The organism is Staphylococcus sp. GDY8P72P, from assembly GCF_016890655.1.
Classification (GTDB): Bacteria; Bacillota; Bacilli; order Staphylococcales; family Staphylococcaceae; genus Staphylococcus; species Staphylococcus arlettae.
In genome coordinates this window covers 1-53316 of the sequence record NZ_JAFEQJ010000013.1, presented here as the reverse complement: position 1 = coordinate 53316, position 53316 = coordinate 1, and the positions used below count along the sequence as shown (strand labels likewise).

Genomic DNA, 53316 nt, shown 5'->3' with positions numbered 1-53316 from the left:
CATTCTAAGGGTTCAGCGCCAATCATCACCTAAGGTTTGTTTACGTTGTGCGAGAAGCTCCTAGACGGCACCTCTCTTTTTATCTTTATAATTAATCTACTGGTTCTTTTTCAATTTCGATTAATAAATCTCCTGTTTCAATAGCATCGCCACTTTGCACTGTTATCTTACGGACTACACCTTCAAATGGAGCTTGAATTGTTGTTTCCATTTTCATAGCTTCAGTAATTAACAATGCTTGGCCACTTTTAACAGATTCGCCTTCTTTAGTCTTAACTTCAGTGACTGATCCAGGCATTTGAGCACCAATATGATTTGGATTTAATTTATCTGCCTTTGGTTTAACACTTGCATTCGCTTTTACATTTTCATCTTGAATGTAAATACGACGTGCTTGACCGTTCATATCGAAAAATATCGTTCTAACACCTTTATCATCTGGCTCTGTAATAGCTTTTAACGTAATAATTAGACGTTTACCCGTATCAATCTCAATTTCAACAGTTTCATTGTGTCGCATTCCAAAGAAGAATGTTGGAGTATCTAGTATCGAAACATTACCAAATTGTTCTCTTGTCTGTATATATTGTTCATATACTTTAGGGTACAACACATAACTAATGATGTCTTGTTCTGTGACATCTTTAAGTTGTAATTGCTCTAGCTCTTGTCTTACTTGTTCAAAATCAACTGATGGTAAATATTCACCCGGTCTATCTGTGAGTGGTTGTTGGCCTTTTAAAATTACTTTCTGTAATTTTTCATTAAATCCACCAACAGGTTGACCTATTTCACCTTTAAAGAACGACACTACAGATTCTGGGAAATCAAGTTTATGTCCATCTTTAATAACTGAGTCTTCGTCTAAGTCATTTTGAACCATATACAATGCCATGTCTCCGACAACCTTAGATGATGGCGTTACTTTCACAATATCACCAAATAAGAAGTTCACTCGTCGATACATGTCTTTCACTTCATTATAGCGATTTCCTAATCCTAAACTTTTAGCTTGTTGATGTAAATTAGAATATTGACCACCAGGCATTTCATGTTTATATATTTCAGTATTTGGTGATTTGATATCACTCTCAAAGTCACTATAATACTGTCTGACAGTTCCCCAATAATGTGATAATGTCTCCAATCCATCAATGTCAGCACGCATATTTCTATCGAAGCCATTAAGTGCATAGTAAAGTGAGTTAGCACTTGGTTGACTCGTTAAGCCACTCATCGTCGCAACAGCCGTGTCAATAACATCTACACCAGCGTCAATTGCTTGTTTATAGATTAATATGCCGTTACCACTTGTATCATGTGTGTGTAAATGAATTGGTAAATTCACAGCTGCTTTTAATTCACTTACTAATTCGAACGCTGCTTTCGGTTTTAATAAACCTGCCATATCTTTAATTGCTAAAATATGGAAACCTTCACGCTCTAAAGTTTTGGCTAAATTCACATAGTAATCAATTGTATAAATATTAGAACGTTCAGGATTTAAAATATCGCCTGTATAACAAATCGTACCTTCAGAAATTTTACCTGCTTCCTGCACGGCTTCGTTTGCTACCTTCATTTGATCTACCCAATTAAGTGAGTCAAATATACGGAAAACATCTATGCCCGCTTCAGCACTTTCCTTCACAAACTTTTTGATGACATTATCTGGATAGTTTTTATATCCTACAGCATTTGATGCACGTAACAACATTTGGAATAACACATTAGGAATTGCCTTACGTAGACGTTCTAATCGTTCCCAAGGACTTTCTTTTAGGAAATTATAAGCTACATCAAATGTTGCGCCGCCCCACATCTCAAGAGAAAAATTATCTTGCATCACTTGTGACGTTTTAGAGGCTATATTCATCATATCCTTCGTACGTACACGTGTTGCTAGTAATGATTGATGTGCATCTCTAAATGTTGTATCAGTGATTAAAACATCATCTTGTTCTTTCAACCATTTCGTAACTCCTGCTGGCCCTTCTTTATCTAAAATCTGTTTAGTACCAGAAAGTTGACTTATCGTTTTACCATCTACTCGAGGAATCGGTGATGCTTCATATTCTGGTTTCGGTCTTTTATCAACATTTGGGAAACCATTAATAGTCACATTTCCAATATATTCTAACGTTTTAGTACCTCGGTCTCTTGTAGGCTCAATGTTAAATAATTCTGGCGTATTTTCAATAAATTTTGTTGTATAGTCACCACTAATGAATTGTGGATTACGCATTACATTGATAAGGAAAGGTATGTTTGTTTTAACACCACGAATTCTCATTTCTTGTAACGAGCGGTCCATCTTCTCTTGGGCTTGTTTGAAATTCATACCATGCGTAGATAGTTTAACTAGTAAAGAATCATAATATGGTGAAATTTCTGCACCTTGGAAGCCATCACCAGCATCTAAACGTACGCCAAACCCACCGCTTGATCGATAAGCAATTATACGTCCTGTATCTGGCATGAAATCATTTGTTGGGTCTTCAGTTGTGATACGACATTGCACAGCATAACCTAAAGTTTGTATTTCTTCTTGTTGTGGCATCGCTATACTGTCACTGAATAATGATGCACCATCAGCTACTAAAATTTGTGTTTTAACAATATCAACACCAGTAATCATTTCAGTAATAGTATGTTCTACTTGAACTCGTGGATTCACTTCAATAAAGTAATATTCATTGCCTGAAACTAAAAACTCTACAGTACCTGCATTCACATATTTTATTTTGCGTGATAAATCTAATGCTGCTTCACAAATTTCTTCTCTTAATGCATCTGGTAGTGCAACTGAAGGTGCGACTTCCACTACTTTTTGATGACGTCGTTGTACAGAACAGTCACGTTCATACAAATGTACAATATTACCGTGTTCATCACCCATAATTTGTACTTCAATATGTTTAGGATTATCTATATATTTTTCAATATAAACTTCACTATTACCAAATGATTTTTCAGCTTCAGATTTCGCTCTGTAAAAAGCATCTTCTAATTCATCGTTACTTCTAACGATACGCATCCCTTTACCGCCACCACCACTTGTGGCTTTAATCATCAATGGGTAGCCTGCTTCATTAGCAAAATCTTGTGCAGCTTCATAGCTTTCTATTGGGCCATCCGTACCAGGTATAACTGGTAAATCTGCTTTTATTGCTGTTTCTCTTGCTTTAACTTTATCTCCAAACATATCTAAGTGTTCAAGATGTGGACCAATAAATTTAATCCCTTCTTCAGCACAACGTTTGGCAAATGTTTCATTCTCACTTAAAAAGCCATATCCTGGATGTATAGCATCTACATTTGCACGTTTAGCAACATCTATAATACGTTCAATATTTAAATAACTATCCGCAGGGCCTAGATCTTCTCCCACTAAGTAAGACTCATCTGCTTTATATCTATGTAAAGAACCTTTATCTTCATTTGAATAAATTGCAACAGTCGAAATATCTAATTCTGTCGCTGCCCTAAAAATACGTATTGCAATTTCCCCACGATTGGCTACTAGTAATTTATTTATATTCCTCAAATCATGGTCCCCCTTAAAATTTTGAATTTTCTAAATAATTAGATACATTATATTATATCAAAATACGAACTTTGTATACAGTGATTAAAATTGATAATGCAAATTTCCGTTTATTTATACACCTAAAATTCACTGTAGAGACACTTGGCTATAACCTAAATCATGCCATAAAACGTATATTTGTCGTATCTCTAATCATATTATCACATTTTAAAAATTAAAAAAAGTTATTACTATTGATAACAAAAACTTATCACTATATGCAAATAAGCTAAGCAATTATAATTTTTCTAGAGATAGAAAAACAAACTTTACAGGCAGTTTACCTTGTAAAGTTTGTTTTATGTTAATCACCGTTGTCTATTAGTAAACGGATTATTTTGTTGTTGCTTTTTAAGACGCTGCTCATCAATTTTAATTTGTTTAGCAGTAATCAGCAATAAGCCCATAGCAATACTCAAACTAATCATTGAAGAGCCACCAAAACTCAAGAATGGTAATGGTACACCGGTTAATGGAATAGTTCCTGAAATACCACCCAAATTAACGAAAGTCTGGCTACCAATATAACTTGCTACACCGACACAGACAAGTTTATAGAAATAAGAGCTTGTTTTATTAGCTAGTTCAAACGCTCGATAAACAATAAAGAATAACAAGCAAATGACAAACAAGCCGCCTATTAAACCAAGTTCCTCACAAATAATCGCAAAGATAAAATCAGTGTGTGGTTCAGGTAGATAACCAAGTTTCATTATACTGTTACCAAGTCCTCTACCAAACAATCCTCCATTACCTATTGCCAATAACGAATTGGCAATATGATAACCAGTACCTTCTTCAGTACTAAATGGATTTGCTAGCGTACTGAAACGAGCAGTTAAATAGTCCGGTACTAATCCTAATAATAGTAATAACGAACCGATGATCACCGCTCCAACTAAAATAGTTAATATGTACTTAATGGACTTCTGAACACCAATACCAGCATAAAATAAAATAGCGAAAAAGATAATTAAAATAAGCAATGTTTGTCCCACATCTCGTTGTAAAAAGACGAGACCAATACAAAAACCTGCCAAAATAATAGGTGAGGTTAATAGTTTAGGTTGAGTAAAGACACGTGGTCGCTTTTTTTCTATCATATATGGTATATATAAAATGATACCAATTTTTAACAGTTCGGATGCTTGTAAATTCATAAATCCTAAATTTATCCAACTTTTAGAACCATTAATATTGCTTCCCACTACTAATGTGGCTAATAACAAAATTACTAAAAGCGCCATCATCCATTTTTGAAATCGAGTGGTAGCTAAAAATTTAACATTCAGGAAAAAAGCCATGAAAAAGACAATACATAAACTCATGATGACATACATCAGTTGACGTGTATAAAAGTAAGTTCCTGAAACTGGGTTACCACCTGTTAATGAACCTTTTGTGGCTGCCACCATACTAGCACTGTAAACCATAACTAACCCGATTAAACACAGTAATAAATATGTAACAACTAACGGATAATCGATATATCGCGCATATTTACCTACTTGTCGAAATAGTTGCTTTATGTTTTTCATTTACATTTCATCCAATTCTAATATTAATATCTTTTTTGTAACAGTTTAATCCATAAATCTTAATTGATTTCATTATTAACTGTGCATAATATGTATAACTTCTAAATTATATTTAAATTGCACATTGTACATTATAGCAAATTTTAGCCTATAGTTTCGAACAAAGTCATAGGGAATTTTAATTTATTTATAAAAAATAGCTAGAAAGCTCAATTGTAATATTGTCTCTCTAGCTAAAAAATTTGTTTATGTAGTTTTATTACTGTCATCAAACTCATTTTATAATCTGTCTATGAACAAACATTTAATTCTATTTATACATTATATTAAACATTGGTAAAAGCATCATGTAATTTTGAAAGTTCTTTTTCTAAACGTAACATGAGCGCTTTTCCTTCTTCTCTATCAATTAATCCTAATTGTGTTGCAAAATCGACTTCTTTTTGTAAGCCAAACATTTGAGTATCGAGTACTTCTTCGTATAATGGGCATTGAGGCAAAGTAAGATTATCCATTTGAACTTTAATCAATTGGAGAATTCTATCTGCATCTTTATTTAACTGGTCATATGCCGCACTATTTAAATTTTTACTCTTTACCATGACATACTCCCCCTATCAAATGTAACTTTATATTAAAATTCTATCTTACACAGATTTAAAAAGCAAGTTAATTTGGGTAATATACTTCGCCCTTTCATCTGTGGTAAAATTAAATTGTATTGTTTATGTTTATTACTTCGCTTTTTTACTTAACTTAAACAGGGCTAAAAAGTAGTAGGCATAACTATCAACTGGAATTTTGCTATTTAGTATTCATTATATCTTTAATAAAAATGTAATCATGATGTAATATTAATTCACAAAATAGTCATAATTTCACATTACTATTTATAGCTTTATTTAGCTTATAGTTGTGTCAACAATCGATAAATTTAACATAGGGAGCTGGGACAATGATACAAATTAAAGGTGCAGTAAAATTTCCAATTACATTAGATAGTACAACTTGGATTTTTGATGATCGTAAAGTCAAAATTGAAGATTTAGAAGCTGGTGTATTTGATGGTTCCAAACCCATTCAATTTAGTGATAACCGTGAATGGAATCGTGCCATTTTAGAAGGTCAAACAAATCCACCAACACTAAATTCTGAAATTAAATATAAAAAGAATGCTATGTTAGATGGTACATTCGTAATTAATATGGCGCCATTTTTTAAAAATGCAGAACCAAAACACGATGCTTCAAAAATTCGTTTATTTAATGATCAAGATGCTATTGAATTAGACATTGAATTATTACCATATTTATTTTTCAAATTTGCGCATGAAGGTAAACGTCTTTATACAGACAACGCCGTTAATAGTTTTATCTATACACCGGAAAATGGCTATTCACACCAATTTGACTATGTAACACATATTGAGGTGATTTAATAATGATTAAAGTACAGTGTATAATTTGTGATACAACTGTATTTATTGATGAGAACACTCTAGAAGCCAAACGTTTACGTAATGATCCGATGCACACATTTATGTGTGATGAATGTAAAAGTAGATTAGATCGCCCAAAACAGCGCCATCAATATACAACATTTAATCATCGATAACATAAAAATCCCAGTCCATGAATTTCATGGACTGGGATTTTTGTGTTACTCTTCATCTTGCATTAATTGTTTCACACGTTTTGCTTCTTTTTCACGAGCTGATTTTTCTAAGATTTTCTTTCTTAAACGTATGCTTTCAGGAGTAACCTCTACTAATTCATCGTCATTAATGAATTGCAATGCTTCTTCTAATGTTAAGACTCTTGGACGTTTCATTGTCACTGTTTGGTCTTTCGTTGCTGAACGTACGTTGGTTTGTTGTTTAACTTTAGTCACATTAACTGTTAAATCATTATCTCTATTATGTTCACCAACAATCATACCTTCATATACTTCAGTACCTGGTTCCATAAAGTTAGTACCACGGTCTTCTAAGCCCATAATTGCATATGCACTTGCTTGACCTTGATCCATTGAAACGAGCGCACCATTTCTTCTACCACCAATATAGCCTTTAATACGTGGTTTAAATTCTTCGAAAGTATGGTTAATAATACCATAACCACGCGTTTGTGACATAAATTCAGTAGTATATCCGATTAAGCCTCGAGCTGGTACCATAAAGATGATACGAGTTAAGCCATTGTCAGTTGTTGCCATGTCTAACATTTCACCTTTACGTTGACCTAAAGACTCAATAACGCCACCAGTATATTCTTGTGGCACTTCACATTGTACACGTTCGAATGGTTCACAAGTAACACCATCAATATCTTTTAAGATAACTTGTGGTTTAGAAACTTGTAATTCATAGCCTTCACGACGCATATTTTCAATTAATATTGATAAATGTAATTCTCCACGTCCTGCAACAATCCATGTATCAGGTGAATCAGTTTGCGTAACTTTCAATGATACATCTGTTTCTAATTGTTGATCTAAACGTTCTTGAATTTGACGTGCTGTTACAAAGTCACCTTCACGACCTGCAAACGGTGAATTATTTACTTTAAATGTCATTTCTAATGTTGGTTCATCGATTCGTAGTACTGGTAACGCTTCTTGATGATCATGCGGTGTTACTGTTTCACCAACGTTAATGTCTTCCATTCCTGATACAGCAATTAAATCACCAGCAACGGCTTCTTGAACTTCAACTCTGTTTAATCCAAAATAACCAAAGATTTTAGTTACACGGAAATTTTTAATTGTTCCATCTAATTTAATAAGTGAAACATTATCACCTACACGCATTGTTCCTCTAAACACACGTCCTACGCCAATACGTCCCACATAATCATTGTAATCTAATAATGCAATTTGGAATTGTAAAGGTTCTTCGCGATTATCTACTGGTGCTGGTACGTAATCAATAATTGTTTCGTATAATGACTGCATATTTTCATCTTGTTGCTCTGCATCTAAACTCGCTGTACCATTTACTGCTGCAGCATAAACCACTGGGAATTCTAGTTGCTCGTCTGAAGCTTCTAATTCGATAAATAGGTCTAATACTTCATCTACTACCGCTTCTGCTCTTGCAGATGGTTTATCTATTTTATTTACAACTACAACAGGTTTTAAATTTTGTTCTAGCGCTTTTTTCAACACAAAACGCGTTTGTGGCATCGTACCTTCATAAGCATCAACTACTAATACCACTCCGTCTACCATTTTCATGATACGCTCAACTTCACCGCCAAAGTCAGCGTGTCCAGGAGTATCTAAAATATTAATACGTGTCCCTTTATAATCTACGGCAGTATTTTTAGCTAGTATAGTAATACCACGTTCTCTTTCTATATCATTTGAATCCATCGCTCTTTCGTCTACATGTTCATTCTCACGAAAAATACCAGATTGTTTTAACAATTCATCTACTAAAGTTGTTTTACCATGGTCTACGTGTGCAATGATAGCTATATTACGAACATCTTCTCTAATTTGAGTCATTAATTATTTTCCTTTCTTGAGTAAATTCCCACTTTTAATTGCAACTTTTTTATTATATCATATAATTGGTTAAAGAAAACAATAAAGGTGTGGTCGGGATGCAACAAAAACAACAAAAATCTAAAGCAATTTTTTGGGTACTTTCAGTAGTAGCAATAGTATTCTTATTATTGTTTAGTTTCAGCTTAGCAGCTACAAATGTTCCACTGATGATTTTAACACTTATATTATTCATTGCAACATTTGGCGTTGGCTTTACGTTAAAAAAGAAATATCGTGAAAACGGCTGGTTATAATCAGTACTTTACTGTTTAATAGAAGAGAGCAAGGATTCGCAAATCACATTATGATGATTTGTAACCTTAGCTCTCTATTTTTATTTTTGCTGCATACGCTCATGTAAAACAGTAATCGTGTCTTGATGATAATTAAAATAAGAAGTTAATAATTCATTGTGTAATTGTTTATTTGCTATCACGATGGAATTTGCAGATGTAATAGATAAAGTAGCTCCTGCTAAATTAGAAGCAACCCCATTGACTTCATGGAGAATAATTAGTCCTCCAGCAAAATCCCACGGTTGTAGTCTTGGTGTAATATACGCAGCAAGTTTACCCGTAGCAACATAAATAATTTCTAAAGCTGCAGAGCCATATGCTCTTGCACTGCGCGCATCTTCTACTATTGGTTTAAACATTTCACCTAATTTAGGTTTAGTTAACCAGTTGGGATTTATAGCAATAATACTTTGTTTTAATTGTGTATCCTTTATGCTCGGTAATAGCGTCTCATTTTCAAATGCGCCTTCACCTACTTTTGCATGATATAACACATCATTCATCACATCATAAACAAAACCTGCATACGGTTGACCATCTTGGAAAATGCCGATTGAAATAGCAAAATTTTCACCTTGATGCACAAAATTAAGCGTACCATCAATAGGATCAACAACCCATACTACGCCTGATGTATCTACTAAATCATGTCCGTGACCTTCTTCACCTATAACAGCATGATTAGGATAAGTTTGCATGATATTATCATAAATATAATGTTCAGTTGCCTTATCAACATTCGTAACTAAATCATTAGGATTGGATTTGGTCTCAATTTCAAGATCTTGATCCATAATCTTCCTAACGTTATTGCCTGCTTCTAATATCAAGCCTTTTGCAAATTCGTATACAGTCATCATATCATCTCCTACCTTGCTTCATATTATACAGTAAATACACTATTAAACTCGACTATAAACTTTAAAACCCTAAAATTTCTCAAGGAATGCTTTAGTGGTATACATACACTTTTATTTTTGTCTAATTAATAACAATCTATGCATAACTATATTTTTTCAGTCGAAATTTATGCTACAATACCATCAAATAGACTGCTATTAGGAGGTCAACATGACAAAATATACTTTTAAACCCAAAGACTTTAAAACTTTTTCAATTCCAGGTTTAGACGCACGTATGTCAGCCTTAGATGATAATATAAGACCACAATTGCATGAATTAGGAGATTATTTCTCTCAATTTCTTGAAACTGCCACAGGAGAAACTTTTTATCCACATGTGGCCAAACATGCAAGACGTGTTGTCAATCCACCAAAAGACACGTGGGTAGCATTCGCTACTAATAAACGTGGTTATAAAATGCAACCACATTTTCAAATCGGACTTTTTGAGTCACAATTATTTGTGATGTACGGTATTATGCACGAAGCCAAAGACAAAGGACAACAAGTAGCTGTCTTCGAAAATAATATGGATGCTTTAAAACAATTACCGGCTGATTATAGTATTAGCTTGGATCATATGACTCAAGAAAAAACATACATCAAAGATATGGATGATGCTAGTATTCAAGAAGCAATAGAACGAGTTAAAAATGTGAAAAAAGGTGAATTTTTTGTTGCTCGCACACTTGAACCAAATGCGAGTGAGTTAAAGTCCGACAAAGCCTTTTTAACATTTCTAGAAGATACATTTACTCAGTTATTACAATTTTATAAATTTTAATATTACATAATGAAAAACGCCAAGTGCTTCACCACTTGGCGTTTTCTTGTTAGTAAATATAAGGATCATTCTTTTTATCTTTCAACTCTTCCTCGGGGTTCCATGAATTCTCTTTAGTAAACTGACCCCTCGTTCCATCATTTTTATTTTTTTTCTTTGTAAATAAGCGAATTGCCACAATAAGCCATAAAACCATAGCAACTAAATTAGAAACAAACAAACTTATAATTGCAACAACTATAAATAAACTTGCCGCTAAAACTCTATTAGCTTTCATAATCAATGTTGCAATGATGGCAATAATACTAACTATCACCAGTGCCACTACTTGGATAATGTAACTCATATACATCATATCCGTAGATATAGTTTGTCCTTGTTGCTGTGTTATTTCATCAAACATGGCTTGAAATTCTTGGGTATTAGACTTCAATAAGAACAATCCAAAAATAACAATTATCACATATAAAATACTTAAACCATTAGCTATCCAAGCCATAATTTTTTCAGCTTTTAATTTCATTCTTATTCATCCTTTCTCTCGTTTTAATATTATCAAATTTTTAGAAAATCCCAAACATGTACGATTTATTCGAGTTGTAAAAAATACCGAAATTGTTTTCAATGACAACATAAAATAGCTACTTACATAAGATAATGTAAGTAGCTATTTTTAAGAGTAATTAAATTATTTTTCCTTTTCATCTTGCTGAGTATCTTCAGCTTGATTATCAACATCTTGTGATGTCACTTTTTTACGTTCTTCATAGTTCATTCTACGTTGTGCCACTGCACTTGGTTGTTGTTTGCGTTTTTCTTTAATACGTTTTTTAAGTTCTTTCTTTTCTTCTTTAATACGAGATTTTTCCTCTGCCTTTTCCTGTTTTAATCTTTGGGCTTCTTCTGCTTTCTCTTGTTTTATGCGAGCCTTTTCTTCCGCTTCCTGCTGTTTACGACGCTCTTCTTCGGCTTGTTGACGTTGCATTTCTTCTTGTTTTTTCTGTTCTTCTTGAGATACATAATCGTCATTACCTTCACCGTAGACACTGCTTACTTGACCAAAATCATCATCATGCGTATTATCATCTTTTTTCTTTTTGTAATTATATTTAGCTTGTCTAGATAATACTTGAGGTTCTTCGTCAGCTATATCAGCATTCACTTGTCGAGCTACTTCTGAACTATATCCACCACGACGTAATGAGTTTTTCTCTGTATCTGCTTCGACGTCTTCAACAGGTTCACTGTGTTGTTCTTCTGGTTCTGGCTCTGGTTCAACTGTTGTCTCTTGTTGAACTCTACCGTTTCTGCGTTTTTTAGCAGGTTCATACACGTCATCTTCATAGTCATCATCGTAACCATAATAAGCCGGTATAGCTTCTACTTTCTCTTTTCTTGCAAACATCATAATCGATACGATTAAAAATAATACAGGAATAATTAGTGTTACAAATAATAGCACTAATGGCAAAGTAATGAGTGTAGCAATTAAAAACAAGAAACCAGATAACATTCTAATATTCATTGAAATAAGTGCTAAAAATGAAATCAACAAACATACAATTAAAAAGACAATTACAGCCCATATACCATTTTGTAACCAAATAACTGCTTGTGTTGTTGTCATACTATTATTCGCTAAAATTTGTTGTATAAATTGATTACCATTCAATGAAGTTTCTAAGTTTTGGATGGACGTTTCACTGCTAAATGAAACTAAGGCGACAAACATAGTAGCAATTGTTAAGAGTAATAAAAATACCCAACTTAACCAACCTAATACTTTTTCTGCCAACCTACTCACAGGACGTCTAACTTGCATATATTGCTCTCCTGACATGTATCTACAACTCCTTATATTACTAGTCAAATCATTATATCGAAAACAAATGAAAATAACTACTAACTTTCTTTATTTTAATAACATTTTAAAATTCAAGAATTTTTCGTTATATTCACTAAGTGTTTTCTGTCCTAAATCTTCATAAACTTCCAAACGCTCTTGGGTAGTACGATTAGGATAAAAACGTTGATCATCGCTAATTTCTTCGGGTAATGCTTCTCGAGCTTGTTTGTTAGGTGTTGCATAACCTACCCATTCAGTATTTTGCTTACTTACTTTTTTATCTAACAGGAAATTCATAAATTTATAAGCTCCTGCTTTATTTTGTGCTGTTTTAGGAATGGCCATATTATCGAACCACAAATTCGACCCTTCTTTAGGGACTACGTAATTAAAATCTGGATTATTTTGAATAATAGGTGCTGCAACACCACTCCATACAACCGCAATGTTTGCTTCATGTTGTTCTAACATCATAGTTACTTCATCACCAACTACCCCTCTAATTTGAGGAGCTAATTGTGTTAAATCTTGTTCTGCTTGTCGTAAATGTTGAGGATTCTTATCATTTAAACTATAACCTAATTTGTTTAAAGATAATCCTATAATTTCCCGTGCACCATCAACCAATAAAATATCTTCCTCATATTTTGGGTTGTACAAACTTTCCCATGAAGTAAAATTATCATTAGGATATGCCTTGGTATTATATATAATACCCACAGTACCAAAGAAATATGGTACAGAATATTGATTTTTTGGATCAAATGGCATATCCATATAATGTTTATCAAGATTTTTAATGTTTGGTATTTTTGAATGGTCAATTGGTAATAATAATTTTTCTCTAGTCATTTTTTGCACAGTATAGTCACTTGGGAACACAACATCATAATTTGTTCCGCCATTACGTATTTTAGCTTCCATTGCTTCATTGGAATCAAATGTTTCATAGACTACTTGTATTCCTGTCTGTTGTTCAAATTGTTTAATTAATGCAGGATCGATATATTCTCCCCAGTTATAAACATTAATTTTTTCAGTCTTTTTAGTTGTATCTCCTGTAGTCAATTCATGACTAATATATAGGGCTAATAGACCAACGAATAAAGCAGTAAATATTAATTGTAACACATATTTCACGATTCCATACCTCGCTTTCGATGATGATTACGTGTCACTATATTTTGAACAGTGTAATAACCTATAACCCCAACTATAATAATTACGAAGAGCAAGGTAGAGATAGCGTTAATTTCCATACTAATGCCCTTTCTTGCCATGGCATAGACTTCAACTGATAATACACTAAAACCATTACCTGTTACAAAAAAACTTACTGTAAAATCATCTAAGGAGTACGTTAATGCCATAAAAAAACCTGCTAAAATACCAGGAAATAACTGTGGTAACATCACTTTGCTTAACACTTGATAATCAGTAGCACCTAAATCTCTAGCTGCACGAATCATATTACTATTCATTTCGTATAGTCTTGGTAGCACTATAATTACTACGATTGGTATACAAAATGCGATATGAGAAATTAACACAGTAGTAAAACCTAATCCTAACCCTGTAAAGTGCCCTATTGTCGTAAACATGATTAAAAATGAAGCGCCAATTACGACATCAGAAGATACCATCAAGACATTATTCAAAGTCAATAAGGAAACTTTTAATTGCTTATTTCTCAAATGGTATAAACCAATCGCCCCCATCGTACCAATAACAGTAGAGATAGCAGCAGCAATTAAAGCAATTGCTATTGTATTAAAAATTACAGATAGCAGTTTATTATTGTGAAACAAAGCTTGATAATGTTCTAAGGTAAACCCTTCAAAATGGATCATATTGCCGGCAGAATTAAATGAATACACCATCAAAAATATAATAGGTATGTATAAAATGCCTATTAAAATACCAATATATAACTTGCCATACCATTTCATATGATTCACTCTTTTCTTTCTGAAGATTTTTTATTTGTCATAACTAATATTAAAGCCATAAACACGAGCAAACCGATAGCTATCGTCGAACCCATACCGTAATTTTGAATTACTAAAAATTGCTCTTCAATTGATGTACCAATGTTAATGACTTTGTTACCTGCAATTAATCGTGTAATCATAAACAAAGATAAAGCAGGAATAAACGTAACTTGTACCCCTGTAAGAATACCTTGCTTAGTTAACGGTAGAATTACTTTTGTAAATCTAACTATCGGGCTAGCTCCTAAATCACTAGCAGCTTGTAAAATATTAGTTGGTATATCTTTCATACTATTGAAAATAGGTAAAATCATAAATGGAATGTAAATATAACTTGCTACAATTAAGAAAGCAGGTGCAGTAAATAAGAGATCTGCTTTAGGTAAATGTAAAAAAGTTAATATTTGATTGATAATACCATCATGACTGAATAATCCTATAAATGCATAAGTCTTAAGAAGTAAATTTATCCAAGTTGGAATAATTAAAATTAGCAGCCATAAGTTTTGCCATTTGGAACCACGTATAAAATAGGCAGCAGGATAACTAATAGCTAACGTAATGAGTGTTATTAGTGAAGCGTACAAAATAGACTCCCAAAACATTATAAGATAACGAGAAGACAAAATTTGTTGATAATTGGTCAAACTAAAATGACCATCTAAATCTACAAATGAAAAATACACAAGTAATAATATAGGGACAATAATAAACAGTAACATCCATAAAATATATGGTACAAACAACCAACGACTTATATTACGCATGTGTTGAGTCCTCATAGCTATCGATACGTTTATCAAATTCAGCTTCACTTTCTCCTGGCACCATAATATGTATCGCTTCAGGTTCAAAATACAAGCCTACTTTAGCACCAAGTTCGGCCTTTTTAGTTGAATGAATAACCCATTCATAACCCTTTCTATCTATACAACAAATTTCATAATGTACACCTCTAAATAACATTGAATCAACTGTCACTTCAAACAAGCCTTGTTCGAGAGATGATAAAATTATATCTTCTGGGCGAATTACAACTTCTACTTGTCTATCAGGTGTAATCCCCATATCTACACAATCAAAATTCTGGCCATAAATATTTACTACATAATCTTGTACCATTGTTCCCGGAATAATATTAGATTCTCCAATAAAATCAGCAACAAAACGGTTTACGGGTTCATCATATATATCAGTCGGCGTCCCAAATTGTTGAATTTTACCATCTTTCATAACAAATATATAATCACTCAATGCCAATGCTTCTTCCTGATCATGTGTCACGAAAACAAAAGTAATGCCTAAGCGAGCTTGAATATCTCTCAACTCATATTGCATTTGAGTACGCAGTTTTAAATCCAATGCTGATAATGATTCATCTAACAATAAAATTTCAGGTTCATTTACAATTGCACGCGCGATTGCAACACGTTGTTTTTGTCCCCCACTCATATCTGCAATATTCTTTTGTTCATAACCTGTTAACTTTACTAAAGCTAATGCTTCTTTTACTTTTTGAGCAATGGTTTGTTTGTCTTTTTTCTTAACTCGTAAGCCAAAAGCAACATTTTCAAAAACATTTAAATGCGGAAACAATGCATAATCTTGAAATACCGTATTCACTTTTCGCTTATTTGGAGGTAGCGCTGTTATAGCTTGATTTTGATAGATTATAGTACCGTCATCAGGTTGTTCAAATCCAGCAATCAGTTTTAAAATTGTTGTTTTACCACAACCTGAAGGTCCTAGTAAAGTATAAAAATGTCCTGATTCAATTTGTAAATCTATTCCATCCAATATTTTTTCGTCATTATAAGCTTTACTAACAGATTGAAATGATAATAAAGGGTTCACTTACTTTCCTCCTCAAATAATAGAAAGGAGCTGGTTAGAAAACAAACAACATTACTTTGCTTTCATATAACCGCCCCTACATAGAGACTTTATTTTACTTTATAGTGCTAAGTTGTCACTCATTATAAATAGTTTAAGTTTAATGTCACATTCATTTATATACTGCATGGCTCAATTTATAAGACACATTATTTACTATATACCATTCTGTTATAGGTTATGTCCCATGTTGCATCTATCAGTAGTAAGATAATATTTTTGAGTATTAGCTGTGTCATTATTAGCAAATTAAAAAAGCTATATTTTGGTCTATTTTATAACGCATTTATGTAACGCTTTATAAAAATACCAAAATATAGCTCTTAAGACAATAGTTATTTCGTGTTGTCACTAACAAACTGTTGATCAGTTGCTGTTTGAGCGTGTTTTACAGCATGATAACTACTGTAGCCACTACTTTGTTCAAAACTTTTAAATATTTGTTTTTCCTCAGCTTTACCAGGAACAATTTTTTTAAATTGTTGATATCTCGCTAAGAGTGTTTCTCGTTGTACTTTATTTTCATAAAATGCTTCTACTGCATTAAAAAAAGACACTACTGTCATCATTTCATCATTTGACCAATCTAAATCAATAGGATATTCATATTCCATGTAATCACCACTTTATTTTTAATATAAAAAGAGCGGGATAGTAACCAAATTATATTAATTTGATTCCATAGTCCCGCCCCAAATAGTTAATACGTTTCTAAAGCTAATAACACCTTAATAAATATTAACGTTAATTACATTGTATGAATTGGTAATCCTAATGCTTTTTCAGCAGCTTCCATAGACATTTCACCTAATGTTGGGTGAGCATGTATTGTTAATGATAAGTCTTCAGCATTCATACCAGATTCAATTGCTAAACCTAATTCAGAAATGATATCAGAAGCGCCAGTACCTACTACTTGTGCACCTACTAATGTATCATCTTCTTTTAATGTTAATAATTTAACAAATCCAGTTGTATCATCTAATGATAACGCACGACCATTTGCTGCATAAGGGAATTTTGAAGCTTTAACTTCTAAGCCTTCATCTTTTGCTTGTTGTTCAGTGTAACCTACTTGTGCTAGTTCTGGCTCAGTGAAACATACAGCAGGCATACCGATGTAGTCTACTTCAGAAGCTTCACCTGAAATAACTTCAGCTGCTACTTTTGCTTCATAACTTGCTTTATGTGCAAGTGGTAAACCAGGTACGATATCACCAATTGCAAAGATATTACTAATTGATGTACGGCTTTGTTTGTCTACTTCAATTAATCCGCGGTCCGCGAATTTAACACCTAGCTCTTCTAATCCAAGCTCATCAGTGTTTGGACGACGACCTACAGTTACTAAAACATAGTCAGCTTCGATTGTTTGCTCTTCTCCTTTAGCTTCATAAGTAACAGTTACGCCATTTTCTGTTTCTTCAGCAGATTTAGCCATCGCTTCAGTAACGATTTCTACACCTTTTTCTTTCATACCTTTTTTAACAGGTTGAGTCATTTGTTTTTCGAAACCGCCTAAGATGTCTTTTGCACCTTCTAAGATTGTAACTTCTGAACCGAAGTTAGCAAAAGCAGTTCCTAATTCAGAACCAATATAACCGCCACCAACAACAACAAGTTTGCCTGGTACTTCTTGTAAGTTTAAAGCACCTGTTGAATCAATAACACGGTTACCAAATTTAAAGTTAGGAATTTCAATAGGTCTTGATCCAGTAGCAATAATTGCATTTTTGAAATTATAAGTTTGTGCACTCTTTTCGTCCATAACACGTAAACTGTTGTTATCTACGAAGTAAGCTTCACCTTTAACAATTTCAACTTTGTTACCTTTTAATAGACCTTCAACACCACCAGTTAATTTTTTAACAACTGATTGTTTGAATTCTTGAACTTTATCAAATTTAAGTGATACGCCTTCAGCAATAACACCTAAATTTTCTGATTTTTGAACTTCATCATAACGGTGTGAAGCATGTAACAATGCTTTAGAAGGAATACAACCAACGTTTAAACAAACGCCGCCTAATTCGCCTTTTTCTACGATTGTCACTTTTTGACCTAATTGTGCTGCACGAATTGCTGCAACGTAACCCCCTGGTCCTGCTCCAATGACTATAGTATCTGTTTCAATTGGGAAATCTCCAACTACCATGTTTTACCCCTCCATTAATAATAATTCTGGATTATTTAATAATCGTTTAATATGGTTCATTGCGTTTTGTCCTGTTGCACCATCAATTTGTCTATGGTCAAAACTTAATGATAATGACAATACTGGTGCTGCAACAATTTCGCCATCTTTTACGATAGGTTTTTGTGCAATACGGCCAATACCTAAAATTGCAACTTCTGGGTGATTGATAACTGGTGTGAACCATTGTCCACCAGCTGAACCGATATTACTAATTGTACATGTAGCACCTTTCATTTCATCTGGTGCTAATTTACCATCACGTGCTTTAACAGCAAGTTCATTAATTTCATCTGAAATAGCGAACATTGATTTACGGTCAGCATTTTTAACAACTGGTACAAGTAAACCTCTATCAGTGTCAGCTGCGATACCGATGTTCCAATAATGTTTGTGTACAATTTCGCCAGCTTCTTCATTAAATGAAGTATTTAATGCTGGGTATTTCTTAAGTGCTGAAACTAATGCTTTAACTACATAAGGTAAGAAAGTTAATTTAGTACCTTGTTCAGCTGCAACTTCTTTGAATTTTTTACGGTGATCCCATAATTCTTGAACATCAATTTCATCCATTAATGTTACGTGTGGTGCAGTGTGTTTAGAATTAACCATTGCTTTTGCGATAGCTTTACGCATAGCAGGGATTTTTTCAGTTGTTTCTGGGAACTCACCTTCTGTTGATACTGCAGTTGATTGTCCTGAAGTTGCTGTTGCTTCAGTTGTTTCTTGAGCAGCACTTTCGTTAGAAGCTTGTGTATCACCACTTAAGTGTGCATCAATGTCTTCTTTCGTTACGCGACCGTTTTTACCTGAAGCAGAAACGGCTTTAATGTTAACTCCTTTTTCACGCGCATATTTACGTACTGAAGGCATAGCTTTAACACGTTTACTTTCATCTACATCTTCATCAGATGAAGCAGATGCTACTGGTGCTTCTTCGTTGCTTTCTTCTTCAGCAGGTGCTGATTCTTCAGATGAATCTTCGTCGCTACCTTTAAATTGCATCTCTTCTGCATCAGGTGCGTCGATTTTAACAATCGTATCACCTACGACTGCTACAGTTCCTTCATCAACAAGAACCTCTTCAATAGTCCCACTAACAGGAGACGGAATTTCTACAACTGATTTGTCGTTTTGTACTTCAGCTAAAACGTCATCTTCTTCGATTTGATCTCCAGCTTTTACAAACCATTTTACGATTTCGCCTTCGTGGATACCTTCACCAATATCGGGTAATTTAAATTCAAATGCCACGTTATTATCCTCCTAAGATTTCATTTTAAGTTTTCTTATGATAAATGTGACTAAGCTGTATCTATAGCTTAGCACAAATTATATTAATCTCAGAACGAAGTAGTAATTAAATTAACTTATCTACTTCGTCTCTAAGTAATAATTAAAATTCTAAAGTTGCCTTAGCTTTTTCAATGATATCGTTTTTATTTGGTAACCAAACATTTTCCGCTTGTGTGAATGGATATACAGTATCTGCTGCAGCTACTCGAGCAATAGGTGCTTCTAATGATAAGATAGCACGTTCTGCTAATTCAGATGCTACTGTAGCACCAACACCAGCTTGACGTTGAGCTTCTTGAACTACAACTGCGCGTCCTGTTTTTTCAACTGAAGCTACTAATGTTTCGATATCGATAGGTTGTACAGTACGTAAGTCAATAACTTCGACTGAATAACCTTCTTTTTCTAATTCTTCTGCTGCTTTTAATGATTCTTGAACCATTGCACCATAAGCAATTAAAGTAATATCGTTACCTTCTTGTTTTACGCTAGCTTTGCCGATATCAATTGTGTATTCTTCTTCCGGTACTTCATCACGGAATGAACGATATAATTTCATGTGTTCTAAATAAACAATTGGGTCATTACTTCTAATAGCAGAAATTAATAATCCTTTAGCGTCATATGGATTTGATGGGATAACCACTTTTAATCCTGGTGATTGAGCTAAAATACCTTCTAAGTTATCTGCGTGCAATTCTGGTGTATGTACACCACCACCAAAAGGTGCACGAATTGTTACTGGTGCTTGTTTTGAGTTACCTGAACGGAAACGGTGACGTGCGATTTGACCTGCTACTGAATCGAACACTTCAAATACGAAACCTAAGAATTGGATTTCCATAACAGGACGGTATCCTTCTAATGTTAAGCCTAATGCTAAACCGCCGATACCTGATTCTGCTAATGGTGTGTCGAATACACGGTCTTCACCAAATTCTTTTTGTAACCCTTCAGTTACACGGAAAACACCACCGTTAACACCAACGTCTTCACCGAAAAGTAAAACGTTCTCGTCGTTTTGTAATTCAGTTTTAAGCGCATTATTAATCGCTTGTACCATTGTCATTTGTGCCATGGGTTACTTCGACTCCTTCTCTTGATAAATTTCGTACTGCTCTACTAAGTTTTGTGGCATTTCATCATACATGTTATCCATTAAATCAGTAACAGTTTGTTTGTCAGTGTTGTCAGCTTCTTTAACAGCTGTTTTAATTTCTGCTTTCGCACGTTCAATTACTTCATTTTCTTTTTCTTCAGACCATAATTCTTTGTTTTCTAAGAATTTTCTAAAACGTACTAATGGATCCTTTTTCTCCCATTCAGAATCTTCATCAGAAGTACGGTATTTAGTTGGGTCGTCACCAGCCATTGTATGTGGACCATAACGATAAGTCACTGTTTCGATTAACGTTGGCCCTTCGCCATTAACTGCGCGATCACGAGCTTCTTTAGTTGCTTGGTATACTGCTAAAGCATCCATACCATCTACTTGAATTCCAGGAATACCTACTGAAATTGCTTTTTGCGCTAAAGTAACTGCTGCTGTTTGTTTACTACGTGGTGTTGAAATAGCATAGTTGTTATTTTGGATTACAAAAATTGCTGGCGCTTTGTATGCAGAAGCAAAGTTGATACCTTCGTAGAAGTCACCTTGTGATGAACCACCGTCACCAGTATAAGTAATTGCTACCGCTTGTTTATCGCGTTTTTTAATACCTAGTGCAACACCAGCTGTTTGTACATATTGTGCACCAATAATGATTTGTGGGCTTAGTGCGTTAACGCCTTCTGGGAATTGGTTACCTTTAAAGTGTCCTCTTGAGAATAAGAACGCTTCTGTTAATGGTAAACCATGCCAAATTAACTGAGGTACGTCACGATAACCTGGTAAAATATAATCTTCTTTTTCTAAAGCGTATTGTGAAGCAAGTTGTGAAGCTTCTTGTCCTGCTGTTGGAGCATAGAAACCTAAACGTCCTTGTCTATTTAAAGAAATAGAACGTTGATCAAGAATACGTGTCCAAACCATTCTCTCCATTAATTCAACTAACTCTTCGTCTGATAAGTCTGGTACTAAATCGTTATTAACAACATTACCGTCTTCATCCAATATTTGAATCATTTCAAATTGAGATTGAGTATCATTCAATACTTTCTCTGCATCGAATTGGGCCTTTAACTTCTGAGCCATTCAATTCACCATACCTTTCCCGTATAATAGAAATTCATTTTATCCTCTCACATTGTATCACATATCTGTTATACTGTTAAACAATTTAAAAAAGTTCTGTTGCAATAGAAAGAGGTACAGTTTTGTAACTGTACTAATAAAACAGTTGCAACTGTACCACTATTTATTGGAGTAAATTATGAGACAAATGTAAACGCAATCATATTATTGATATATATACCATAACATGTTGGATTATTAAATTAAATTATCTACATCTTTCTTTTCTTCATCTACTTTTTTCATTGCTTTGGAATATGCTTTAAATTGTTTGTCCATTTCTTTATAAGATTTAGAAACTTCTTTTGATTTTTCGTCAATCTTACTTTGTTCAATTTGATCGCCTGACATATATTTAAACATATCTTCCTCTTTATCTAACACATTATTGTATGCTTCAGCGTACTTTTCATGTGCTTGATATTTGGCTTTCAAAGCATCATCTAATTGTTGAACTTCTTCTTGTTTTTTATTATTACCGATATTTTCTATATGCTTGCCAGCTTTTTTATAATCTTCTTCTGATTTATTAATTGCCTCTACTTCTTTTTTAAATGTTGATTTACGTTCTTTGACATTATCTAAGATTTTACTTGCAGTCTTATTCACTTTTTGTTCATCATTACCATTTATATCTTTTACTAATTTTTGTTTTTGCTGTTCTAACTCATTAAGTTTTTTACCCGTACTTGAAATAGACTTTTCTTCGTCAAATGCTTTTTGAATTTGTTCATTATAATTCTTCATTTCACCTTTATCTGTTGTACATCCAGCTAAAAAAACTGCCGATGCTAATGTGACTACAATACCATGTTTAAATTTCATTTTGAGCTTAAACCTCCTCATATGTGTGTGCTATATTATATAATATTATAGTATAAATCAAATAGATTACTGTATTATACTAATATATATTTGGTATAGTTTGAATTAAGGAAGGTGTAATAACAATGTTAACAATGAAAGATATTATTAGAGATGGACACCCCACGCTACGTGAAAAAGCGCAAGAAGTGCCATTACCTCTATCAGAAGAAGACCGCAATACATTATTAGCTATGCGCGAATTTTTAATTAATAGTCAAGATGAGGAATTAGCTAATAAATACGGATTACGTTCGGGTGTTGGTTTAGCTGCCCCACAAATCAACTTATCTAAAAGAATGATTGCTGTGTACTTACCAGATGACGGCGAAGGCAAATCATATGATTTAATGTTAGTTAATCCAAAAATAATGAGTCATAGTGTACAAGAAGCATACTTACCAACTGGTGAAGGTTGTTTAAGTGTTGATGAAGATATCCCTGGATTAGTACATCGTAAAAACCGCATTACTGTTAAAGCTACAGACATTGACGGTAAAGAAGTAAAATTACGTCTTAAAGGTTATCCTGCAATCGTAGTACAACACGAGATTGACCATATTAATGGTGTGATGTTTTACGATCATATCGATGCACAGCACCCATTACAGCCGAAAGCAGATGCAGTGGAATTGTAATAAAACAGGCTGGCGCAGTAATGCACCAGCCTAAAATAATATGTTTATAGTTCAATGCTTTTAAACTAAAAACTGCTATTTGTACATGACAATAAACTTTCAATTGTCAGTATACATATGCTTTACATAAAGTCATCGCGTCTTTCATTGTATGGAATGTGTAAATTATCTAATTCTCTTTTTACACTATTTAAAGATTGAATATCTAAAAATTCAGGGTCGTGATTGTGTTTAACAAAGAAGTGATTTTCATTTTGTGTATTAATAATCTCTTCGTAATTAAAGAACATTATTACTTGCTCCGTCCGCACTTCAAAAGTAGCACCTTTAAATATTTTATCATTTCTATTTTTTTCCTTTTTTACATCTTCAATTATTCTTGTCACCTGATCCATAATAATCACCTAAATCCATTTCTCAAATTTACTTTACTTGTTCACTCTCTAATTCCATTTCCTTTATACTGTAATCATAAAGAATTACAACTTAATGCTCAAGTACAATTTAATATAAAAACTGAAATTTCAAAATATTTGTCTATTCTCTCCTAATTATTCTAGTTTTTCATATTTATAAATTTTTAGCATTCGCTATTAGTATTGAGATATTAACTGTTTAGAATACAGTAAATCTAATGACTTACAATAAATTTAAGTCATTAGATTTTACACTAACACGCAAAGTTAAATTTATTATTCATATCGTGATACAATATCATTATTATGAAATAAATTAACAATTATTTAAGAGACAAACATACAACACTAGATCCCTTCTATTTTAATAGAAGATAAAACTGCTTTATTTATTTATGCACATCATGTAAAATAATAAATAATTGGATAGGTTTAATATTGTAATACTTATTCTTAAATTGAACGAATTACAACCACCCTAGAAACATACTAGGCAGAAAGCTGGTATGTTCTTTTATATTCAGAGAATTGCCTATTTTATTAATACTAGGGTTTGTTATTTATACATTTAATATTTATAAAAAGAAATGCATTTAGGAGGAAATATATATAATGGCAGTATTCAAAGTATTTTATCAACATAATAAAGACGAAGTAATTGTACGTGAGAACACGCAAACAATTTACGTAGAAGCACAAACCGAAGAACAAGTAAGACGTTATTTGAAAAACCGTAATTACAACATTGAATTTGTTACTAAATTAGAGGGCACACATTTAGAATATGAAAAACAATCTGATCACTTCAACGTGGAGCAAGCTGAATAATGAAACAAATTCATAAAAATGAGGTAGCAGTATATGCGCTTGGTGGTTTAGGTGAGGTCGGAAAAAACACTTATGCCATTGAGTATCAGGATGAAATCGTAATTATCGATGCAGGTATTAAATTCCCAGATGATAATTTACTCGGTATTGATTACGTAATTCCTGACTATACTTATCTCGAACAAAATCAAGATAAGATTGTTGGTCTATTTATTACTCATGGTCACGAAGACCATATAGGTGGTGTGCCCTACCTTTTAAAGAAAATAAATGTGCCTATCTATGGTGGTCCTTTAGCTTTAGGTCTTATTAGAAATAAACTAGAAGAACATCATTTATTAAGAACTACCAAATTAATTGAAATTGATGAAAGCAGTGTTATCAAATCGAAACACTTTGAAATTTCATTCTATTTAACTACGCACAGTATTCCTGAAGCTTATGGTGTTATTGTTAATACACCTGAGGGTAATATCGTGCATACTGGAGATTTCAAGTTTGATTTTACACCTGTAGGTGAGCCAGCAAACATTGGAAAAATGGCGCGCTTAGGTGATGAAGGTGTACTATGCTTACTTTCAGATTCAACAAATGCATTGGTACCTGATTTCACATTAAGTGAACGTGAAGTAGGACAAAATGTAGATAAAATTTTCAGAAATTGTACAGGTCGTATTATCTTTGCGACATTTGCTTCTAACATTTACCGTGTACAACAAGCAGTGGAAGCAGCAATTAAGTACGATCGCAAAATTGTAACTTTTGGTCGTTCTATGGAAAATAATATTAAAATTGGTATGGAGCTTGGTTATATTAAAGCCCCACCTGAAACGTTCGTTGAACCTAATAAAATTAACAGTATTCCAAAACACAAACTACTAATTTTATGTACTGGTTCACAAGGTGAACCTATGGCTGCACTTTCTCGAATTGCTAATGGAACACATAAACAAATTAAAATCATTCCTGAAGATACAGTAGTATTTAGTTCATCGCCTATTCCAGGTAATACTAAGAGTATTAATCGTACAATTAATTCACTTTATCGTGCTGGTGCAGAAGTTATCCATAATAAAGTTTCGAACATTCACACTTCTGGCCACGGATCTCAAGGAGATCAACAATTAATGTTACGTTTAATCAGACCTAAATTCTTTTTACCAATTCATGGTGAATATAGAATGTTACAAGCCCACGGTCAATCTGGTATTGAATGTGGTGTAGCTCCTGACAATGTCTTTATCTTTGATATCGGTGATGTTCTAGCACTTACTAAAGATTCTGCACGTAAAGCAGGACGCATACCATCTGGTAATGTTTTAGTTGATGGAAGTGGTATTGGTGACATCGGAAATGTAGTTATCCGTGATCGTAAGTTACTTTCTGAGGAAGGTTTAGTTATTGTTGTAGTCAGCATTGATTTTGATACTAATCAATTACTATCTGGTCCTGATATTATTTCACGAGGCTTTGTTTATATGCGTGAATCAGGTCAGTTAATATATGATGCACAGCGTAAAATAAAAACAGATGTCATTGCTAAATTAAATCAAAATAAAGATATTCAATGGCATCAAATTAAGTCTTCAATCATTGAAACGTTACAACCGTATCTCTATGAAAAAACGGCAAGAAAACCAATGATACTACCAGTCATTATGAAAGTAAACGAAGGTGACGATGTTGCTACAACATCAACAAAACCAAAAGCAAAACCAAGTCCTAAACGTAAAAACAACAACAAAGATCGTAAACCAACACAAAATAAAAAAACGTTTAAACCTAAAAGTAAACCAGTAAAAAAAGAAACACCAACAAAAGAAACAGATAAAAATCAATCAGAATCATAATAAAAAGTAGCCTAGTACATCAACTGTACTAGGCTTTTTTTAAATGCTATTTTAGCGTACTACCTTTTTCTCGAAACGATTTAAATCATTATCATGACCTATCATTATTAAAATATCGCCTATTTCAATATTTTCATTCGGATCTGGTGACACTAAAATTTCTCTTCCTCGTTTTACTGCAATAATACTAATACCAAATTGTGCTCTTATGTCTAAATCAATTATTGTTTTGCCAGCCATTTTTTCACTCGCTTTTATTTCAACAATTGAGTGTTCGTCAGCTAATTCTAAATAATCCAATACACTAGCACTTGCTACATTATGTGCGATACGTCTACCCATATCACGTTCAGGGTGCACGACTGTATCGGCACCAATTTTATTTAAAATTTTAGCATGATAATCATTTTGCGCTTTAGCTGTTACCTTTTTCACACCAAGTTCTTTCAGTATTAACGTTGTTAACGTACTAGATTGAATATTTTCACCAATTGCTACTATAACATGATCAAAGTTTCTAATTCCCAAACTTTTCATCACAGCTTCATCTGTTGTATCTGCAACAACTGCATGTGTAGCAATTTCACTATATTCATTTACACGTGCTTCGTCTGAATCAATTGCCATAACATCCATATCTAAAGCATTGAGTTCCCTAACGATGCTCCCGCCAAAGCGACCTAAACCTATAACCACATATTCTTTTTCCATATGCGTCCTCCATTAACAACAAAGTATAAAAAGTTGAGCAATCACGCTAAGTTAATTGCTCAATCTTTTTTAGTCTATGAATCAATTTTATTGTTTATTTTTTACCTTCTACATATTCCTTATCAAAAACAAACAATTTCAATAATAATATTAACGATGGTATGAGTAAAAGTAAACCTAAAATAAATGAAATGGTTAATGCTATTGCCATATTATCATTTACAACTGCATGATCAAGTTTGACCATTGGGTATAATAAATAAGGTAATTTACTAATACCGTATCCAAAGAAAGCGAATCCCATTTGGAAAATGACTAATATGAATGCCCAACCATGCCATTTTTTTTGTAACGTAAACAGCATAGCGACAGTAAAACAAATTAAACTTAGTAAGAACATCCACCAATAATCAGTAACTGCTGTTACAAAATGCCCTTCATTTTGCACTCTTAATGATAAAAAGACGAAGAGTGATATTGCGAGCATTGGTGGACCCCAGAATAAAAACCAATACCTTAATAACTGATAAGCTTTGCTATCTTTTGCTTTATGTGCATAAAACGTTAAGAAACCAGATGAAATATATAACACTGAGATAACAGCTAAAAATACTACTGACCATGAAAATGGACTTAATAATAACTCTACCCAATCTAAATCAATCTGATTTCCTTTCTGAATCACAAAGCCACCTTCTGAAATGGTTAATGCAGTTGCCAATGATGCTGGAATAAACAAGCCAGTTAATCCATATAAAGCTAGCCATTGCAATTTAGAGTCTTGGCCATAGTTTTCAAACGCATAGAAACTACCGCGTATAGTTATTAAAATTAACGCAATAGATGCAGGAATGAGTAAAACCGTACCAAAGTATTTGGCAGAATCTGGGAAGAACCCTACAATGCCTACGAAGAAAAACACAAAGAAGACATTTGTTACTTCCCATACCGGATTTAAATATCGTGAAATCAAATGATTAATTTTTTTATCTTGTTTAGTAATCTTAGCGTGTAAAGCAAAGAAACCTGCACCAAAATCTATAGAGGCAATAATAATATAACAAAATAAGAATAGCCATAAAACGATTATTCCAATATGTGCAAATACCATTATTTCTCACCTCTTTCATTAGCAATAGCTTCAAATTCTTGATACGCGGGCTTCTCTTTAAACATTCTGATTAGTACATATGAAGTCGTTACCAATAAGACAAAGTATAAAATTGCGAATAAAATGGTAACTAAAGTCAGTCCACCCGCTTGAGTTGCCGCTTGTTCAACTTTTAGATAGCCTCTTAAAATCCATGGCTGTCTTCCCATCTCTGTTAAGAACCAACCTGACTCAATCGCTAACATTGCACCAGGTCCTGTTAGTAAAATACCAAAAAGCATCGGTTTAACATGAAGATATTTTCTTAATTTTTTAATACACAACATCGTCACGTAAATACCAGAAACTACAAAACAGAAAACGCCTAAAAAGACCATAATATCAAAGAAGTAATGTACAATTAACGGCGGTGTCACTGATTTTGAAAAATCATTTAAGCCTTTTACTTCAGTATCAAAACTGTTATCGGCTAAAAAGCTTAAAATACCAGGCACTTTAATAGCCCCTGACACTTCTTGAGTCTCTTCATCCAGAGTACCAAATAAGACTAAATCTGCATTGGATTCCGAATCAAAATGCCATTCATAAGCTGCTAATTTTTCAGGTTGCTCTTGATGTAAGAATTTAGCAGATAAATCACCAGCTAACATAGATCCTAAAGTAAATACTAACCCTAACACCATAGTTAATTTTAATGCTTTAACATGATATGTTGTATCTTTTTTAAATTTATTTTTTAATATTTTGTAAGCTGCTATAGCTGCTAAAATGAACGCCATAGTCATTAGTGCTGTAGCTACAACATGAAAAGAACGTACTAAAAATGACGGGTTGAACATAGCTGCTAATGGTTCAACATTGACCATTTTCCCGTCTTTCATATCGAATCCTGCCGGTGTATTCATAAATGAGTTTACTGACGTTATAAATAACGCAGAGAATGAACCACCAATAATAACAGGAATACTTAAAAGAAAATGTAGCCATCTATTTTTAAATCTTTTCCAAGTGTATAAATATATACTAAGAAATATTGCTTCAAAAAAGAATGCGAACGTTTCTAAAAAGAGCGGTAATGCAATAACATGGCCACCTATTTGCATAAATGTAGGCCATAACAATGATAATTGTAATCCTATAATTGTACCTGTCACAACACCAACTGCTACGGTAATTGTATATCCTTTTGACCACCGTTTAGCTAATGTCATGTAATGAGGATCCTTATTTTTAATTCCTAAAAATTCTGCTATTGCAAACATAAGTGGCATACCTACGCCAATAGTTGCAAATATTATGTGTACTGCTAGAGTCATACCAGTCAGAAATCTAGCTAATTCTACTGAATCCATAACATCACCTTTTAATTATATTTGTGAGTAAAATCACAACGTCTATTTATTATATCGCGCGTGCTAAAAAGATGAAATATTTTAGAATGAAAATAATAGTGACAAATTAATGACTTGTCACAGACCATTCACAAAGTTGAATTTTTCTAGTATCATCTATATATTATGAACTAAATACTTGTGGAAAGGATGTAGAGCTTTGACTGAAATTATAATTTATACACAACATGAATGTCCACCATGTACGTTTATTAAAAATTATTTATCCGAGCATAACATTAGTTATATCGAAAAAAATATCAATCAAAATAGTCAATATAAACATGAAATGATGGATTATGATGCGTTCGCAACTCCTTTTATTTTATTAGATAATGAACCAATGTATCAAATCGACATGGATAAAATAAATAATACTTTATCTCTAAATTCTTAAAAATACAAAAAAAGTTTATTAAGCGATAATCGCTTAATAAACTTTTTTGTTATTTCGAATATTCACGTACTAATGCTTCAACTTCTTCTGTTGTTGCACAATCAATGGCACGTTCAGCTAATTCGTTCATTTCATTTTTACTTAAACCTTTAATTTGTCTACGTGCTTTTAATACAGAAGACGCACTCATAGAAAATTCATCTAAGCCTAAACCTAATAAAATTGGAATAGCAGTTTCGTCTCCAGCCATTTCACCGCACATACCTGTCCATTTATTCTCTTTATGAGAAGCTTCAATCACTTGTTTTACTAAACGTAAAATAGCAGGATTGTAAGGTTGGTACAAGTATGACACACGTTCAGACATTCTGTCTGCTGCCATAGTATATTGTATTAAATCATTTGTTCCAATACTGAAGAAATCAACTTCTTTAGCAAAAACATCTGCTAAAGCTGCTGTTGAAGGAATTTCGACCATGATACCGATTTCAATATCATCTGAAACATCTACACCTTCATTTGTTAAATTCTCTTTCTCTTCTAATAAGATTGCTTTAGCATCACGGAATTCTTGAATTGTAGCAACCATTGGGAACATAATATTTAATTTACCGTAAACAGATGCACGTAGTAAAGCACGCAATTGTGGTCTGAAAATTTCAGGTTGATCTAAACATAATCTGATAGCACGATAGCCTAAGAATGGATTCATTTCATCAGGTAAATCTAAATATGGTAGTTCTTTATCTCCACCAATATCTAATGTACGTACTACGACACGTTTACCATCCATTGATTGGATAACTTCTTTATACGCTTCAAATTGTTCATCTTCTGTAGGTAACTGATCTCTACCCATGTATAAAAATTCAGTACGGTATAAACCAATACCTTCCGCACCATTTTCTATTACACCAGAAAGATCATTTGGCGTACCAATATTTGCAGCTAATTCTGCATGGACACCATCTACAGTAACCGTTTCTTCATCACGCAATTTTTGTAATTCTTTTTTATCTTCAAAGAAACGTTCACGTTTATTTTCATAAGCGATCACTTCATCACTTGTAGGATCAACAATTACTTCCCCAGTTAAACCGTCTACAATAACCATATCACCTTGGTTTACTTCGTCTGTTATTGTTTTTGAACCAACAACAGCAGGGATTTCTAAAGAACGGCTCATAATTGCTGAATGTGACGTTCTTCCCCCAATGTTTGTTACAAATCCTTGTACAAATTCTTTGTTTAACTGCGCTGTATCAGATGGTGTCAAATCATTACCAATTATAACAACGCTTTCATCGATCATACTAGGATTGGGTAATTCTACGCCTAAAAGATTAGCTAGTACACGCTTTCTTACGTCACGAATATCAGCTGCACGCTCTTTCATGTATTCATTATCCATCGAATCAAAGATAGTAATGAACTGATCCGTTACTTCAGTTAAAGCTGTTGGTGCGTTAACTTGTTCGTTATTAATTTTTTCTTCTATTGGTTGAATTAACTCTGGATCATCTAATACTAATAAATGTGCATCAAAAATCGCTGCTTTATCAGCACCAAGATTTTGCTCAGCATTATTTCTAATTTTAGTTAATTCGATTTTGGATGTATTGATAGCATTTTGAAACTTTTCGACTTCTGCATTTACATCTGACACTTTATTGTTATCAAATGATAAATCAGGTTCAACTAATAAGTATGCTCTCGCAATAGCTACACCATCTGATGCAGCGATACCTTTAATATAGTTTGGCATATTATTTAGTTAATCCTTCTTTTGATAACACTTCAGTGATTGCTGTAATTGCATCAGTTTCATCGCTACCGTCAGCATAGATAGTGATCTCTGCATCTTTACCTACACCTAAGCTCATAACACCCATAATAGATTTCAAGTTAACTTTTTTACCGTTGTATTCTAATTGAATATCTGAATCAAATTTTGATGCTGTTTGAACAAGCATTGTTGCTGGGCGTGCATGAATCCCCGTTTCGTCAATAATTACATATGAATTTTGTTCCATAATATGATATCTCCTTCGTATAGTTAGAATCGTTAGTTTATTATAAAACCTAACAAAGTTTTATATGTTTACATTACCAAATTATATTTATAAATTCAATTCGTTAATCCCTAGATATGATAATATCTAGGGATATTTTAGCCAATTTGTGAAAACGCTGCAATTTTATTTATTTTTTAGACTAAAGATTGGGCAACCTTTTCACATTTTTCAATATGATCGTCACCGATTTTCTTCATTAAATAATAACTTATTGAAGCAGAAATAGCTTGTCCAACTATAGGAAACCATTTTGTTTGTTTCGCTGCAGTTCGTTTAGCAACATCTCTAATCACTACTTTTAATATCGCATTAGACACTTTTTTGCCAACAAATTGACTTCCTTGAATTGCTGCAGTGGTATAAATACGTTCTTTTATATCGTCACCCATCGAATTTACTTGCTTATGATCTAAACCATAAATCTTATTCACATCTTCTATAATATCTTTCATGAGTTTTAAATCTACACTAAACCCTAATCCAGGAATTGGTACCACACTAGCTCCAGAAGATAATAATGATTTTTTTCTGACTAAAGCCATAGCACGATCACGTCTATCTGCTATTTCTTGTTGTGTTGTTGGTATATTACTTTTTTGTTTAATTTCTTCAATATCTAAAACTTTATTTCCGACTTTATTAGTTAAATTATTCGTAATTTTGTTTTTTATGCTCACTTTAATTCACTCCTCAAATATATTGCATTCAATAACATAATTACCCTATTTTCACTGATTTTATTTAACTTGTACAAAAATTGCTTTTAAATATTTAGATGGCTTGTAATGTGGATGTGTTTTAAAGTCTTTAGGTAAGCCCATAACTTCTACAATGTCATAATCCACATCAGCATCTTCTAATGTCTTTTTAACAGTATTTTTAAAGGATTTTAATGAATATGCACTATTATTGGTACATAATAGTAATGTACCTTGTGGTGCTAGAATATTTAAAGCGCCATCAATTAACTTGTCATAATCTTTCATTACAGAAAATGTTTTCTTTTTATTACGTGCAAAGCTTGGTGGATCGATAACAATCGTATCGTATAACAATTGATGACGTTCGGCATAACTATAAAAATCAAATGTATCCATTACGTAAATATATTGTGATTTCGGATCAATGCTATTTAAGCCGAAGTTCTCTTCAGTTAAACTACGGGAACGATTGGCTAAATCGACACTTGTAGTTTGTTCGGCAATTGGTGCTGATATAACTGAAAATGCTCCAGTATAACTAAATAAATTCAACACCTTGTTATTTGACGCAAATTGATCACGTAATTTCTTACGTACTTCTTTTTGATCTAAAAAGATACCCGTCATTAGTCCATCATTTAAATTAACATTATAAAATGCGAAGTTTTCTTCTATAACGATTGGAAATTCAGGCGCTTCTCCAGTTACAAAGCCACCCTCGAAATCAGTATCTTTAAATCTCATTTTTTCAAAAATTGATGTGTATTGAAATACATTTTGTATCGCTTGTAAGATTAAATATTTAAATTTATAAATACCTTTAGAGTACCACTGTATTAATAAATGGCCATTATAATTATCTATAGTAAGTCCACCTACACCGTCACCTTCACTATTAAATAATCTAAATGCATTCGTACCTTCTAAATTATAAAAGTAAGTTCTATCTTCTTTAGCGAGTGTAAATAGCTTTTCAAAAAATGCAATATCAATATTTTGTTGTTGGTCATAAGATAATACCCATCCAAGTCCTTTATGCTGTCTTCCTACATAACATGTAGCAATGTATGTGCCTTGTTCAGTGACTAAATAAAACAAATCTCCTTCTTTCAAATGGTCGTGATTGTATATATCTTCTTCATCAATTAAAGGATATTGATTTTTATACTTAGTTTCCTTGCCTTTATTTAAAGTGGCAGTTTTCATATGTGATGCCAACCTTCCTACTATTATTATTTAATTTAGCAGTTACTATTTTAGCATGGTAATTAAAGTAGATATAGCAAAAAATTAAAAACTATCGCCAAATCCCCCTTTTTATTAGCAGTTTTTGTGCTCGCTTTCCGCGGGCACTGCCTCACCATGTAATTTGCGGCGAGTGCTGTTCCCGCAAGAGTCTACCCAAATTACTGCTAATATTGTATGTTAAAATAAATCTATTGATAAAAGAGAGAATTTGAAATGATTGCTATTTCTAAATGAATTTCCTAATACTATAAGTGTATAGCAAAGGGGGATAAATATACTATGGTAGATATAATTAATAAAAAACTACAAAAACTGATGCCCATACTGACTCCTTTTTGTGTTGTAATTGGCATTCTTTTTCATTTCATTGGAGAACAGTTACTTTTTGTAGTTCCTTGGCTATTTGCTTTTATGACTTTTGCTGGAAGTCTAACTATGAGATTTAAAGATATCAAAGTGTTTATCAAACACCCATTTATTATTCTTTTTAGTATCGCTTTTTTACATATCCTCATGCCTGTTTGGGCATATTTTTTAACTCAAACAGTTTTTAACGATCATTTACTTACAATAGGTTTTGTAATATCTGTAGCTATCCCTACAGGCGTTACAAGTATTATTTGGATTAATATATGCAAAGGAGATTTTCCATTAGGTCTCTCAATCATCTTGATTGACACTCTACTAGCACCCATCATTTTACCTACCTTACTTTATGTACTAGTTGGAGAATCCATAAATATAGATACTATTTCAATCCTAAAAGGTTTAATTTTAATGATTGTTATTCCCTCAATATTCGGAATATTAGTAAATGAATTTTTAAAAAACAAATCATCTAAACTTAATGTTACTTTAGCACCATTTTCAAAATTAAGCTTTTTCGCAATAGTAATTATTAATAGTAGCGCCGTAACTCCATATGTTACAAATTTCACTTGGAATTTATTAGCCATTATATTAATGGTTTTCTTCTTAGCAGCAATAGGATATGCTCTAGCCTTAATACTAAGCCACATACTTTTCAAAAATACTATAATCACTACAACGTTAGTACTGATTGGAGGCATGAGAAACATACCAATCGGCATAATAACTGCTGTAACGTATTTCCCTAAAAAAGTTGCCATGCCTGTTGTATTTTGTATGCTTTTCCAACAAGTTTTAGCTTCTTTATTCGCAAAAGTCTTAGATAAATATCAAAAACAGTATATTTAGTTTGTTGATTTAGCAATGTTATAGGACAATATGGCAATGAAAGTAGACACATTGTTAGCAGTTTTTGTGCACGCTATACGCACGCATTGCCTCAGCCTGTAGTCTTCGGCTAGTACTATTCCAAGCTAATTTTTACTGTTATTAATATTTAAAAATGACGATGTGGCTAATGGAAACCACTGTTATTTAATAAAATCATCCAATAACGATAAATAAAACAAGCCTTAGGCGAACTGTTGCCTAAGGCTTGTTTATGTTTTGAAGCTATCTTTCAAGTATAGTTATTTTATTTATTCTTGTTTACGTTCACGCAATTTGATGACGAATGCAACTGTTACTGCAATCAACATTAAGAATAATAATGGCGTGATAAAAATAGATAATAGTAAACCATGCACCATAATATTGGCGAATTCAGTTAATAACTTGAAGAATAAAATACTAATCATAAATAACTGAATATAATAGAATTTATTTCTTAAATAATTAGTCAATGTTGTAAGAATATACGCTATCATAATTAACATTAACAGTAACAAGGTAATCCATTCTATTACATATTGTGTTTGTGAGATTTCCCAATCACCTGACACAAACAAACTATTTCTATTATTAAATTCGATAAGTGTAAAGAATAAAAGGAATGCACCGCAGAACAATTCTACATAAACTGTTTTTAGCCATTTAGGCTTTTTCATCCAATTTGGTACATCGTCCTCTTGAATATCGATGATGTCTTTCCATTTCTTCACAAATTTATCTTTTTTATTACGTATTTTTTCCATATCTACACTACGACGTGTTTTGCGTGTGAACTCTGTCGTACGATCTTGAATATTTTTCCAATGAATTTTAGTTTGGTTAGACATAGAATCTTTACTTGTTCTAGAAAGCTCAGGCTCTTCCTCACCAAGTTCTTGCTTAGTTAAAGGTAAAGCTCTTCTTAAGAATAAGAAATTCCAAATAGACATTTGTCCAAGCAACCACATAATTAAGAAGAATGCGTTAATACTTAATATATCAATTGTTAAAATTTCATCACTTTCAATTCTGCTATATAGCACTAATTGCGTTAGCAAATATACTATCCCATAACTAAAAATAATCCATAAATAATGATATTTTCTATTGTGTGTATATAATTCATCTTTATATACGATATAACCAATATGAATTATAAAAGGGAAAATAAATAAAATTGCAAAAAAGCTATATACTTGCGTCATTAAAACGAGTGTTATTAAAAAATATAATATTCCTACTACTAAAAAGAAAATCGAAATATCATAATCATACTGAGTTGTACGATACAACGTCCACCCTAACCCAATTACTAATAAGCCAAATAGGATAATTACAATCGCACTTATAATTGGGAAATTGCCTATATAATTACTAACTACTCTTATAATTTCACTAAAAAAAGCGTTGAAAAAATCCCACACATTATGGATATGTAATTCTACTTTACCTTTACCATTTAATTTCTCTATTAATGGTAAATTGATGAGTATAATTATCCCCATAAAAAGTGAAACTATGCCGATAACATAACTATATAATATTTCGGCGTGTTTTTTTAGAAACGACATACCATTCACCTCAAAGTCATTATATATGAACATCTTGTTCTTGTCTTTATTAAACTCATTAAATAAGTCTCGAGTATGATATAAAACTGTATCATAAACAAATTTCCACAGTTCAACAAAATTCAAACTCATTTTTCGGATTATTTAACAATAACTTATTTTTACATTAATTTGCAATAACAATGACATCAAATTGTTTTAAATATTTTTTACGAGGTAAAAGTTATGTGTAACATCTTTTTCTATTAGTTTACTATAAGGAGTGTAGTATTATGACTAAAGACGACGTAAATAAAAAAGCAGCAGAGAAAGCTAAAGAAGTTGAGGATGAATTAAAAGAACAAAAAGAGCAGAATCAAGAGAATTCTGAGGAAACAAAGAAAAACATACAAGATATTTTTGACTAACAACATTTTAATTGTTACTGAAATTGTGATATTAACTGTATATAGAAAATGTGCTTGACATACTGTAGTAAAAGTCATACATTAAGTATAAAATAAATATTATTATTCGCACTAGGGGTGTTTTGTGACTGAGATGAGGTATACCCTCAAACCCTTTGAACCTGATCTAGATGAAAGCTAGCGTAGGAAAGTGCTAAATTATACTTTTTGACGATAGTACAGTATAGTTCTGCCCAATCTTACACGCGCAACCTTCTAGAGAGGTTGTGCGTTTTTTTGGAGGAATATTAAATGTCAAAAGGTTTAAAACTGTCAGAAATTTTAGTGACTGTCTTAATTGCAGTTGTATTCGCATTGATTTACAACATATGGAACTTTGTTTACAAAGCTGTACAGGTTTCAGGTTTACACATCGAAGAGTTAACTTATGGTGCTTGGTTTATGGCAGCAATAGTAGCTTATTTGATTATTCCAAAGGCAGGCATTGCACTATTAGCTGAGTTTGCTGCTGGTGCAGGTGAAACAATCGTCATGGGTCGCTTTGATATTGCGACAATGATTTATGCATTACTACAAGGATTAGCTTGTGAAATTATCTTTGCAATTTTCAAATATAAATCACGTACTGCTATGGTTGCGATGTTAGCAGGATTATTAGCTGCAATAGTAACATTACCTTTAGATTTTGCTTATGGCTATTTAGCTGAAATCGCAAGTTGGAATCTTGCTTTATACATTGGTTTTAGATTGATTAGCGGTATCATAGTAGCTGGATTATTGTCATATATTATCGTCAAAGCATTAGACCAGACAGGTGTTACAAGATTATTTCGCCCTTCTTCACAAAAAGATTATGACAATTTATAAGGAGTACTATACGTGTTAACTGCTAAAAATTTACGTTTAAAATATCCAAACACTGACCATAAAATTTTCGATGGTCTAGATATCAATATTAAAACAGGTGAAAAAGTACTATTATTAGGACCTTCTGGTTCAGGAAAAAGTACGCTTTTAAATGTATTAAGTGGCATTGTACCTGATTTGATTGAATTACCGATGAAATACGACCAGCTAGAAATTGATACTCATAGCGGTGTCATTTTTCAAGATCCTGATAGTCAATTTTGCATGCCAAAAGTACATGAAGAACTGGCGTTTATTTTAGAAAACCAACAAGTCCCAAGAGCTGAAATGGATGCTAAAATTTCAAGTGCGCTCAAAGCTGTAGATTTGCATGTCAATCCACATCAGTTTATAAGTCAACTCAGTGGTGGAATGAAACAAAAATTAGCTATCGCTGAAACACTGTTACAAAATGCACAAACGCTCTTTCTGGATGAACCTACTGCAATGTTAGATGAATCAGCAACTCAGGAATTATGGACTAAAATTAAAGCTTTATGGCAAGATAAAACCGTATTAATTGTAGAACATAAGGTTGCTCATATATGGGAACATATCGATCGTGTTTTACTCTTCAATTATGAAGGCAAAATTATTGCAGATGCACCACCGCAGATGATGCTACAACAATATGAAGATTTATTGACTGAATATGGTGTTTGGCATCCTAATGCTTGGTCACATGCCCCTAAAGCTATATTGAGTAATAATGATACTGTACAACAAGAGTTGTTCACTTTTATCAATGGTGAAATTAAGCGTGGTGCTAAAACATTAATAACAATTGATAAAATGTCAATTAAACCTGGTGAATTCATAACTATTACCGGGCCAAATGGTAGCGGAAAAACTTCTCTGTTAGAGTCCATTATGCAATTAATCAAATATCATGGCGACATGTATATTAACGATAAACGTATTAAAAAAATCAAAAACATGGCCCAATATAGTTATTTAGTCTACCAAAATCCTGAACTACAATTTATTACTAATTCGGTATACGATGAAGTGCTGCTTCAGTTCAATAAATCTGATAATGCAAATGCTAAACGTAAAACAAAGGAATTATTGCAAACGCTCAGTCTGGAACATGTTATGACACAACATCCTTACGAATTATCGATGGGTCAAAAACGTCGCTTAAGTGTTGCTACAGCCTTGAGTGCTGAAGCTGATATTATATTGTTAGATGAGCCGACATTTGGTTTAGATAGTCACAATACATTTAATCTCATCTCATTATTTCAACAACGTGTCACTGAAGGTCAAACTGTTATCATGGTGACTCATGATGCTGAAATTATTAATCGTTATGCTACAAGACGATTACATATAGAGCAACAACAACTTATAGAATTGTCAGGTGAAACCCATGTTTGAATTATGGAAAGTCCGCCATACTTTTATGGATGATGTGAATATCATTACTAAATTAATCATTGCCGTATTACTATTTTTCTGTGTCATTTTTGTGCATCAATTTGATTTGATGTTATATTTGGCAATATTCATGCTTATATTCCTACTAATATGTAATGGTGTACGTCTATATATCACCTTAATATTTGTTATGTTTACTCTGTTCTTCAGCCTGATATCTGCCCTATTCATGATTTTTTATGGTGATGGCACTCATGTATTATTCAAATTCGGTTTTATTCAAATAAGTAGCGAAAGTTTAATTCGTGGTTTACATTTGATGCTTAGAACATTAACAGTTTCACTATTTGGTATATTGATAGCTTTTACTTCACAAATTGTGATGATATTTTATAGTTTAATGCAACATTTGAAAGTAAAACCTAAAGTTGCATATGCCTTTATGGCGGCATTTCGAATGGTTCCATTAATGATAAGCTCATTAATTCAATTGCAACGTTCACTAAAAATGCGTTATCAAATGATACCAGCTAAAAACTACCGAGGTATTAATAGAATTAAACATTTATTGATACCATTACTCAGTCAAAATATTAGAAAAGCACATCAATTATCTGTAGCTATGGAAAAGAAAGGATTTCGAAGTGGTCCAAGAACGTATTATTATCATACGACCTTTTCATATAAAGATATTTTAACTTTTGTAGTTGTAATACTATGTATAGTATTAGCTATGCTAGGTGCTCACTTTTTCCCTATTACTGGTATTCATGATGTGAGAATTTCTAATATTTATTAACCGACCATTCGAACATTGATACCAGTTTAAATTAGCAAGTAACAGCAGCATTTAATTTTACTAATATCTAAAACCAAAAGGACCCATTCATCTAAAATGAATGGGTCCTTATTATAATGAGCTCTATACCTTTACCACATTTAATGACTAAAATTAAAAAACTACTAAACGTATTATCTCAGTGCTTTATTACTTATATCTTGACGATAAAACAAAGCATCACTGTTAATTCGTTTTACTGCTTGATACGCTTGTTCTTTCGCTTTATCTATAGACACGCCTTCGCCTAATGCCAAGATAACACGACCACCACTTGTAACATACTGTTCCTGCTGCAGCTTCAATCCACTCACAAAGTATGTGCCATCTAAATCAAATCCAGATACTAATTGGCCTTTTTCATAGCTACCTGGGTAGCCTTTAGAAGCAAGCATCACACCAACTACAGCATTGTCTTTCCATTTAAATTCAATCGGCGCCTTTTGCTCTAACTCAACAATATGTTGCATTAAATCGCTGTCCATTCTCGCCAATAATACTTGCGCTTCCGGATCACCAAAACGAGCATTAAATTCAATCACTTTTGGACCATCTGCCGTAATAATAGCACCAATATATAATACGCCAAAGAAAGGATAACCTTCATCATGCAAAGCTTTAGCTATTGGTTGTGCAATTGTTTCATTCGTTTGTTGCAAAATGTCAGCACCAATATGTGGTACAGGACAATACGCACCCATACCTCCAGTATTCGGTCCCTGGTCATTATCAAAAGCTCGCTTATGATCTTGAGCAATACAGTCAAAAGGTACAGCATAATCGCCATTAACAAAAGTCATCAATGAAAATTCTTCACCTTCTAAAAACGTTTCAAAAACTACTAAGCCCTGCTCTTCGGGATAAAGCGTTTCTACTCCACTTTGAGCCTGCTCTATGTTTTCAGCAATAATGACCCCTTTTCCTGCTGCTAAACCATCTTTTTTCAACACTATAGGATAGTCACACTGCTTAATATATTCTAGCGCTTGTGTTTTAGTGTCGATTTCCTTATAAGTTGCCGTAGGAATATTGTGTCTTTCCATTATTTGTTTAGCAAAAAGTTTCGAACCTTCAATTTGTGCTGCTGCTTTACTTGGGCCAAACACTTTAATATTTTCTTGACGTAATTGATCAGCAAGACCTTCAGTCAATGGTTGTTCAGGTCCAATAATAGTCCACTCGATGTCGTGCGCTTTAGCAAATGCCACAATTTCATTATGCGCTGTTTCAGCAATTTCAGTATGCACCTCAGCTATATTTGTCATTGCATCATTGCCTGGAATAGCAAAGATATGTTTTACTAAATCAGATTGCTTCAATTTATGAGCAATTGCATGCTCCCTACCTCCTGTACCAATAACAAGTACATTCATTTGTGGTGTCCCCCTGTATATTAATGTTTAAAGTGACGCACGCCTGTTGTCACCATAGCAATACCATGTTTATTAGCCATATCGATTGAGGCTTGGTCTTTAATCGAACCACCAGGTTGAATTATTGCCTTAATACCATGTTGTGCAGCGAGTTCTACTGTATCATCCATTGGGAAAAAGCCATCTGAAACCATAACGACATCATCATTAATTTCGATTGCGCGCTCAATAGCAATTTGAGCCGAGCCCACACGATTCATCTGTCCAGCACCGATACCGACAGTTTGTTTCGCATTACTTAAAATTACTGCATTACTTTTAACAGATGCAACAACTTTCCAGCCTAATAACATTGCTTCCCACTGTGCTTCCGTAGGTGTCTCATTAGTTACTACTGCTATATCTTCACGCTTAATTGCCACATTGTCTTTGTCTTGAACTAAATAACCACCAGATACAGATACGACTTCTTGTTCATTTTTATCTAACGTCATATCAATTTCTAATAAACGGATATTCTTTTTTTGACTTAAAATCGATAATGCTTCATCTGTAAATTTAGGCGCAATTACAACTTCCAAGAAAATTTCATGTAATTTTGTTGCTAATGATTCGCCCACAGTATGATTTAAAGCGACAATGCCACCAAAAATGGATTGACTATCTGCTTCAAAAGCATGTTGAAATGCTTCGTCAATTGTATTACCAATACCCACACCACATGGATTCATATGTTTAACAGCTACTGCTGTAGGTTGCTGAAATTCTTTAACTAATGCAAGTGCTGCATCTGCATCTTTTATATTGTTATAACTTAATTGCTTCCCGTGTAATTGTTTAGCGCCTCCAAGTGTTTGCTTAGCATTCGATGTACGTACAAAATGTGCAGACTGTTGAGGGTTTTCACCATATCGTAGCGTTTCTTTACTTTGATTAAAGAATTCTACAATAGCTGCATCATACTCATTTGTATGTTCAAAAACTTTAACCATTAAGGACTTGCGATATGCGGCATCCAAATTGTCATTTTTTAAACGTTCAATAACTTCATTATAATCAGAAGGATGTACAATCGTCGTTACATGTTTAAAGTTTTTGGCAGCTGCTCGCAACATTGTTGGTCCACCTATATCAATATTTTCAATTGCATCTGCTTCAGTCACATCAGGGTTAGCCACAGTTTCTTTAAAAGGATACAGATTGACTACTACCATATCAATTAAATCGATATCTTGTTCTTTTAACTGTGTTAAATGTTCTGGTTTATCACGATCAGCTAAAATACCACCGTGTACCGCTGGATGTAATGTTTTCACTCGACCATCCATAATTTCATCGAATTGTGTTAATTCAGAAATAGATTTTACAGCTACACCCGCTTCTTGGATAGCTTTCATAGTACCGCCAGTTGAATATAATTCATAATCTAATTCTGTTAATGATTGTGCGAATTCTACAATGCCTCTTTTGTTAGAAACACTTAATACTGCTTTTTTCATGTTATCTACACCTCTTATTGAATAATATCTGCAATGACTTTTGGATAAAGCTCATGTTCTAATTTTTTGATGCGCTCTTCTAATTCTTCTTTTGAATCAGTAGGATAAATTGGACACTGACGTTGCTCTATAATTTCCCCAGTATCCATACCACTATCAACATAATGTACTGTTGTTCCAGTAATATCATCCTCACTGGCAAGTGCTTGCCCTACTGCATCCTTACCTTTATATTTTGGCAACAATGAAGGATGGATATTTAAAATTCTTCCATTATATGCATTTAACATTTCAGTACCAATTAATTTCATATAACCTGCTAGAATAATCCATTCAACTTTTTCAGCAGTTAACCATTCTAAAATTTTACGTTCATAATCAGCTTTAGAGTCAAAATTTTTGAGTTCATTAATATGCACATCCAAGTTAAAATCTCTCGCACGTTCAATACAATATGCACTAACTTGATCCGTATATAGCGCTGTTACTTCGATATGTTCTAATTGACCTTGATGAATTTTGCTCATAATATTCTCAAAATTACTTCCAGAACCTGACGCAAATATTGCTACTTTAGTCACGCTTTAACCCCCGTTAATTGAATTGGTTCATCACCTGATGTAATCGTACCAATTTCGAATGCTTCAATATTATGTCGTTTAATGTGTTCAATTATCGCTTTACTATTTGCTGCATCTACTACAAGTGTAAAGCCAATACCCATATTAAAAATGTTATACATTTCTTCAGTACTAATCTCACCTTGCTCTTGTAACCAGTCAAAAATCTTAGGCGTAGGGAATGTTGTCACATCAATATTGGCAGTAACACCTTCTGGAAGTGCACGCGGAATATTTTCATAAAAACCACCGCCTGTTATATGTGTCATCGCATGTACTGGATACTTTTTAATTACCTCTAATACTGGGTTTACGTATAATCGTGTTGGTTTTAATAATGTTTCTAAATATGATTCATCAGCTGTAAACTTATCCGTCATTTGAACATTAGCTTTAGCTATCAATTGACGGACTAAACTATAACCATTGGAATGAATGCCACTTGATGCTAAACCTATAATAACTTGTCCGGGTTGGACGTTTGATCCATCTATATAATCATCTTTTTCAACAGCTCCAACTGCAAAACCGGCTAAATCATATTCTCCTTCATGATACATTTCACCCATTTCAGCAGTTTCTCCACCAATTAGTGCGGTATGTGTTTCTTCGCAACCATCACTTACACCTTTTACAATTTGTTCGATGACTTCAGGAACGACTTTATTAGTTGCAATATAATCTAAAAAATATAACGGTTCTGCACCTGTCGTCAAAATATCATTCACACACATCGCTACTGCGTCAATACCGATCGTGTCGTGCTTATTATAATCTATGGCTAATTTAAGTTTTGTACCTACACCATCAGTTCCAGATACAAGCAACGGGGCTTTCATATTAAGTTGAGATAAATCAAAAGTGGCTCCAAACCCACCTAATCCACCTAGTACTTCTTTTCTCATCGTTCTTTTCACATGACTAGAAATACGCTCTACCGCTTCGTAACCTGCATGGATATCTACTCCAGCTTGTTGATATGCATTAGACATATTGATTCCCCGCCTTATCAAAGTATTGTGTATTTTGTGCTAAAAATGCCTTTTGTCGTTCACTCAAACTTGCAAAATAACGTTCTTCGTAATCATATAATCCAGCTGGATAATCACCAGTAAAACTTTCAACACATAAGCCATGATATGGTACATCCTCATCGATACCGATTGATTCTATAAGGCCGTCAACCGATAAATAAGCTAATGATTCTGCTTCAATATAGTCTTTAATTTCTTCTGGCGATTTATTAGCGGAAATTAATTCAGCAGTTGTCGACACATCAATACCATAAAAACTTGGGAACATAAATTCTGGAGAAGCTATTCTGACATGGACAGATTTTGCCCCTGCATCTTTTAATAAACGTACAATTCGTTTAGATGTCGTACCTCTTACTATTGAATCATCAACCATAACTATATTTTTACCGTGAACAATATCTTTTACTGCCGATAATTTCACGCGTACACCTTGTTCACGTAACTCTTGTGTCGGTTGAATAAACGTACGTGCAACATATTGATTTTTAATTAATCCCATTTCATATGGTAAATTCATAGCTTCAGCATAACCAGTAGCCGCCGACAATGAGGAATTAGGTACTCCTATTACCATATCAGCGTCCTCTACTGGACTTTCTTCAGCTAAACGTTTACCTGACATTTTACGTACAGCATGAACGTTTTTTCCTGCAATTGTTGAATCTGGGCGTGCAAAATAAATATATTCCATAGCTGAAATTGCTGTTGTTGTTTCTGTAGTATAAGATTCGACTCTAATACCATCATCATTAATCACTACATACTCACCAGCATGAATATCACGAACAAATTCTCCACCTAAAACATCAATAGCACATGTTTCACTTGCAATGACATATTCACCAGTTTGTAATTTTCCAACAACCAATGGTCGAATTGCATTTGGATCTACCGCACCATATAATGCATCCTTTGTAAGTAAAGCAAATGTGAAACCACCTTTAATCGTACGCAGACTTTCAGTTAATGCACTTTCAAAAGTAGGTTGTTTACTTCGTCTAATTAAATGCATAATAACCTCAGTATCAGACGATGAGTGGAAAATTGCGCCTTGTTGTTCCAATTCTTTTCTTAAACTTTGAGCATTAATTAAATTACCGTTATGACAAACACCAACGCTCATATCATAAAAATGATATAAAAATGGTTGAATGTTTTCGATACCTTTATTACCAGAAGTCGCATAACGTACATGACCAATAGCATGCTGATATCCTTGAAATGTCGCTAATTCTTGTTGCGATAAAGCTTCAGTGAGTAATCCTAATCCACGTTCACCAATTAAGTTTTGTCCATTTGAACAAACGATACCTGCACCTTCTTGTCCTCGGTGTTGTAAGCTTTGTAATCCCATATATGTTAAATGCGCTGATTCAGTATGGTTCCAAATGCCAAAAAGTCCGCATTCTTCATTTAATCCGTGGATGTCATACATTGAGAGATTGCTCCTTCCCATTGTGCCTTGAGCTCAGACACTTTGCGTTGAATTGTAACTTTATCGGTAGCCACTTCAAATGTTTCATCTTCTGTTAAATGACCTATTTTTACTGCATTAGTTAGGTTGATTTCTGCACCTTCTTTAGCAACAACAATATAACGACCTTGTGTTTCGCTAAATAATTGACTCTCTGTTAATGCTATTTGAGCAGCAATACCTAAATTATAATGCGCACTGATTTTAGCTAACGTTATAGCTAAGCCACCTTTACCAACTGTTTGTACATGAGCTGCCTGGCCTGTTCTTATGAATTGTTTTATCTCTTCGCCTTTAGCTACCTCTTCAGATAAATCAATGGCTTCAGATTCATGATTTACCTCATTATAAATTAATTTCTCGATCTGACTTCCACCAAAGTCATTACCTGTATCACCAACAACATATATTGCTTGTCCTGCTTTAGGTGTAAAGTCATTTAGATAGTCAATATCTTCAATTAATCCCACCATTCCTACTACAGGAGTTGGGAAAATGGAAGTCCCTTTTGTTTCGTTATATAGTGACACATTTCCTGAAACAACCGGAGTTTGCAAAATTTCACACGCTTTTGCCATACCTTTAGTTGAATCAATTAATTGTTGGTAGATTTCTTTTTTCTCAGGCGAACCATAATTTAAACAATCCGTCATTGCTAATGGCGTTGCACCTACAGCAATTAAATTACGATATGCTTCAGCTACAACCATTTTGCCACCTTCATAAGGCTGATTAAATACGTAACGTGCTTCTCCATCAATAGTAGAAGCAATCGCTTTAGAAGTACCTTCAACACGTACAACTGAAGCTTGTAATCCTGGTTTCACAATTGTATTAGCACCAACTTGTTGATCGTACTGTTCATATAAATAGTGTTTTGATGCAATTGTTGGGTGTGCAATTAATTTATTAAATACTTCATCTACATCTATATCACTGTAGTCATTCGTGCTCGTATTATAGTCTTTATGTTCACCTTCTAAAATATATACTGGTGCTTCATCAGCAAGTGGTTCTACCGGAATATCAGCATACACTTCATCTTCATAAGTTAATACAAAACGATCTGTGTCAGTCACTTCACCAATAACTGCACTATCTAATTCATGTTTGTCGAATAAATCTAAGAATTTTTGTTCTGTACCTTTTTCAACGACTAATAACATACGCTCTTGTGTTTCTGACAACATCATTTCATATGGTGAAATTCCTTGTTCTCTTGTTGGTACTTGTTCTAAACGTAAGTGTAAGCCATTGCCACCTTTTGCTGCCATTTCAGAAGAAGATGATGTTAAACCAGCCGCACCCATATCTTGGATACCAACTAATTCATCAAATGTGATAGCCTCTAACGTTGCTTCCATTAGTTTTTTGCCGACAAACGGATCACCAATTTGCACTGATGGTCTTTTACTTTCACTATCTTCACTCAATTCTTCAGATGCAAAAGTCGCTCCATGAATACCATCTCTCCCAGTCTTTAAACCAACATAAATAACTGAATTTCCGATACCTTTAGCAGTTCCTTTTTGAACCATATCATGATCGATAATACCTACACACATCGCATTAACTAATGGATTGCCGTCATAACGATTATCAAATTCAATTTCACCTGCTGTTGTAGGTATACCAATACAGTTACCATAGCCTCCAATACCAGCTACGACACCGCGTAATAGTCGACGGTTTTGTTTTTCAGTCAATTCTCCAAAACGTAAACTATTTAATAAATTAATTGGGCGTGCACCTATAGACACAATATCTCTAATTATGCCACCTACACCTGTCGCTGCACCTTGATATGGCTCTACAGCAGAAGGATGATTGTGTGACTCTACTTTAAAAACAACCGCTTGATTATCACCAATATCAACCACACCAGCACCTTCACCAGGTCCCATTAAAACGTGCTCACCTGTTGTTGGAAATTGTTTTAAAAACGGTTTAGAGTGCTTATAAGAACAATGCTCACTCCACATTACAGAAAAAATACCAACTTCTGTGAAATTTGGTTCTCTACCTAAGATTTCACAAACATGTTCATATTCAGAATCACTTAATCCCATGTCTTTATATAGTTGCTCTAACTTGATTTCTTCTACACTTGGTTCAATAAACTTAGACATTTTGTTCCCTCCAACTATTTACCATCGCTTCAAATAATTTCACGCCACTGTCAGTACCTAAAATTGATTCAAGTGCACGTTCTGGGTGCGGCATCATGCCACATACATTTCCTTTTTTATTTACAATCCCTGCAATATCATTAAAAGAGCCATTGGGATTATCGACATAAGTTAAAATAATTTGATTATTAACAACTAAGTCGTCATATGTTTCTTCAGTACAATAATAGTGCCCTTCGCCGTGTGCTACAGGGTATACAACGTGTTCATCTTGTGCATATAATTTAGTAAATGGTGTGTTATTATTCACTACTTTTAATTGTTCATTTCGGCTAACGAATAAATGTGAATCGTTGTACAATAACGCCCCAGGTAACAAACCAATTTCTGTTAAAATTTGAAATCCATTACAGACACCTAGCACTGGTTTTCCTTCATCTGCAAAACGTTTCACTTCATTAATAATAGGTGCCACACTAGCCATTGCTCCCGAACGTAAATAGTCACCAAAAGAGAATCCTCCTGGAATTAATACGCCATCAAAACCTGCAAGTGACTCATTTCGATAATCTACATATTCTGCGTTTGCTCCCATTTTAATAGCAGCATTATACATGTCTCTATCACAATTTGATCCAGGAAATTTTAGCACTGCAAATTTCATTATGCCTTCTCTCCTTCATCGACAACTTTATAACTGTATTCTTCAATAACTGTATTAGCAAATAACTTTTCACTTAATGTTGTTACCACATTGTGAACTGCTTCGTCAGTAGCTTCTTCTACTGTCATATATAATAATTTTCCGACACGAATATCGTTGACTTGCGTGTAGCCTAAATCATGTACAGCACGATTTAAAGCTTGTCCTTGAGTGTCTAATACTTGTGGTTGTAAAGTTACATGTAATTCAATTGTTTTCATTTTATAAAGCCTCCAATTTATTTAAGAAAGTTTGATAAGTGTCTATTATTGATCCTCTATCTTCGCGATAAACATCTTTATCGAAGTTCACATCACTATGTTTATCCCAGATACGACATGTATCAGGAGAAATTTCATCAGCTAAAATAATGTCACCTTTTGTCGTTTTACCAAATTCAATTTTAAAATCTACAAGTCGTAAATCTACTTGGTCCATAATAGATACTAATGCTTCATTAATTTTCAGTGCTGCTGCTTTTAAAGTGCTAATTTCATCATCATTAGCGATATGCAACAACTTGACATGGTCGTCCGTAATTAATGGGTCATTTAACTTATCATTCTTATAGAAAAACTCAACTAACGGTTGCTCAAAAGAATGCCCTTTATCGAAACCTAGTCGCTTAGTTATTGAACCTGCTGCAATATTGCGTACAACAACCTCTAATGGAATAATATCTACAGATTGTACCAATTGTTCTGTTTCTGAAATTTGTTCAATAAAATGGCTTTCTAACCCTTGTTGTTTAAGAGAATTAAATAGTTTAGAGGTGATAAGATTATTTAATCGTCCTTTACCTTCGATATAATCTTTTTTTGCACCATTCCCTGCTGTAACCTCATCTTTATATTCCACACGTAAAATACCTTCTGTATCAGTAGCATGTATTTTTTTAGCTTTACCTTCGTATAGCAATGTCATTAGTTGTTACTCCCTTCAAAATGGTTCAACATTTGTTGTTCTGTCGCTGCAAGGTCCGTTGTTAACACTGTAATATGGCCCATTTTGCGTGCTGCTTTACGCTCAGTTTTACCGTAAATATGCACATGCCATGCAGGTTGATGTGCAAACTCAGTTTCTAATAAATCTAAATCCTTACCTAATAAATTCATCATTACTGCTGGTTGCAATAATTCAATGTCATCAGGTAACTTTTGACCAGTAATTGCAAGAATGTGCGTATCAAATTGTGAATAATTACAAGCTTCAATTGAATAATGACCTGAATTATGTGGTCGTGGAGCTATTTCATTAACAAACAAGTGATTTTGTTTATCAATGAAGAATTCCACTGTAAAAGTACCGACAAAATGAATTTGTTTAATTATTTTTTGTACTTCCTGACGTGCCTCTTGTTCTTTATCACTGCGAGCTGGTACAACTGTTTTAAATAAGATTTGGTCTCTATGTTCATTTTCTTGCAATGGAAAATACGTTATTTGATTATCATTTCCAATAGTTACAGTTAATGAGACTTCTTTTTCAAGATTTAAAAATTGTTCTGCGACACATTCTTGATGTGTAATAAGTTGTTCAACTTCAGCTAAATAAGACGCATCTTTCACTAAGATTTGACCTTTACCGTCGTATCCTCCAAATCGTGTTTTTACGATAAATGGATACCCCAGCACTTCACTTGCTTCAATTAATTCATCAGATGAAGTTACAGATAAAAACGGAACAATTTGTGTTCCACATTCTTTTAAAGTTTGTTTTTCAGACAAACGATCTTGTAATAATTCGATAGCTTGATACCCTTGTGGAATGTTGTATTTTGCGACTAATTCTTTTAATTGTGGTGCAGAAATATTTTCAAATTCGTAAGTAATGACATCGGATAATTGACCTAATCGATTCAATGCATCTTCATCATCATAATTCGCATTAATAAATTGATGAGCTACATACTGACATGGGCACTCTGTATCAGGGTCTAACACTATAACTTTATAACCCATTTGTTGAGCAGATTGTGCCATCATTTTGCCTAACTGACCGCCACCAATGATGCCTATCGTTGCACCAAAACTTAAGTTACTGAAGTTCACGTTGCATTTCACTCACTTTCTCAACAAGAGATTTTTCATAATTTTCCAAATTTTTTTGGACTGTTTTATTGTTTATACTTAAAATACGTGCTGCTAAAATACCTGCATTTTTAGCTCCAGCTTTACCTATTGCAGTCGTTGCTACAGGAATACCTCCTGGCATTTGCACAATAGATAATAATGAATCTAGTCCTTTTAAACTTTTAGATTCGATTGGGACACCTATTACTGGTAATGTCGTCATAGAAGCTACCATACCAGGTAAATGTGCAGCGCCACCTGCGCCAGCAATAATTACATCATACTCATTCGTACGTGCTTCAGTTGCAAAATCATACATCAATTTAGGCGTACGATGTGCGGAAACTACTTTCTTATCATATGGTATTTCAAATTGTTCTAACATAGCACAGCTTTCTTGCATGATATTCCAATCAGATGAACTTCCCATAATTACTGCCACTTTCAAATTGAACACCCTTTCAATAATTTGAAATGTTACTACTTTAAGATGTATATTACAGATATAGCATAACAACAAAATCATGCTTTTTCAATCAAAAATCGAACTTTAACTTCAAAAAATCATTTAATTTACGTATTTTACTTAATTTTATAGCGTTAATATGTTTTAATGTTAAGGTGAGGTTCAGAATTTAGAGGAGGAAATTTTCATGGTCGCAAAAATTTTAGATGGAAAACAAATTGCTAAAGATTATAGACAAGGTCTAAAAGATCAAGTCGAAGCGTTACAAACTAAAGGTTATACACCAAAACTGTCAGTTATACTTGTAGGTAACGATGGTGCAAGTCAAAGTTACGTTAACTCTAAAAAGAAAGCTGCTGAAAAAATTGGTATGATTTCCGAAATTGTACATTTAGACGAGTCTACATCTGAAGAAGATGTGTTAAAAGAGTTAACACGATTAAATGAAGATGACAGTGTCAGTGGTATTCTTGTACAAGTACCTTTACCAGATCAAGTAAGTGAACAAAAGATTTTAGAAGCCATTAATCCAGCTAAAGATGTGGACGGTTTCCACCCAGAAAATATCGGTAAACTTTATATAGATGAACAAACATTCGTGCCATGTACGCCATTAGGTATAATGGAATTATTAAATCACGCTGATATTGATATAGAAGGTAAAGATGCAGTAGTCATTGGCCGTAGTCATATCGTTGGTCAACCTGTATCTAAATTACTATTACAAAAAAATGCCTCAGTGACAATTTTGCATTCAAGAACAAAAGATATGCAGCAACATTTAAAAAATGCTGATATCATCGTAAGTGCAGTTGGTCGTCCTGGCATCGTATCTAAAGATGATGTTAAGCCAGGTGCTGTAGTTATTGATGTAGGTAATACACCAGATGAAAATGGTAAGCTTAAAGGCGATGTAGATTATGAAGAAGTAAAACAAATCGCTGGTGCTATTACGCCTGTACCTGGTGGTGTAGGCCCAATGACAATTACTATGGTGTTAAATAATACGTTATTAGCAGAAAAAATGCGTAGAGGCATCGAATAATTATTAATATTTAAGTTATTAAATATACGAACAATATAAAAATGTACGAGCACAATGTACTAGTATGTACGTAAACAAGCCTTAGGTTATATTGGCGCTGAAACCTTAGAATGATAACTTAATAAAAACACTATGTTCTAGTCTGATAATTACCTATATTTTCTATGGGATAAGTATCCTAGTATTTTTTGAATTCGATAATTATTATAGTTTTTA

51 protein-coding genes and 1 riboswitch are annotated in these 53316 nt (G+C 33.4%); of the genes, 14 read left to right on the top strand and 37 right to left on the bottom strand.

Features of this window, described 5'->3' with window-relative positions; genetic code table 11:
* Positions 1-91: 91 nt before the first annotated feature.
* From JVU85_RS06685 to JVU85_RS06675, 3 genes are all read right to left on the bottom strand, one after another.
* On the bottom strand, positions 92-3547 hold the full coding sequence (locus JVU85_RS06685; RefSeq protein WP_021459039.1) for a pyruvate carboxylase: 3456 nt from the start codon (positions 3545-3547) through the stop codon (positions 92-94).
* 350 nt (positions 3548-3897) lie between these two features.
* Positions 3898-5127 (bottom strand): cell division peptidoglycan polymerase FtsW, encoded by a 1230-nt coding sequence (gene ftsW, locus JVU85_RS06680; RefSeq protein ID WP_021459040.1) that lies wholly within the window; start codon positions 5125-5127, stop codon positions 3898-3900.
* A 326-nt stretch (positions 5128-5453) separates the two neighbouring features.
* Positions 5454-5729 (bottom strand): Fpa/YlaN family protein, encoded by a 276-nt coding sequence (locus tag JVU85_RS06675; RefSeq protein WP_002510820.1) that lies wholly within the window; start codon positions 5727-5729, stop codon positions 5454-5456.
* A gap of 353 nt (positions 5730-6082) precedes the next feature.
* On the opposite strand from JVU85_RS06675, the gene JVU85_RS06670 reads away from it, so the two are divergent.
* Positions 6083-6565, top strand: a complete 483-nt coding sequence (locus JVU85_RS06670; RefSeq protein WP_021459041.1) for a hypothetical protein — start codon at positions 6083-6085, stop codon at positions 6563-6565.
* Between the two features lie 2 nt (positions 6566-6567).
* Positions 6568-6741 (top strand): DUF2197 domain-containing protein, encoded by a 174-nt coding sequence (locus JVU85_RS06665; RefSeq protein ID WP_002510822.1) that lies wholly within the window; start codon positions 6568-6570, stop codon positions 6739-6741.
* A 45-nt stretch (positions 6742-6786) separates the two neighbouring features.
* Here JVU85_RS06665 and typA read toward each other — a convergent pair whose 3' ends face one another.
* Positions 6787-8634 (bottom strand): translational GTPase TypA, encoded by a 1848-nt coding sequence (typA, locus tag JVU85_RS06660; protein ID WP_002510823.1) that lies wholly within the window; start codon positions 8632-8634, stop codon positions 6787-6789.
* 98 nt (positions 8635-8732) lie between these two features.
* On the opposite strand from typA, the gene JVU85_RS06655 reads away from it, so the two are divergent.
* Positions 8733-8930, top strand: a complete 198-nt coding sequence (locus tag JVU85_RS06655) for a DUF5325 family protein (RefSeq protein WP_002510824.1) — start codon at positions 8733-8735, stop codon at positions 8928-8930.
* An 80-nt stretch (positions 8931-9010) separates the two neighbouring features.
* Here JVU85_RS06655 and JVU85_RS06650 read toward each other — a convergent pair whose 3' ends face one another.
* Positions 9011-9829, bottom strand: a complete 819-nt coding sequence (locus JVU85_RS06650) for an inositol monophosphatase family protein (RefSeq protein ID WP_021459042.1) — start codon at positions 9827-9829, stop codon at positions 9011-9013.
* 214 nt (positions 9830-10043) lie between these two features.
* On the opposite strand from JVU85_RS06650, the gene JVU85_RS06645 reads away from it, so the two are divergent.
* Positions 10044-10658, top strand: a complete 615-nt coding sequence (locus JVU85_RS06645) for a YktB family protein (protein ID WP_002510826.1) — start codon at positions 10044-10046, stop codon at positions 10656-10658.
* A gap of 49 nt (positions 10659-10707) precedes the next feature.
* On the opposite strand, the gene JVU85_RS06640 is transcribed toward JVU85_RS06645, so the two are convergent.
* The 12 genes from JVU85_RS06640 to JVU85_RS06585 form a co-directional block, all read right to left on the bottom strand.
* Positions 10708-11181: a DUF4064 domain-containing protein gene (locus JVU85_RS06640; protein WP_002510827.1), complete on the bottom strand. Its 474-nt coding sequence runs from the start codon at positions 11179-11181 to the stop codon at positions 10708-10710.
* A 165-nt stretch (positions 11182-11346) separates the two neighbouring features.
* The gene (gene auxB, locus JVU85_RS06635) at positions 11347-12498 is read right to left on the bottom strand and encodes a lipoteichoic acid stability factor AuxB (protein WP_021459043.1); all 1152 of its coding nucleotides are present in this window, start codon (positions 12496-12498) and stop codon (positions 11347-11349) included.
* A 72-nt stretch (positions 12499-12570) separates the two neighbouring features.
* Positions 12571-13644, bottom strand: coding sequence for an ABC transporter substrate-binding protein (locus tag JVU85_RS06630; protein ID WP_002510829.1), 1074 nt, complete (start codon positions 13642-13644; stop codon positions 12571-12573).
* A complete protein-coding gene (locus JVU85_RS06625; protein ID WP_002510830.1) occupies positions 13641-14453 on the bottom strand; it encodes an ABC transporter permease in 813 nt (270 codons plus the stop codon). Before JVU85_RS06625 ends, JVU85_RS06630 begins: the two co-directional genes overlap by 4 nt.
* Positions 14454-14458: 5 nt before the next feature.
* The gene (locus tag JVU85_RS06620) at positions 14459-15262 is read right to left on the bottom strand and encodes an ABC transporter permease (RefSeq protein ID WP_002510831.1); all 804 of its coding nucleotides are present in this window, start codon (positions 15260-15262) and stop codon (positions 14459-14461) included.
* Positions 15255-16349, bottom strand: a complete 1095-nt coding sequence (locus JVU85_RS06615; RefSeq protein WP_002510832.1) for an ABC transporter ATP-binding protein — start codon at positions 16347-16349, stop codon at positions 15255-15257. Before JVU85_RS06615 ends, JVU85_RS06620 begins: the two co-directional genes overlap by 8 nt.
* 374 nt (positions 16350-16723) lie before the next feature.
* Positions 16724-17002 (bottom strand): UPF0223 family protein, encoded by a 279-nt coding sequence (locus tag JVU85_RS06610; RefSeq protein WP_002510833.1) that lies wholly within the window; start codon positions 17000-17002, stop codon positions 16724-16726.
* Positions 17003-17136: 134 nt separating this feature from the next.
* Positions 17137-18543, bottom strand: a complete 1407-nt coding sequence (gene lpdA, locus JVU85_RS06605; protein ID WP_002510834.1) for a dihydrolipoyl dehydrogenase — start codon at positions 18541-18543, stop codon at positions 17137-17139.
* Positions 18544-18546: 3 nt separating this feature from the next.
* Positions 18547-19836 (bottom strand): 2-oxo acid dehydrogenase subunit E2, encoded by a 1290-nt coding sequence (locus JVU85_RS06600; protein WP_204172178.1) that lies wholly within the window; start codon positions 19834-19836, stop codon positions 18547-18549.
* A gap of 142 nt (positions 19837-19978) precedes the next feature.
* On the bottom strand, positions 19979-20956 hold the full coding sequence (locus JVU85_RS06595) for an alpha-ketoacid dehydrogenase subunit beta (protein ID WP_002510836.1): 978 nt from the start codon (positions 20954-20956) through the stop codon (positions 19979-19981).
* A 3-nt stretch (positions 20957-20959) separates the two neighbouring features.
* Positions 20960-22072 carry a pyruvate dehydrogenase (acetyl-transferring) E1 component subunit alpha gene (pdhA, locus tag JVU85_RS06590; RefSeq protein ID WP_002510837.1) on the bottom strand — a complete coding sequence of 371 codons (1113 nt, stop codon included), beginning with the start codon at positions 22070-22072 and terminating at the stop codon, positions 20960-20962.
* A gap of 237 nt (positions 22073-22309) precedes the next feature.
* Positions 22310-22936: a YkyA family protein gene (locus JVU85_RS06585; RefSeq protein WP_002510838.1), complete on the bottom strand. Its 627-nt coding sequence runs from the start codon at positions 22934-22936 to the stop codon at positions 22310-22312.
* Between the two features lie 125 nt (positions 22937-23061).
* Between JVU85_RS06585 and def the strand changes: the two genes are divergently transcribed.
* On the top strand, positions 23062-23613 hold the full coding sequence (gene def, locus JVU85_RS06580; protein WP_002510839.1) for a peptide deformylase: 552 nt from the start codon (positions 23062-23064) through the stop codon (positions 23611-23613).
* Between the two features lie 122 nt (positions 23614-23735).
* Here the strand turns inward: def and JVU85_RS06575 are convergent, their stop codons facing one another.
* Positions 23736-24008: a hypothetical protein gene (locus JVU85_RS06575; protein ID WP_002510840.1), complete on the bottom strand. Its 273-nt coding sequence runs from the start codon at positions 24006-24008 to the stop codon at positions 23736-23738.
* 633 nt (positions 24009-24641) lie between these two features.
* On the opposite strand from JVU85_RS06575, the gene JVU85_RS06570 reads away from it, so the two are divergent.
* Positions 24642-24857, top strand: coding sequence for a DNA-dependent RNA polymerase subunit epsilon (locus tag JVU85_RS06570; protein ID WP_002510841.1), 216 nt, complete (start codon positions 24642-24644; stop codon positions 24855-24857).
* Positions 24857-26707, top strand: a complete 1851-nt coding sequence (rnjA, locus tag JVU85_RS06565; protein WP_002510842.1) for a ribonuclease J1 — start codon at positions 24857-24859, stop codon at positions 26705-26707. Before JVU85_RS06570 ends, rnjA begins: the two co-directional genes overlap by 1 nt.
* 51 nt (positions 26708-26758) lie before the next feature.
* On the opposite strand, the gene JVU85_RS06560 is transcribed toward rnjA, so the two are convergent.
* The 3 genes from JVU85_RS06560 to JVU85_RS06550 all read right to left on the bottom strand — a co-directional run bounded on the left by JVU85_RS06560 (position 26759) and on the right by JVU85_RS06550 (position 29881).
* The gene (locus JVU85_RS06560; RefSeq protein WP_002510843.1) at positions 26759-27418 is read right to left on the bottom strand and encodes a potassium channel family protein; all 660 of its coding nucleotides are present in this window, start codon (positions 27416-27418) and stop codon (positions 26759-26761) included.
* Positions 27419-27512: 94 nt separating this feature from the next.
* Positions 27513-28529, bottom strand: a complete 1017-nt coding sequence (locus tag JVU85_RS06555; RefSeq protein WP_002510844.1) for a cytochrome d ubiquinol oxidase subunit II — start codon at positions 28527-28529, stop codon at positions 27513-27515.
* Entirely contained in the window at positions 28529-29881 is a 1353-nt protein-coding gene (locus JVU85_RS06550) for a cytochrome ubiquinol oxidase subunit I (protein WP_002510845.1), read from the bottom strand. The genes JVU85_RS06555 and JVU85_RS06550 overlap by 1 nt, the downstream gene beginning before the upstream one ends.
* A gap of 199 nt (positions 29882-30080) precedes the next feature.
* On the opposite strand from JVU85_RS06550, the gene JVU85_RS06545 reads away from it, so the two are divergent.
* Entirely contained in the window at positions 30081-30317 is a 237-nt protein-coding gene (locus JVU85_RS06545; protein ID WP_002510846.1) for a glutaredoxin family protein, read from the top strand.
* Positions 30318-30366: 49 nt separating this feature from the next.
* On the opposite strand, the gene ptsP is transcribed toward JVU85_RS06545, so the two are convergent.
* From ptsP to JVU85_RS06525, 4 genes are all read right to left on the bottom strand, one after another.
* The gene (gene ptsP, locus JVU85_RS06540) at positions 30367-32082 is read right to left on the bottom strand and encodes a phosphoenolpyruvate--protein phosphotransferase (RefSeq protein ID WP_002510847.1); all 1716 of its coding nucleotides are present in this window, start codon (positions 32080-32082) and stop codon (positions 30367-30369) included.
* A gap of 1 nt (position 32083) precedes the next feature.
* Entirely contained in the window at positions 32084-32350 is a 267-nt protein-coding gene (locus JVU85_RS06535; protein ID WP_002510848.1) for a phosphocarrier protein HPr, read from the bottom strand.
* Positions 32351-32526: 176 nt separating this feature from the next.
* Positions 32527-33069: a hypothetical protein gene (locus JVU85_RS06530; protein ID WP_002510849.1), complete on the bottom strand. Its 543-nt coding sequence runs from the start codon at positions 33067-33069 to the stop codon at positions 32527-32529.
* Between the two features lie 60 nt (positions 33070-33129).
* Entirely contained in the window at positions 33130-34299 is a 1170-nt protein-coding gene (locus JVU85_RS06525; RefSeq protein WP_002510850.1) for a class I SAM-dependent rRNA methyltransferase, read from the bottom strand.
* A gap of 321 nt (positions 34300-34620) precedes the next feature.
* Here JVU85_RS06525 and JVU85_RS06520 point away from each other — a divergent pair, with 321 nt between their 5' ends.
* Entirely contained in the window at positions 34621-35559 is a 939-nt protein-coding gene (locus tag JVU85_RS06520) for a bile acid:sodium symporter family protein (RefSeq protein WP_193325403.1), read from the top strand.
* Positions 35560-35849: 290 nt separating this feature from the next.
* Here the strand turns inward: JVU85_RS06520 and auxA are convergent, their stop codons facing one another.
* Positions 35850-37151, bottom strand: a complete 1302-nt coding sequence (gene auxA, locus JVU85_RS06515; protein WP_002510854.1) for a lipoteichoic acid stability factor AuxA — start codon at positions 37149-37151, stop codon at positions 35850-35852.
* A gap of 272 nt (positions 37152-37423) precedes the next feature.
* Between auxA and graF the strand changes: the two genes are divergently transcribed.
* The 4 genes from graF to JVU85_RS06495 all read left to right on the top strand — a co-directional run bounded on the left by graF (position 37424) and on the right by JVU85_RS06495 (position 40643).
* The gene (gene graF / locus JVU85_RS06510; RefSeq protein WP_021459046.1) at positions 37424-37558 is read left to right on the top strand and encodes a glycopeptide resistance-associated protein GraF; all 135 of its coding nucleotides are present in this window, start codon (positions 37424-37426) and stop codon (positions 37556-37558) included.
* A 103-nt stretch (positions 37559-37661) separates the two neighbouring features.
* A riboswitch (TPP riboswitch) is annotated at positions 37662-37764 on the top strand.
* 85 nt (positions 37765-37849) lie between these two features.
* A complete protein-coding gene (locus JVU85_RS06505; protein WP_002510855.1) occupies positions 37850-38425 on the top strand; it encodes an ECF transporter S component in 576 nt (191 codons plus the stop codon).
* Between the two features lie 12 nt (positions 38426-38437).
* Complete coding sequence (locus tag JVU85_RS06500; protein WP_002510856.1) at positions 38438-39844, top strand: ABC transporter ATP-binding protein; 1407 nt, start codon at positions 38438-38440, stop codon at positions 39842-39844.
* Entirely contained in the window at positions 39837-40643 is an 807-nt protein-coding gene (locus JVU85_RS06495; protein WP_002510857.1) for an energy-coupling factor transporter transmembrane component T family protein, read from the top strand. Before JVU85_RS06500 ends, JVU85_RS06495 begins: the two co-directional genes overlap by 8 nt.
* A 173-nt stretch (positions 40644-40816) precedes the next feature.
* Here the strand turns inward: JVU85_RS06495 and purD are convergent, their stop codons facing one another.
* The 11 genes from purD to purE are packed head-to-tail and all read right to left on the bottom strand — an operon-like array spanning position 40817 to position 52037.
* Positions 40817-42055, bottom strand: a complete 1239-nt coding sequence (gene purD, locus JVU85_RS06490) for a phosphoribosylamine--glycine ligase (protein WP_021459048.1) — start codon at positions 42053-42055, stop codon at positions 40817-40819.
* A gap of 20 nt (positions 42056-42075) precedes the next feature.
* On the bottom strand, positions 42076-43554 hold the full coding sequence (gene purH, locus JVU85_RS06485) for a bifunctional phosphoribosylaminoimidazolecarboxamide formyltransferase/IMP cyclohydrolase (RefSeq protein ID WP_002510859.1): 1479 nt from the start codon (positions 43552-43554) through the stop codon (positions 42076-42078).
* Positions 43555-43568: 14 nt separating this feature from the next.
* Complete coding sequence (gene purN, locus JVU85_RS06480; RefSeq protein WP_002510860.1) at positions 43569-44135, bottom strand: phosphoribosylglycinamide formyltransferase; 567 nt, start codon at positions 44133-44135, stop codon at positions 43569-43571.
* Positions 44132-45166, bottom strand: a complete 1035-nt coding sequence (purM, locus tag JVU85_RS06475; RefSeq protein WP_193325404.1) for a phosphoribosylformylglycinamidine cyclo-ligase — start codon at positions 45164-45166, stop codon at positions 44132-44134. Before purM ends, purN begins: the two co-directional genes overlap by 4 nt.
* Positions 45159-46646 (bottom strand): amidophosphoribosyltransferase, encoded by a 1488-nt coding sequence (purF, locus tag JVU85_RS06470; RefSeq protein ID WP_002510862.1) that lies wholly within the window; start codon positions 46644-46646, stop codon positions 45159-45161. Before purF ends, purM begins: the two co-directional genes overlap by 8 nt.
* Positions 46625-48814 carry a phosphoribosylformylglycinamidine synthase subunit PurL gene (gene purL / locus JVU85_RS06465; protein ID WP_204172177.1) on the bottom strand — a complete coding sequence of 730 codons (2190 nt, stop codon included), beginning with the start codon at positions 48812-48814 and terminating at the stop codon, positions 46625-46627. The genes purF and purL overlap by 22 nt, the downstream gene beginning before the upstream one ends.
* Positions 48807-49478 (bottom strand): phosphoribosylformylglycinamidine synthase subunit PurQ, encoded by a 672-nt coding sequence (purQ, locus tag JVU85_RS06460; RefSeq protein WP_021459050.1) that lies wholly within the window; start codon positions 49476-49478, stop codon positions 48807-48809. Before purQ ends, purL begins: the two co-directional genes overlap by 8 nt.
* Positions 49478-49738, bottom strand: a complete 261-nt coding sequence (purS, locus tag JVU85_RS06455; protein WP_002510865.1) for a phosphoribosylformylglycinamidine synthase subunit PurS — start codon at positions 49736-49738, stop codon at positions 49478-49480. Before purS ends, purQ begins: the two co-directional genes overlap by 1 nt.
* A gap of 1 nt (position 49739) precedes the next feature.
* Positions 49740-50441, bottom strand: a complete 702-nt coding sequence (gene purC / locus JVU85_RS06450; protein ID WP_002510866.1) for a phosphoribosylaminoimidazolesuccinocarboxamide synthase — start codon at positions 50439-50441, stop codon at positions 49740-49742.
* Complete coding sequence (gene purK / locus JVU85_RS06445; RefSeq protein WP_193325406.1) at positions 50441-51568, bottom strand: 5-(carboxyamino)imidazole ribonucleotide synthase; 1128 nt, start codon at positions 51566-51568, stop codon at positions 50441-50443. Before purK ends, purC begins: the two co-directional genes overlap by 1 nt.
* Positions 51555-52037, bottom strand: coding sequence for a 5-(carboxyamino)imidazole ribonucleotide mutase (gene purE / locus JVU85_RS06440; protein WP_002510868.1), 483 nt, complete (start codon positions 52035-52037; stop codon positions 51555-51557). The genes purK and purE overlap by 14 nt, the downstream gene beginning before the upstream one ends.
* Positions 52038-52242: 205 nt before the next feature.
* On the opposite strand from purE, the gene folD reads away from it, so the two are divergent.
* Complete coding sequence (folD, locus tag JVU85_RS06435; RefSeq protein WP_002510869.1) at positions 52243-53100, top strand: bifunctional methylenetetrahydrofolate dehydrogenase/methenyltetrahydrofolate cyclohydrolase FolD; 858 nt, start codon at positions 52243-52245, stop codon at positions 53098-53100.
* Positions 53101-53316: the final 216 nt, after the last annotated feature.

Coding starts and splice junctions, on each gene's coding strand:
- ftsW (WP_021459040.1), bottom strand. CDS start 5,127: ATGAAAAACATAAAGCAACTATTTCGACAAGTAGGTAAATATGCGCGA.
- JVU85_RS06675 (WP_002510820.1), bottom strand. CDS start 5,729: ATGGTAAAGAGTAAAAATTTAAATAGTGCGGCATATGACCAGTTAAAT.
- JVU85_RS06670 (WP_021459041.1), top strand. CDS start 6,083: ATGATACAAATTAAAGGTGCAGTAAAATTTCCAATTACATTAGATAGT.
- JVU85_RS06665 (WP_002510822.1), top strand. CDS start 6,568: ATGATTAAAGTACAGTGTATAATTTGTGATACAACTGTATTTATTGAT.
- typA (WP_002510823.1), bottom strand. CDS start 8,634: ATGACTCAAATTAGAGAAGATGTTCGTAATATAGCTATCATTGCACAC.
- JVU85_RS06655 (WP_002510824.1), top strand. CDS start 8,733: ATGCAACAAAAACAACAAAAATCTAAAGCAATTTTTTGGGTACTTTCA.
- JVU85_RS06650 (WP_021459042.1), bottom strand. CDS start 9,829: ATGACTGTATACGAATTTGCAAAAGGCTTGATATTAGAAGCAGGCAAT.
- JVU85_RS06645 (WP_002510826.1), top strand. CDS start 10,044: ATGACAAAATATACTTTTAAACCCAAAGACTTTAAAACTTTTTCAATT.
- JVU85_RS06640 (WP_002510827.1), bottom strand. CDS start 11,181: ATGAAATTAAAAGCTGAAAAAATTATGGCTTGGATAGCTAATGGTTTA.
- auxB (WP_021459043.1), bottom strand. CDS start 12,498: ATGTCAGGAGAGCAATATATGCAAGTTAGACGTCCTGTGAGTAGGTTG.
- JVU85_RS06625 (WP_002510830.1), bottom strand. CDS start 14,453: ATGAAATGGTATGGCAAGTTATATATTGGTATTTTAATAGGCATTTTA.
- JVU85_RS06620 (WP_002510831.1), bottom strand. CDS start 15,262: ATGCGTAATATAAGTCGTTGGTTGTTTGTACCATATATTTTATGGATG.
- JVU85_RS06610 (WP_002510833.1), bottom strand. CDS start 17,002: ATGGAATATGAATATCCTATTGATTTAGATTGGTCAAATGATGAAATG.
- lpdA (WP_002510834.1), bottom strand. CDS start 18,543: ATGGTAGTTGGAGATTTCCCAATTGAAACAGATACTATAGTCATTGGA.
- JVU85_RS06595 (WP_002510836.1), bottom strand. CDS start 20,956: ATGGCACAAATGACAATGGTACAAGCGATTAATAATGCGCTTAAAACT.
- pdhA (WP_002510837.1), bottom strand. CDS start 22,072: ATGGCTCAGAAGTTAAAGGCCCAATTCGATGCAGAGAAAGTATTGAAT.
- JVU85_RS06585 (WP_002510838.1), bottom strand. CDS start 22,936: ATGAAATTTAAACATGGTATTGTAGTCACATTAGCATCGGCAGTTTTT.
- def (WP_002510839.1), top strand. CDS start 23,062: ATGTTAACAATGAAAGATATTATTAGAGATGGACACCCCACGCTACGT.
- JVU85_RS06575 (WP_002510840.1), bottom strand. CDS start 24,008: ATGGATCAGGTGACAAGAATAATTGAAGATGTAAAAAAGGAAAAAAAT.
- JVU85_RS06570 (WP_002510841.1), top strand. CDS start 24,642: ATGGCAGTATTCAAAGTATTTTATCAACATAATAAAGACGAAGTAATT.
- rnjA (WP_002510842.1), top strand. CDS start 24,857: ATGAAACAAATTCATAAAAATGAGGTAGCAGTATATGCGCTTGGTGGT.
- JVU85_RS06560 (WP_002510843.1), bottom strand. CDS start 27,418: ATGGAAAAAGAATATGTGGTTATAGGTTTAGGTCGCTTTGGCGGGAGC.
- JVU85_RS06555 (WP_002510844.1), bottom strand. CDS start 28,529: ATGGTATTTGCACATATTGGAATAATCGTTTTATGGCTATTCTTATTT.
- JVU85_RS06550 (WP_002510845.1), bottom strand. CDS start 29,881: ATGGATTCAGTAGAATTAGCTAGATTTCTGACTGGTATGACTCTAGCA.
- ptsP (WP_002510847.1), bottom strand. CDS start 32,082: ATGCCAAACTATATTAAAGGTATCGCTGCATCAGATGGTGTAGCTATT.
- JVU85_RS06535 (WP_002510848.1), bottom strand. CDS start 32,350: ATGGAACAAAATTCATATGTAATTATTGACGAAACGGGGATTCATGCA.
- JVU85_RS06525 (WP_002510850.1), bottom strand. CDS start 34,299: ATGAAAACTGCCACTTTAAATAAAGGCAAGGAAACTAAGTATAAAAAT.
- JVU85_RS06520 (WP_193325403.1), top strand. CDS start 34,621: ATGGTAGATATAATTAATAAAAAACTACAAAAACTGATGCCCATACTG.
- auxA (WP_002510854.1), bottom strand. CDS start 37,151: ATGTCGTTTCTAAAAAAACACGCCGAAATATTATATAGTTATGTTATC.
- graF (WP_021459046.1), top strand. CDS start 37,424: ATGACTAAAGACGACGTAAATAAAAAAGCAGCAGAGAAAGCTAAAGAA.
- JVU85_RS06505 (WP_002510855.1), top strand. CDS start 37,850: ATGTCAAAAGGTTTAAAACTGTCAGAAATTTTAGTGACTGTCTTAATT.
- JVU85_RS06495 (WP_002510857.1), top strand. CDS start 39,837: ATGTTTGAATTATGGAAAGTCCGCCATACTTTTATGGATGATGTGAAT.
- purD (WP_021459048.1), bottom strand. CDS start 42,055: ATGAATGTACTTGTTATTGGTACAGGAGGTAGGGAGCATGCAATTGCT.
- purH (WP_002510859.1), bottom strand. CDS start 43,554: ATGAAAAAAGCAGTATTAAGTGTTTCTAACAAAAGAGGCATTGTAGAA.
- purM (WP_193325404.1), bottom strand. CDS start 45,166: ATGTCTAATGCATATCAACAAGCTGGAGTAGATATCCATGCAGGTTAC.
- purF (WP_002510862.1), bottom strand. CDS start 46,646: ATGTATGACATCCACGGATTAAATGAAGAATGCGGACTTTTTGGCATT.
- purL (WP_204172177.1), bottom strand. CDS start 48,814: ATGTCTAAGTTTATTGAACCAAGTGTAGAAGAAATCAAGTTAGAGCAA.
- purQ (WP_021459050.1), bottom strand. CDS start 49,478: ATGAAATTTGCAGTGCTAAAATTTCCTGGATCAAATTGTGATAGAGAC.
- purS (WP_002510865.1), bottom strand. CDS start 49,738: ATGAAAACAATTGAATTACATGTAACTTTACAACCACAAGTATTAGAC.
- purC (WP_002510866.1), bottom strand. CDS start 50,441: ATGACATTGCTATACGAAGGTAAAGCTAAAAAAATACATGCTACTGAT.
- folD (WP_002510869.1), top strand. CDS start 52,243: ATGGTCGCAAAAATTTTAGATGGAAAACAAATTGCTAAAGATTATAGA.